The sequence below is a fragment of the Alkalibaculum bacchi genome, assembly GCF_003317055.1.
GTDB lineage: Bacteria > Bacillota > Clostridia > Eubacteriales > Alkalibacteraceae > Alkalibaculum > Alkalibaculum bacchi.
Genome location: NZ_QNRX01000019.1, coordinates 1 through 54,997 on the forward strand (window position 1 = coordinate 1; position 54,997 = coordinate 54,997).

The 54,997-nt window shown below is 29.6% G+C and carries 62 protein-coding genes and 1 pseudogene; all 63 read right to left on the reverse strand.

Going from position 1 to position 54,997, the window contains the following annotated elements:
• A partial coding sequence (locus DES36_RS12245) for a DUF8208 domain-containing protein (RefSeq protein ID WP_207657465.1) occupies positions 1-636 on the reverse strand: 636 nt, incomplete at its 3' end.
• Positions 637-660: 24 nt separating this feature from the next.
• Positions 661-3,300, reverse strand: coding sequence for a VirD4-like conjugal transfer protein, CD1115 family (locus DES36_RS12250; RefSeq protein ID WP_113921499.1), 2,640 nt, complete (start codon positions 3,298-3,300; stop codon positions 661-663).
• A gap of 45 nt (positions 3,301-3,345) precedes the next feature.
• Entirely contained in the window at positions 3,346-5,733 is a 2,388-nt protein-coding gene (locus tag DES36_RS12255) for a coiled-coil domain-containing protein (protein ID WP_113921500.1), read from the reverse strand.
• A 90-nt stretch (positions 5,734-5,823) separates the two neighbouring features.
• Complete coding sequence (locus DES36_RS12260; RefSeq protein WP_207657466.1) at positions 5,824-6,096, reverse strand: TrbC/VirB2 family protein; 273 nt, start codon at positions 6,094-6,096, stop codon at positions 5,824-5,826.
• Positions 6,097-6,139: 43 nt separating this feature from the next.
• Positions 6,140-6,382, reverse strand: coding sequence for a DUF5415 family protein (locus tag DES36_RS12265; protein WP_113921502.1), 243 nt, complete (start codon positions 6,380-6,382; stop codon positions 6,140-6,142).
• Positions 6,383-6,397: 15 nt separating this feature from the next.
• Positions 6,398-6,544 (reverse strand): hypothetical protein, encoded by a 147-nt coding sequence (locus DES36_RS14895; RefSeq protein ID WP_170128290.1) that lies wholly within the window; start codon positions 6,542-6,544, stop codon positions 6,398-6,400.
• Positions 6,545-6,560: 16 nt separating this feature from the next.
• Positions 6,561-6,923, reverse strand: a complete 363-nt coding sequence (locus tag DES36_RS12270; protein ID WP_113921503.1) for a hypothetical protein — start codon at positions 6,921-6,923, stop codon at positions 6,561-6,563.
• 16 nt (positions 6,924-6,939) lie between these two features.
• Positions 6,940-7,683 (reverse strand): hypothetical protein, encoded by a 744-nt coding sequence (locus DES36_RS12275; protein ID WP_113921504.1) that lies wholly within the window; start codon positions 7,681-7,683, stop codon positions 6,940-6,942.
• Positions 7,680-8,525: a hypothetical protein gene (locus DES36_RS12280; protein ID WP_207657467.1), complete on the reverse strand. Its 846-nt coding sequence runs from the start codon at positions 8,523-8,525 to the stop codon at positions 7,680-7,682. Before DES36_RS12280 ends, DES36_RS12275 begins: the two co-directional genes overlap by 4 nt.
• Positions 8,526-8,562: 37 nt before the next feature.
• On the reverse strand, positions 8,563-9,816 hold the full coding sequence (locus DES36_RS12285) for a CpaF/VirB11 family protein (RefSeq protein WP_113921505.1): 1,254 nt from the start codon (positions 9,814-9,816) through the stop codon (positions 8,563-8,565).
• Between the two features lie 22 nt (positions 9,817-9,838).
• On the reverse strand, positions 9,839-10,225 hold the full coding sequence (locus DES36_RS12290) for a hypothetical protein (RefSeq protein ID WP_113921506.1): 387 nt from the start codon (positions 10,223-10,225) through the stop codon (positions 9,839-9,841).
• Between the two features lie 36 nt (positions 10,226-10,261).
• Entirely contained in the window at positions 10,262-10,414 is a 153-nt protein-coding gene (locus tag DES36_RS14900; RefSeq protein ID WP_170128291.1) for a hypothetical protein, read from the reverse strand.
• A 32-nt stretch (positions 10,415-10,446) separates the two neighbouring features.
• Complete coding sequence (locus DES36_RS14905) at positions 10,447-10,614, reverse strand: hypothetical protein (protein ID WP_170128292.1); 168 nt, start codon at positions 10,612-10,614, stop codon at positions 10,447-10,449.
• 86 nt (positions 10,615-10,700) lie between these two features.
• Positions 10,701-10,853 carry a hypothetical protein gene (locus tag DES36_RS14910; protein ID WP_170128293.1) on the reverse strand — a complete coding sequence of 51 codons (153 nt, stop codon included), beginning with the start codon at positions 10,851-10,853 and terminating at the stop codon, positions 10,701-10,703.
• A gap of 27 nt (positions 10,854-10,880) precedes the next feature.
• Positions 10,881-11,225 carry a hypothetical protein gene (locus DES36_RS12295; RefSeq protein WP_113921507.1) on the reverse strand — a complete coding sequence of 115 codons (345 nt, stop codon included), beginning with the start codon at positions 11,223-11,225 and terminating at the stop codon, positions 10,881-10,883.
• A gap of 128 nt (positions 11,226-11,353) precedes the next feature.
• Positions 11,354-13,969 (reverse strand): isopeptide-forming domain-containing fimbrial protein, encoded by a 2,616-nt coding sequence (locus DES36_RS12300; RefSeq protein WP_113921508.1) that lies wholly within the window; start codon positions 13,967-13,969, stop codon positions 11,354-11,356.
• Positions 13,970-14,233: 264 nt separating this feature from the next.
• Complete coding sequence (locus DES36_RS12305; protein ID WP_113921509.1) at positions 14,234-14,479, reverse strand: hypothetical protein; 246 nt, start codon at positions 14,477-14,479, stop codon at positions 14,234-14,236.
• A 646-nt stretch (positions 14,480-15,125) separates the two neighbouring features.
• Positions 15,126-15,425, reverse strand: coding sequence for a hypothetical protein (locus DES36_RS12310; RefSeq protein ID WP_113921510.1), 300 nt, complete (start codon positions 15,423-15,425; stop codon positions 15,126-15,128).
• A gap of 369 nt (positions 15,426-15,794) precedes the next feature.
• Positions 15,795-16,301 (reverse strand): hypothetical protein, encoded by a 507-nt coding sequence (locus DES36_RS12315; protein ID WP_113921511.1) that lies wholly within the window; start codon positions 16,299-16,301, stop codon positions 15,795-15,797.
• Between the two features lie 185 nt (positions 16,302-16,486).
• Complete coding sequence (locus tag DES36_RS12320; protein ID WP_170128294.1) at positions 16,487-17,443, reverse strand: helix-turn-helix domain-containing protein; 957 nt, start codon at positions 17,441-17,443, stop codon at positions 16,487-16,489.
• Positions 17,444-17,999: 556 nt separating this feature from the next.
• A complete protein-coding gene (locus DES36_RS12325; RefSeq protein WP_113921513.1) occupies positions 18,000-18,275 on the reverse strand; it encodes a hypothetical protein in 276 nt (91 codons plus the stop codon).
• A gap of 81 nt (positions 18,276-18,356) precedes the next feature.
• Positions 18,357-19,130, reverse strand: a complete 774-nt coding sequence (locus DES36_RS12330; protein ID WP_113921514.1) for a ParA family protein — start codon at positions 19,128-19,130, stop codon at positions 18,357-18,359.
• A gap of 420 nt (positions 19,131-19,550) precedes the next feature.
• The gene (locus tag DES36_RS12335) at positions 19,551-19,793 is read right to left on the reverse strand and encodes a hypothetical protein (RefSeq protein ID WP_113921515.1); all 243 of its coding nucleotides are present in this window, start codon (positions 19,791-19,793) and stop codon (positions 19,551-19,553) included.
• 36 nt (positions 19,794-19,829) lie between these two features.
• Positions 19,830-20,378 (reverse strand): tyrosine-type recombinase/integrase, encoded by a 549-nt coding sequence (locus DES36_RS12340; RefSeq protein WP_113921516.1) that lies wholly within the window; start codon positions 20,376-20,378, stop codon positions 19,830-19,832.
• 72 nt (positions 20,379-20,450) lie between these two features.
• Entirely contained in the window at positions 20,451-20,684 is a 234-nt protein-coding gene (locus tag DES36_RS12345) for a hypothetical protein (protein ID WP_146953646.1), read from the reverse strand.
• Between the two features lie 37 nt (positions 20,685-20,721).
• A complete protein-coding gene (locus DES36_RS14915) occupies positions 20,722-20,880 on the reverse strand; it encodes a hypothetical protein (RefSeq protein WP_170128295.1) in 159 nt (52 codons plus the stop codon).
• Positions 20,881-20,923: 43 nt separating this feature from the next.
• On the reverse strand, positions 20,924-21,148 hold the full coding sequence (locus DES36_RS12350) for a hypothetical protein (protein WP_242981768.1): 225 nt from the start codon (positions 21,146-21,148) through the stop codon (positions 20,924-20,926).
• 74 nt (positions 21,149-21,222) lie between these two features.
• Positions 21,223-21,675, reverse strand: a complete 453-nt coding sequence (locus tag DES36_RS12355; RefSeq protein WP_113921518.1) for a DUF5348 domain-containing protein — start codon at positions 21,673-21,675, stop codon at positions 21,223-21,225.
• A 379-nt stretch (positions 21,676-22,054) separates the two neighbouring features.
• Positions 22,055-22,600 (reverse strand): HD-GYP domain-containing protein, encoded by a 546-nt coding sequence (locus tag DES36_RS12360; protein WP_113921519.1) that lies wholly within the window; start codon positions 22,598-22,600, stop codon positions 22,055-22,057.
• A 302-nt stretch (positions 22,601-22,902) separates the two neighbouring features.
• Positions 22,903-23,343: a plasmid fertility inhibition factor family protein gene (locus tag DES36_RS12365; RefSeq protein ID WP_113921520.1), complete on the reverse strand. Its 441-nt coding sequence runs from the start codon at positions 23,341-23,343 to the stop codon at positions 22,903-22,905.
• 33 nt (positions 23,344-23,376) lie between these two features.
• Positions 23,377-24,084, reverse strand: coding sequence for a DUF2786 domain-containing protein (locus DES36_RS12370; RefSeq protein ID WP_113921521.1), 708 nt, complete (start codon positions 24,082-24,084; stop codon positions 23,377-23,379).
• 34 nt (positions 24,085-24,118) lie between these two features.
• A complete protein-coding gene (locus tag DES36_RS12375; RefSeq protein WP_113921522.1) occupies positions 24,119-24,469 on the reverse strand; it encodes a hypothetical protein in 351 nt (116 codons plus the stop codon).
• Between the two features lie 60 nt (positions 24,470-24,529).
• A complete protein-coding gene (locus DES36_RS15195) occupies positions 24,530-24,664 on the reverse strand; it encodes a ribbon-helix-helix domain-containing protein (protein ID WP_242981769.1) in 135 nt (44 codons plus the stop codon).
• 67 nt (positions 24,665-24,731) lie between these two features.
• On the reverse strand, positions 24,732-25,085 hold the full coding sequence (locus tag DES36_RS12380) for a hypothetical protein (RefSeq protein ID WP_113921523.1): 354 nt from the start codon (positions 25,083-25,085) through the stop codon (positions 24,732-24,734).
• Between the two features lie 66 nt (positions 25,086-25,151).
• Entirely contained in the window at positions 25,152-25,346 is a 195-nt protein-coding gene (locus DES36_RS12385; protein WP_113921524.1) for a hypothetical protein, read from the reverse strand.
• Positions 25,347-25,456: 110 nt separating this feature from the next.
• Positions 25,457-25,711, reverse strand: a complete 255-nt coding sequence (locus DES36_RS12390; RefSeq protein WP_170128296.1) for a TIGR04540 family protein — start codon at positions 25,709-25,711, stop codon at positions 25,457-25,459.
• 61 nt (positions 25,712-25,772) lie between these two features.
• On the reverse strand, positions 25,773-26,057 hold the full coding sequence (locus tag DES36_RS12395; RefSeq protein ID WP_113921526.1) for a hypothetical protein: 285 nt from the start codon (positions 26,055-26,057) through the stop codon (positions 25,773-25,775).
• Between the two features lie 486 nt (positions 26,058-26,543).
• Positions 26,544-26,750: a hypothetical protein gene (locus DES36_RS14650; RefSeq protein WP_146953648.1), complete on the reverse strand. Its 207-nt coding sequence runs from the start codon at positions 26,748-26,750 to the stop codon at positions 26,544-26,546.
• Between the two features lie 434 nt (positions 26,751-27,184).
• On the reverse strand, positions 27,185-27,367 hold the full coding sequence (locus tag DES36_RS12400) for an AbrB/MazE/SpoVT family DNA-binding domain-containing protein (RefSeq protein WP_113921527.1): 183 nt from the start codon (positions 27,365-27,367) through the stop codon (positions 27,185-27,187).
• Positions 27,368-27,784: 417 nt separating this feature from the next.
• The gene (locus tag DES36_RS12405; RefSeq protein WP_113921528.1) at positions 27,785-28,423 is read right to left on the reverse strand and encodes a recombinase family protein; all 639 of its coding nucleotides are present in this window, start codon (positions 28,421-28,423) and stop codon (positions 27,785-27,787) included.
• A gap of 30 nt (positions 28,424-28,453) precedes the next feature.
• The gene (locus DES36_RS12410; protein ID WP_113921529.1) at positions 28,454-28,894 is read right to left on the reverse strand and encodes a CPBP family intramembrane glutamic endopeptidase; all 441 of its coding nucleotides are present in this window, start codon (positions 28,892-28,894) and stop codon (positions 28,454-28,456) included.
• A 33-nt stretch (positions 28,895-28,927) separates the two neighbouring features.
• On the reverse strand, positions 28,928-30,997 hold the full coding sequence (locus DES36_RS12415) for a type IA DNA topoisomerase (RefSeq protein WP_113921530.1): 2,070 nt from the start codon (positions 30,995-30,997) through the stop codon (positions 28,928-28,930).
• A gap of 60 nt (positions 30,998-31,057) precedes the next feature.
• Complete coding sequence (locus DES36_RS12420; protein ID WP_113921531.1) at positions 31,058-31,981, reverse strand: Fic family protein; 924 nt, start codon at positions 31,979-31,981, stop codon at positions 31,058-31,060.
• Between the two features lie 106 nt (positions 31,982-32,087).
• Positions 32,088-33,053, reverse strand: coding sequence for a DUF3991 domain-containing protein (locus DES36_RS12425; protein ID WP_113921532.1), 966 nt, complete (start codon positions 33,051-33,053; stop codon positions 32,088-32,090).
• A gap of 61 nt (positions 33,054-33,114) precedes the next feature.
• A pseudogene (locus tag DES36_RS15465) lies at positions 33,115-38,058 on the reverse strand (helicase-related protein); the annotation flags it as partial.
• Positions 38,059-38,591: 533 nt separating this feature from the next.
• Entirely contained in the window at positions 38,592-39,029 is a 438-nt protein-coding gene (locus DES36_RS15470) for a TnpV protein (protein WP_113921534.1), read from the reverse strand.
• A 925-nt stretch (positions 39,030-39,954) separates the two neighbouring features.
• Positions 39,955-40,311 carry a hypothetical protein gene (locus DES36_RS12440; RefSeq protein ID WP_113921535.1) on the reverse strand — a complete coding sequence of 119 codons (357 nt, stop codon included), beginning with the start codon at positions 40,309-40,311 and terminating at the stop codon, positions 39,955-39,957.
• 51 nt (positions 40,312-40,362) lie between these two features.
• Positions 40,363-40,893 (reverse strand): type III toxin-antitoxin system CptIN family toxin, encoded by a 531-nt coding sequence (cptIN, locus tag DES36_RS12445; RefSeq protein WP_113921536.1) that lies wholly within the window; start codon positions 40,891-40,893, stop codon positions 40,363-40,365.
• Between the two features lie 331 nt (positions 40,894-41,224).
• A complete protein-coding gene (locus DES36_RS12450) occupies positions 41,225-41,794 on the reverse strand; it encodes a metal-dependent hydrolase (protein ID WP_113921537.1) in 570 nt (189 codons plus the stop codon).
• Between the two features lie 44 nt (positions 41,795-41,838).
• Complete coding sequence (locus tag DES36_RS12455) at positions 41,839-42,258, reverse strand: hypothetical protein (RefSeq protein ID WP_113921538.1); 420 nt, start codon at positions 42,256-42,258, stop codon at positions 41,839-41,841.
• Positions 42,259-42,331: 73 nt separating this feature from the next.
• Positions 42,332-43,810 carry a YodL domain-containing protein gene (locus DES36_RS12460; RefSeq protein WP_170128298.1) on the reverse strand — a complete coding sequence of 493 codons (1,479 nt, stop codon included), beginning with the start codon at positions 43,808-43,810 and terminating at the stop codon, positions 42,332-42,334.
• Complete coding sequence (locus DES36_RS12465; RefSeq protein WP_113921540.1) at positions 43,800-44,030, reverse strand: DUF5511 family protein; 231 nt, start codon at positions 44,028-44,030, stop codon at positions 43,800-43,802. Before DES36_RS12465 ends, DES36_RS12460 begins: the two co-directional genes overlap by 11 nt.
• A gap of 115 nt (positions 44,031-44,145) precedes the next feature.
• A complete protein-coding gene (mobP2, locus tag DES36_RS12470) occupies positions 44,146-45,651 on the reverse strand; it encodes a MobP2 family relaxase (protein WP_113921541.1) in 1,506 nt (501 codons plus the stop codon).
• Between the two features lie 23 nt (positions 45,652-45,674).
• Positions 45,675-46,109 (reverse strand): hypothetical protein, encoded by a 435-nt coding sequence (locus tag DES36_RS12475; protein ID WP_113921542.1) that lies wholly within the window; start codon positions 46,107-46,109, stop codon positions 45,675-45,677.
• Positions 46,106-46,414: a hypothetical protein gene (locus DES36_RS12480; RefSeq protein ID WP_113921543.1), complete on the reverse strand. Its 309-nt coding sequence runs from the start codon at positions 46,412-46,414 to the stop codon at positions 46,106-46,108. The genes DES36_RS12475 and DES36_RS12480 overlap by 4 nt, the downstream gene beginning before the upstream one ends.
• Positions 46,415-46,706: 292 nt before the next feature.
• Positions 46,707-47,537 carry a coiled-coil domain-containing protein gene (locus DES36_RS12490; RefSeq protein ID WP_113921545.1) on the reverse strand — a complete coding sequence of 277 codons (831 nt, stop codon included), beginning with the start codon at positions 47,535-47,537 and terminating at the stop codon, positions 46,707-46,709.
• A 4-nt stretch (positions 47,538-47,541) separates the two neighbouring features.
• Complete coding sequence (locus DES36_RS12495; protein ID WP_113921546.1) at positions 47,542-47,808, reverse strand: DUF5513 family protein; 267 nt, start codon at positions 47,806-47,808, stop codon at positions 47,542-47,544.
• A 24-nt stretch (positions 47,809-47,832) separates the two neighbouring features.
• Positions 47,833-48,471 (reverse strand): hypothetical protein, encoded by a 639-nt coding sequence (locus tag DES36_RS12500; RefSeq protein ID WP_113921547.1) that lies wholly within the window; start codon positions 48,469-48,471, stop codon positions 47,833-47,835.
• A 28-nt stretch (positions 48,472-48,499) separates the two neighbouring features.
• Positions 48,500-49,594 (reverse strand): bifunctional lytic transglycosylase/C40 family peptidase, encoded by a 1,095-nt coding sequence (locus DES36_RS12505; RefSeq protein WP_113921548.1) that lies wholly within the window; start codon positions 49,592-49,594, stop codon positions 48,500-48,502.
• Positions 49,595-49,617: 23 nt separating this feature from the next.
• On the reverse strand, positions 49,618-51,537 hold the full coding sequence (locus tag DES36_RS12510; protein ID WP_113921549.1) for a VirB4 family type IV secretion system protein: 1,920 nt from the start codon (positions 51,535-51,537) through the stop codon (positions 49,618-49,620).
• Between the two features lie 16 nt (positions 51,538-51,553).
• The gene (locus DES36_RS12515; RefSeq protein WP_207657468.1) at positions 51,554-52,183 is read right to left on the reverse strand and encodes a hypothetical protein; all 630 of its coding nucleotides are present in this window, start codon (positions 52,181-52,183) and stop codon (positions 51,554-51,556) included.
• Positions 52,184-52,211: 28 nt separating this feature from the next.
• Positions 52,212-52,487, reverse strand: a complete 276-nt coding sequence (locus DES36_RS12520; protein WP_113921551.1) for a DUF5592 family protein — start codon at positions 52,485-52,487, stop codon at positions 52,212-52,214.
• A gap of 17 nt (positions 52,488-52,504) precedes the next feature.
• Positions 52,505-54,997 (reverse strand): pLS20_p028 family conjugation system transmembrane protein (locus DES36_RS14925; protein WP_207657469.1); only part of this gene is annotated, 2,493 nt, incomplete at its 5' end.

A 54,997-nucleotide genomic window follows, 5' to 3' on the forward strand; every position in this document is an offset into this window, starting at 1 on the left:
AGAATCATCTAAAATAGAAAATCCCCTAGATGAAACATACAATAAATCAACTGTATTATCTTGAATCAATCCCCAAGCCAGACTAGAGACTTGCTCATTATTCATTCCTGTTTGTGTTGCATCGTAAAACTCTAAAGATATGTCCTGCATAGTGTTCATTAATGTAGGCATACCTAAGATTAGAAAAGCAGAAATAAAAATATTTACACCTATAGACTTAAAGTTCGGTGGATTCTTTGCAACAACAGTTTTAAATCCTAGATAAACTAGTACTAAAATCATCAAAACAACTACCAAATCATTAATAACTGCTTTAAGAATCCCTTGCATACCTGCATCATCTAAAAAGCTCAATAAGCTTAAAGATTCAGGGATTAAACTTTCTAAAAATGAAACAACAACATAAGCTAGTTTTATAAATGCCCATGCTAGTTGATGCCCTATTATGTTAAGAAAAGAGGAATTCTGTAACCAATCTGAATGACTTTGTAAAAATGCTACAATTTCTTCAGTATCATCACCAAAAATATTATCAAAAATACTGGCTTGTACATTTAATGGACTAAACCATATTAATAAGAATCCACTAATAATAACAGTAGCTGTAAATATCAGCTTCTTTTTTCTTTTATTCATTGCAAACTCCTTTCACTAAAAAAATCAATTTTCCTGTATTTCTATTAACTCCCTAATTTTTGAGATTATAAGTGGATCATTAAGTCTTTCTTCTACTAGCTCCAGTTTTTCTTTAGTAGGTAAGTATTTATTTTCTCGATATATTTGAATAATCTTTTTTATTAAAGATACATTGTTTTCAGATTCTTGTGTATTATGTAATAAAGCAGAAAGTTGTTCTATTTTAAGTTCTATTGTTGAATGAGTTATCACCTCTTTTTTCGATTTATTTTCGACTTCTGTATCTTGTATCCTTGAAATATATTTTTTCTTAGCTTCTGCATCTGTAATAAAGTCTGAAAAGTCCACATCTAAATCTTTTAAGTTTAAATTTGAATGTTCTGATTTAATATCAATATCATTTAGATCTTTAGAAGTATCCAACCAATTCGATAAAAACTGCCAACGATAAGGCATGTTCGTTTCTTTCGTATTAAAAATAGGATATGGACGTATTTTTTTGCGTTCATTATCTTGTCTATGTAACGATCGAATAACTAATGTTTCTCCCTCGATAAGTTGAGAAAGTCTATCAAATGTAATAATTCGTTCTTGATCAGCACTTTTAGTAACTTTATTATCCATATCTAAATGGGATTCATTACTTGACTTTCCAATAATTGTTTTATGCCCTGCTTTTTTAGATAGTTCCTCGATGGTTTCATCATTTGTTGATAAAATATAAATATGATTCTGACAATTTTCTTTAATTGTTTCTGCCCCTTCTCCATATTTTCTTTTTATTTGAGAATAGGATTGAACAACTAAATTAAAAATGATATTTCTCCCTAGGCAAACTGTCATTACTTGATCCATATCGTCTATTGGTGGCATATTTCCGAATTCATCTAGGATAATTTGGACTCGTGTAAAACACTTCTTTCCCTTTGTTTCTGCACAATTTTGAGAAAGTTCTGTGTAGAGCTGCTTAATAAAAATAGATGCTAATGTATGATTAGATGAATCATAGTCTGGAATGATCATAAATAAAGCTGTTGGCTTATCTGAATAATTCATTTGTAATTCTTTCTGTACTATTGGAAAAGTATTTACACGTTGTTTTAATCTTACTTGCCTTTTATATTCTGGGATATGTTCATGTCCTTCTTTCTTTTGATAAATGATGTTTCCTTTTTTATCTATTTCCACTTCAAACTGAATTTCATAAATAATCTTATATTTTATATTTTTGTCTTCATATTTAATTAAAATCAAATCCCCTGTTTGAAGATTTTCACTAAAATTAAGATTATACCTACCGTTTTCTTTTACCTTCACTCTATAAGATCCAATAAGTGTAAATTCGCTATTATTTTTATGAAAGCTTATACGAATTCTTTTATTCATTAACGAATCATCTAGTTGGCCCATTAAGTTTTTTGAAAATCCTATTTGTTTTAAATCTATAGAATTTTTAGATGTCATTTTCGCAAACAGTGGATCAACAAAGGGCTGTAACCCTTGATTTGCTGTAGATAGAATAGATCCTCTTGTTTTTTCACCTGCAAAAGATGTTGAACCATATCGTTTTTTTGCAACATGACCCTGCGGTAAATGAGTAAAGAATTCATCTAATGCATTCTTTTCACTAAAAGGATCATCTGGATCTTCTTTATAATACAATGTACCTAATTCATTTAACATTTCAGCAACATTATACATTGTTATTTTTTCCGAACAATTATTTTTTACGCAATATTCAACTAAAGCTAAAATGATTGCTGTTACAGCATTTTGTGCTCCATCATTAAAAAAAGCATTTTCCCCTGCATTTGGATCGTTATAAAGAGTATAGGTAATAGAATTCGCTCTTTTAGCAGCATCCTGCTCATTTCCTTGCATCCAAGCATCTATAACAGATTGCAATGGATTGTAAGACATTGATTGCAGTGGATCCTGTAAGTTAAGAACATGTACATCATACCCACGTTTTTCTAAAGTATCTTTCGATGCTGCAAAAAGCTCTCCCTTTGGGTCATTTAGTACCATGCTAGATTGAATTTCTGCTCTACTTAAAATATCAATCATAGGAGTGATAATAACTTCACCTTTTCCTGAGCGTGATACCCCTAAAATACAGGAATTTACTGTATCTGTATCGATGTAATATTTATCTTTGTAATGAGATATCGGAATCCCGCCTATACCGTCAAATTTTTTTTCTTTTTCTGGAATAGCAGGATACTGTTCTTTTATTTCTTCAATCGTTGTGAAACGTGAATCTCCCTTTTGGCCATAAATAATCTCTGTTTCAGATTTATAATTTAATTTAGAATAAATAAGCATTCCAAAGAAAGAAATGATACATATTAATACTAAATAAGATTTAAGACTAAATGCAGGAGTAATAATATTTATTAAACGAAAGGACTTACTCAAATCAAGATCAAAGATATCAAATAATGAAGGAGATTCTAATTGTCCTATGCGAACTGCTACGTCTTTATAACCTACAACTAAAAAATTAATCGTTGCTAAAATAAAAACCATTGCTGAAATAGATATCAACAATGGTTTTTTATTTACCTTTCTTTCTTCTTTAGGAAGATCTTCACCTTCAACCTGATAATTGTATGAATGAGACAAATATTCTGCCTTTTTATATTTCTTTAACCTTTTGAACAAATCAATTCACACCTTTTTATTCATTTGAAACAAAGTTTCTAAATTTTAATTTTCTAATAACGTACTAGCTAAATCTTTCTCTCCTTTTTGATAAAATAATAAGGCTAAATCAGATTTTCTATCATTAGATAATTCTTTCTTTTCTTCATCTGACATTTTTTCGTAAATCTCCTTTGCCTTTTTTCCTTCTCTAGATAAAAGAGCTTCATCTAATTTGCCGAAGGTTGTTTCGCTCGTCTTATTAAAAATAATAAGCATTGCCAAATCATCGTTTTGAAAAAGAGCTTCTTCTATCTTTTCTAAGCTCTCAGAGTCTTTGTAAAGAGACATGGCTTTTTCATAATTTTTATTCTTTAAAAGAGAATCAAGATCATCTGCTTGATTCGTTTGTTCAGAGCCTTTAATCTTTAATATTTCTTCTATTGTTTTAATATTTTCTTCTAAATTTCCATATTGTGCTTGTTGTGATGTTTGAGAATTATCATTAAAACTCTTTCCTAAGAACATTCCTGTACCAAACACCATAATAACGATAACTAACGCTGGTAACATAATTTTATTTAAAATATTCTTACTTATATTGGATTCTTTACTTTGATTTTGATTATGATTTATTACATTTCCATAAGAAAGACCTTCTTTTTGTATCATCAGTAAACTATTTAATTTTTCTTCATACTCTGAAAATTTCTTTTGTATTAAATCATCTGTTTCACTTTTATCTTCTTCCTTCTTAACAAATCTTAATTCTAGTTGCCTTCTTTGCAGCTCAATACGTTCTTTTTCAAGCCTAAGTTCTTCTTGCCTTCTTTGTTCTTCCCTTGCCTTATCTTCAATTTCTTGTCGTTCTATAATATCCTGTTTCCAAAAAGGAATGTTTTTTTCTATATTATTCTTTAATAGAATTAACGCTTCCTCTGTTTTAGTCCATACTTCATCCATTATATTATCTAATTGAATTTCTAGGCTACGTATAGACACACGTTTACATTCTGTTAACTGATTAATATATTGATTTTTCAACTCAAACATTTCATCATCTAAAAGCTTTTCTTTTTTACTATCTAATTCTTTTTGCTTATCTTCATAATATAATTCAATCCTAGCAGACTTTTTACTATCTAATTCTTTTGTATAGATTCCTTTATCTAAAGCTTGTTGTTTTTTAAACTCCTCCAAGGCCTTTTCTTGCTCATGTATAAACTTTTCAAGCTTTAAATTATATTCCTGTTCCTGTTGATCTACATACTCATAATAAATACGTTCTGTTTCACTTACCAGGCTTTGATATTCCTCTTCTAATTTTTCTTTTGCTACCCCTTCATAGTCATAATTCATAGCCTGATCATATATACCTGCTAACTGAGTTTGCGTTTGATCTCTTTTATCTTCTATTTCATTAAAAAACAAATCTTTTAATAATATAAATTGCGTATCATCCAATGCATTCAATGCATAGTTTAACTTTATATTATCTAATTCTGTTATTATCTCATTTTCGGTTACAGCATTTAAACCTAAGAACTTAACTAAGTTCTCTTTTTCAAAACGCTTTTTATGTCTTTTAATTGAATTTTCAACCTGTGATAAATTTAAATAACTATCGTACACGGGAAAAGTAATCCTGTCATTCCTTTTTTGAAAAACTTCTTGCTGTTCTAATTCATGATCTCCATAATGTTCTGACAAATCATCAAAACTATCATTAATCTTAATTTCTTCAACTTCTGTAATTATATCTTCCCTGGATTCAGAATCTACAGTATAAAAACTATCTTCTTTTATTTCATTGTCTAAAATTTCGTCCAAAGGTACTTCTCTTTTAAAGAAATCATCTTCTTTATCGTTAATTTCTTTAAAATCATCTATCAAAGATTCTTGAATCTCACTATTCTCCATAGTAGAATACCCTGTATCTTGTATATTGGGTTGATAATTATCAGATAAGGAGGTTTCAACTGTTAAGTCACCAAAATCCTCTTCTATCTCAGATTGAGTTTCTTCCCAATCTTTTTGACTCTCTTTTTTCCTCTTTAAACCTTTGAATAATTTAGGTTTTTTATGATTCTTATTAGGCCCTTTATTACTAATAGCTCCATTACTTAACTCATTCTGATAATCTTTTTGAATTTCAGTAATAATTTTTCGTGCATTTTCATGACCAGAAGCTATAATCTCATTTTCAAAAATTTCTAATAAATTAGGTTCTTTTGAATCATTAATAATGATATTTTCAAAGACATAGTTTAACTCATTATCTAAGTCACTCAAAGTGATAGTTAATTTAGTTCTTCCGTCAACAGCTGCAACATGTTCAAATATCTTTTTTACTAAATCTTTTGCTTCATAAAGCGAATGTCCTTTTTTTGATTTTAATGCTTTAACTAATTTTAATATTTTTTTATCCACGTCACTAAACGTAACTTTAAACATATATGCGACCCCTTTCTATCTCACATAAATAAAAACAAGGAGATTGATTAAGATCTCCTTTTATAATCCAATATTTAGTTTTTATTCTCATTAAAACCCTGATACATCTCGAATTGTCGTTCCTAATGTAGATGCACCAAATATAAGTACAGCACCAATGATAATATACATTAACCATTTTTTAGCTGTACGAGAAGGTCCTTCTCCAAAAACGAACATCAAGCCAGTAATAACAATACAAGCAATAATAACTGTTAATGCAATTCCTTGTACACTGCTAGTAAAGGATGCTATTGCTGTTTTGACGTTTGAAAAGAAATCATTATATACTAAGTTTTGAGTTACCTCTCCAATTAATTTCATATTTCTCATATCCTTCTTTCTTTAATAATATATATTACTTTTTTCACATATTACTTTTTGAAACAATATCGCTTGTAATCCCACTATGTATAACTTCATCCATAATTAAATTCATAGACTCTTCTTCTATAGTTTTTTTTGTCCATTCTTTATCTTCCCCTGCCATAATCTCTAGTTTTCTTTGATTGATTATATCTTTTTCCCATTCTCTATAATCAACGCCCTTCTTTTTAAGAATTTTTTCTACAGTCATTTGTAATTGATTTGATTTTTTTTTAACTGCCATTTTATATAGCCCCTCCTAATATTTCTGTAATTTTAAAGCAAAAAACCGTTGAATTACTGCCTGCATCTCTCCATAATTATTAGTTAATAAATTGATCAAAATTGCTATAATAATAATGGCTCCTATAAGCATTATCATACGGTAAACATTGTTCTCTAGCATAATTTCCTCCCAATTATTAACGAACCTGGGAAACACCAGTACCTTTAAAAGACAGTTTAACGTCAGGTGCTGGAAAGATTTTAATTTCAAAAACTCCTTTTACAGTGTAATCCACTATTTCACCATATTCGACCTTTTGATTTAACTTATCACTTTCTACTGAAAATCTTCCATCATAGTAATTTTCTGAGTATGTATTAATATTTGTTATAGCATTTTCGGTAAGTCCTCCGTTTCTTTCTATTTGATAGTTTACTTGTTGTTTAAAAGGATTTACCCCTCCTACCTCTATAAAGAAGATAGCTGCTGCTAATAGCATTGCCAAAAGCAGAAGACCAATAAACCACTTTACTATTTCCATAATAGTAGCTTCTTGCACTTAGATCACATCCCTCCTAAAACTGTATAGTTGATAAATTAGCTACTAATATAGCAACTGCAAATCCTGCAACAATAACGAAAGATGACATTACAATCTTTGTTGGGAAAAAAACAAATCTTTTTAATTTAAAATTGATAATTTCATCAATTCCATTAATTAGTTCTTCGCTTGCAATTTTGCCTAATTCATTGATTACCGATATGTCAAAAGAACTTTGTTGAAAATCAAAAATTGTAGACATGAAAAGCACTGACATATCTGTTCCACTAGATTTATTTGCATAATCAATAAAGGGCTCAATATCGTTTGGTTTATTAGACATTTCAGTCATTAATGTATACAGTAAGTCCTTATCCTGTTTATTTTCCATACGCTGTAAAATCTTATTAAAGATACTATAAAGAGAAGTTTGTCCCCTTGTTTGTTTTAAGTACGGAATGAGTAATCTTGTGAATTTTGAAAACTGTAAATGCCTTTGAAACTTCCATGTCGCATATTTTGAACTGATATTTCTATATTTCATTTTATAAACAATTAATGGTAAGAATATCGAACCCAAATAAAACCATCTAGATAGTATCAATCCAAACAAAAGGAATATTATTCCTATTGAAATGGATTGAGTTATCCTTTGTCTTTGAAATTGGTCTATTCTTTTTTCAGAATCGCCCATTTCTTTTAGCATAGGATATAAATCTTTTTCAGCAATAGCACGTATAAATTTGCTTTTTTTTGTCGTGCTTTTAACTACTCTCAAACTTCCACCTCCAATATCGATTCATCAAATAAATAGGTGGAAAACTTCTTAAAGAAATGAGCCATTAAGCTTATATAAATCCCACAAGTAACCCATCCTATGGGATGGTGAGCGAAATCATTTACATATATGCTAAATCCAAAGGAGAATGAAATAGCAAGGATAAAGACCACAACTACTCCACAAAGCATTTTCATATCTTTTAAATGTCCTTGTTTTTTAAATTCATACTCATTTTTCTTCTTTTTCATATCATTATGATAAGACTTCACATCTTTAAGGGTATCTATATTCGCCCGACCTTCTAACATAGCAGTTTCAAGTTGTTCTAAATATTGAACGAAGATAATATCATCTTCGTATTTATCTGCCAAACTCTTAAAAGCTAATTGTATTTGATGATTATCAGCACCTTGTAAACGTGCTTGAAGTACTGTTAAGTCTTTTCGTAATTCTCCTTCTGCTCTAGAATTAACTGTAGATAAAGCTCTAATAACGGTTTTACTTTCATCTGTCAACACCTGTGTCATGTTATTTATAAATTTATTTCTTTCCGAAAAAGACTGCATTTCATAATGTTTCTCTATACTTTTAGGTAAAAAAAACTTAAAACCATAGATTGATCCTGCTACTATCATAATCAAAGAAAACCACCAGTAATAAAGCAAAATAAAAGAAAAACCACCGAATATAAGAGAGGGCATTCCTACATAATATAAATAATCTCTTGCTTTTAATGGTTTTCCATATGCGACTTTATAGGCATTTAATTCATCAACATTTATTATATTTTTCTTTCTTGTGTTTAAGGATTTTACACCCTTACTAGACACAACCTTCAATCTATATCCCCCCCTTTATACGTGTAGTGATCTTTAATTACTTTAAAGATTTTGTAAATTCTTTTCCACTTGGTAATGTTATACACGCTCCTGATTCAAGGAATCTATCTTTATATTCATCAGATAAATCACCTACTTTATAATAAAAGGTTCCATCTATAAATCTTTGTTCAAAAACTGTATTATCTTTTTTCTCATTAAATTCCACAACCTCGGATAGATATCTAATAACCTTACCTTCATAGTTTATTCTTTTAATTTGAACACCAAAATCAAAATTACGTCTAATATCTTCTTGTAAAGAATCTTCGGATACAGAATATCCGATTTTAGCCATATTTATAAGTCTTTTAGGTATTGCACGAGCATTTATTGAATGAACAGTAGTAATAATCTTATGGCCTGATAATACAGCTTGAATCATTTCGTACGCTTCCTCTCCACGGGTTTCAGAGATCATTATCCATCTAGGGTTATTTCTTAGTGCAGCTGCAATTAAATTTGTATAAGTAACCCCGCCACTTGTTACCCAACTTATAATATCTTTTTCTGGAAACATTTCTTTTATATGAGACTCTTGAACATCTTCTATCATCGTAATTTTCTGTTCAAAGGGAATAAATGAAATTAATAACTTTTGTAATTCTGTTTTTCCAGTACCAGTCTCTCCCCCAATTACTATATTTGATTTTGCTTGAACGACAGCCTTGAAAAAATCATACATAAAACCAGGGGCAAACGTATTAAAAGTTTTTTCATTTAAAACTAATTTTGGTCTAGATATACGAAGACTCATTGTTGTTCCGTAAGGGCTAATAGATTTATTTACAGCATTAACTCTTATATTTTCAAATACAGCGTCTAAAATCGGTTGTTTTGGAGTAAAATCCTTACCTACGGCATTAGCGAACTTTTGAATAATTCTCACAATGTAATCATCCGTAATTTCAATATCCCCTGTGTATTTCTTCTTAATATCATTACTTTCGATAATTAGATCTGTTCCATTGTAACCAATATCAGTAACTGTTTCATCTTTAATTATTTCTTCAATTACACCAGTTCCTACTGTTTCTTGGACAATATACTCTACTATTTCTTCATTTCCTTTTACTGCGTAACCGTGATCTTTTGCAACATAATACTTTAATTCTTGCCTTGCCTTTGGATCTAAAAGCCCTTTTACAATTAATTCAGCATGAGATTGTATTAATGAATCTTGGATACTTTCTAAAACCTTTGAATCAATAAGTCCTTTTTGGGGCAATATATTTTTTTTCTTTAACACCATTCAATTTGTCTCCTTTTTCTTTCTATAAATTTGATATATCTACAATAGCAGTTGCCTGGTAATCTACATCATTATTTCTTACAATGACTCTTATAGCTTTTGTAGAACCATTTTCATTATCTAGATATTCAAATTTATAATTGACATCATTACTAAGATTTACGTTGCTATTTTTTTTAATTCTATCTTTAAGATATTCTTCAAAACTTTCTTTATTTATAAAGAATTCACCTTCGTTTAATCGTGAACTATTATCAGCATTAGCAATAGCACTTACTCTAACTGTTTCTGTAAGAGTTAGATTAAGTGAATCCTGCTTATAATTTGCTTGATAATATACCCCAGTAAATACAATTAGGGTAACACCTAAAATCATTAATCCAACAAGACGTGGATAATCCTTAAGCATTTTAAACTCCTCTCTTGGTAATAGAATTAATCTTTATTATCCTAATGCGGTAGGAATCATATTTTTAAAGAATGTTATAACTAATTGAAATACTTGTGGAAAGGCCACTTTTGCTAACCCTATAATCAAAGCTCCAATAATAACAGCACCTATCATCCACCATGACCTATCAGTATTTTGATCTAACATTTTTTAATCACTCCTTTTATATTCTTTTACATCTAACTCAAATCATTTTCAAAGTTACTTTTTAAAGCAATTTTAAGGGCATTTAATGCTTTAAGATGTATCTCTTTATACCTTTTATTTTCACGCTCAATTCTCCGTTCTAAGGCATTTACCTGTGCTTTAATTTTGTTTTTATCTTTTAAAACTTCATTCTTTATCAATTTTTCACACCATCCTTTGATACTAAAAATATAAAAAAGCGAGAAATCACACCTATTCTCACTTTTTTATAAAATGTATATCTCTTTTATCCTAATGTAGTAGGAATCATATTCTTAAAGAATGTTATGACTAACTGAAACACTTCTGGAAAAGCTATTTTTGCTAATCCTATAATTAACGCTCCAATAATAACAGCACCTATCATCCACCATGACCTATCAGTATTTTGATCTAACATTTTATCCTCCTTTTTTTACTATTCGCTTTACGCTTTAATAAACAAATTAACAATTTTAGGTTTTTTTATTACAATACTACCTGTAGATTCTATTGAACCTAAAAGCATACTTGCTGTAGGAATTACAGTCTGTAAAATTTCCTGTATTTTTCCTTCAATTGCATTTATTAATAAGCTAAAACTAAATGAATCCATATTAAACTTTGGTACTTTTAAACTAAATTTAGTACCATCTAGTAAGGACTGAAAAATAGATAGAAAATTTAATTCTAAAAAATATCCCAATCCTTTAATGACAAGCGAAACTCCGACTAAATAAAGCGACATCATTAATAGTGATCTTCTCGCCCTATCATAGGATAGGATGATCATTTTCGCTACCGCCTTTCATTTAAATTAGGTAAACAACTTTTATTACTCTCCTTTCTTTTATTGTTTATTTATAAAGAAAAAAGAGTAAAAGAAAATTGTATTCCTTTTACTCTTTTTTCCTTATTATCTTATTTTTTTAACCACTCCACATCTTCATTAGTCCACCCATTAGGTAGCCCATTTGGGAATGGATTTTGTGGATCAACTGGTGTAATTAGTATTTCATCTTCTTTGATCGTTCCTGATCCAATATGTCCATACATGTATGCATAAACATTTATATTATTTTTAATGTCGAATGTTACTTCATGTACTCCTATAGATTCATTGGATTTTAGTTTATAATCATAATCTCCTAAATCGGCCCATATAGGAATATAAAATTTTCTTCCACCATCTAATATCTCATAGTTTATTCTGTTATCATTATTTGAGACTTGCTGATCAGTAAATAAATTTCCTGTATTTTTCTCTATATTTACATGTGGAAGTTTAAATTCTTTTGAAATAGATTTTCCGTCAGAGCTAGGTGTTTGTTGTGTTATATCCATAGGTATTATTGCCATACCATCAGTAGATGAGTATTGGAGATATGAATCTACTAAATTATCGTCTACTAAAAGATTAGCATTAATTTCTGATATTTTCTTTAGATCATTTGAATAGACTGTAGATAACTTTACTTCAAATCCATATCCTGTTTTTTGTTTAGATACATTTGATACACCAAGTAATAATGTTTCTTTGTATTCTACTACATCTTTATCTATTTCTTTTTCTGTCATAATAACTCCAGTATAATGTATGGATCCATCTTCTAAATTAGATAATACTTTTTCTGATGATGTATGCCCATATGTTTCAATATTTGGAGTTTCTGAAATCAATTCATAATTTTTAGTACCGTTATTATCTATGATTAGATCGATACTATATTGTGCTTTTTCATCTTTAGATAGATAATTTGTTGGTAGCTTTAGTTGAAGTTTATCACCTAAATCATTAATGTTAAATATTTTTGAATATACTTGTTTAGTTTTGTTTTTATCTGTTATTACCACCTTAACTTTTCCACCATCAAAATCTTCTAATTTAGAACCCGTTACTAATTCCTTTTTTAAATATATGTTTGTAGGCAATCCATCTAAAGGGTTTAATGTCACCTTATCTGTATATATTTGGATTTTATTAATACCAACTGTCATTTTAGGAACTGTATAATAGAAATCTAAAGTTACATTTTTTCCATTGATTGTTCCCCTTTGAGCACTTGTATTGATTGGCTTATAATTATAATTTCCTCGCTTTAAGTCTGTACTTGGAGAAATATCATAACTATCACCATCAAATACTACATGTGTTTCTGATTTAATCATTTTGTTTGTATCATTATCAATATGATTAATAGTAATTGTTCTTTTGGATATTTGTGTTACAACTTCATTAGTAGAATATGTTTTGTTATTGGCTATTAAAGTTGCTTTATTTTTAATGTTATATTCTGATTGATTGCCAATATTTTGTTCTAATTTACTTCTATCAACACTACTTTCAATTACAATATGATAACGCTCTCCATAAAAACTTTCTAAATTTAGAGTCGCTGCTGATGCTGATATCATTACTTTATTACCAGATATTGAAGTGTTAAATAAATTCGTTACATTTTCATTTACTTGATTTAATATAGATACTTTTGGATTAGTTAGCACTGGATCTAGTGTATCTTCAATCAAATAGTTGCTATAGTAAAATCTAGGATCTTCTTGTGGGACTTCATGAATAACAGTATGTTTTAACTTTTGATTTATATTGAAGTTGTTAGTATGACTAACTTCTTTAGTTGGAGCTGGGGTAACTGTTTGTCCAGGTTTATCTATAACATAGAAGAAATATTCACCCATAGCTGAATTATCATAGTTTCCCTTAAGATTGTTCCATCGACTTGGGGATATCCATCTAAATCTCAATGACGATTCATTACTGTATAAAAATGTAAAAGCCTGTTCATGTATATATTGATTATCTGAATAATCAGTTCCAGTAACAACCCCACCCGAACTCACAGTGGATTTTCCATCGTAAACTTCATAAGCCCCACTAACATTTTTATAACTTAAACGGTTGTTTCTATCGTGAATGATGAATCGATCGACCTTACTAACTGTAGAAGATGGAAAATGAACCCCTTGTGCTAAATCAATATCTGAAAAGGTATAATACCCTGATACATTGACAGGGGTATTGGTACCAGAACGGACATACTCCCATGTAAAATCGCACCATAAATAACCTTGTGTTGAAATTGCAATATTTTTTTCTTCAAAAGAAATATGTTGTGGTTTACTACTACCAACAGTACGTGGTGCCCAATCATTTACTGTGATTTTTAAATCTAATGATTGTCCATTGTAATTACCCACATTTGTATATCTGACCCCAATATTACCCTTCCATGAATTATTTGTAGAAACATCAAGTGCTCTAAACATGCGGTTATTATGCGAATTACCTCCATTTTGATTCCAACTAATTCTTCTCCAACCAGTCCCGCCAAAAGGTTGTATCTCCGTATTACTATTAACACGTGGCACAAACGTATACTCAGGCCCAATTGTTACCCCACCATCACTTACAACACTTAGCTTCGGCAAATTCAAAATATTTGCTTCAACTTTTCCACTTATAAGGAACAAAACAACCAGGCATAAACAAAATATATTCTTCTTTTTAAAACTAACCAAACCTATTTTACCTCCTATCTTTTGTGCTTTTGTTATACCTTTTTATAAAATTTTTTCACGCCTTAATAAAACAATCTTTTTTCTCATATTTATAGTCTCTCTTATTGTATAATCCTTCATTTTTTGTCTAATATTTTTTCGTGATCTAATTTCATATGACTTCTGAAATCTAAGCCTTTGAAATAATTGATCAAAATCAAACGAACACACAACTTCTCACCTCTTTTAGAAAATTAAGCAATAAAAAAAGTGATCAATTTAAATTTAATGATTGATCACTTCCACATTATCTTCTATATATTTTTCAGGCTTTGATATAGTCTCAACATTGCTCAAATTAATTAATGTGCCATTGCAAGGATCTTTTAAAAACCTTATTCCCATAGTTTTATCATTGTCAAATACGAAGCTTTTTAAAACATCATTGTAAAATTGAACAGCTTCTTCTTCAGTACGAAAAATGATAGCTCTCTCTTTATTCGATAACATTTCAATCTTACAATACCACATTTTTGTACTCCTTTGTTTTTAGATGATATATATCTTCCTGGCTTACAACATAAAACTGGATATTTGAAAACCAATTTTCTTTAAACTCCATATTATTACCTCTTTTCATATTTTTAATTTATCATCCTTAATAGATTTTCCTCTGCCCGCTGAAGCCTAAGAAAAGGATTTTTATCTACATTTTTTTCAATAATTTTTTTATTGTATATATCTTTAACATGCAAACAATTATAATTATTTTACAAGTTTATGTCTTTGTTTATGCAACGTTCAGGCCTTGAGTTGCCACCTTATTAAGAGTATGCTCCCCATTTTATATAATGGATCTTGGCAAAACTCCCTTTGCTTCATCAATAGTTTCAAACAGTGGTTTCTGTTTTATTGGTCATGGCAAAGGCTCTTAAATGAGACTGATTTCTGGCTTGTATCAGCAACCTAAAACATAATTTTAATATTATGTTTTGTACTTAGTAAAGACACCTTCTATTGTCTTTTTTACCCTATACTCCTGGTTACCATCCAGGTAACATCTGCGAAGGATACAGATGCAGTACGTCACTATATTCGATTTTCAAATAACCAAAATATGCTTTGCAAATATTTCAAAAAACTATTTGCATATTAAAAATATATACACTTTATTTTATTAAATAGGCATTCTTACTTTTTTACTGTTTTTTGTGGGATATAATGGTGAATCAATACGCTTTCGTTTCGCTATAATATATCCTTCGCTGTCTGTGCAATTACGAATATATCTAAATAACTTATTAAGTTGTACTACCTTTTTTGTTCCTATATGTATAAAATCTCCACTAAAATCTATTTTTACATAAATCTCTCCACTTAATGTTAGTACCTGCCAACATTTTTCTTTAACGTCATACTCTGACCAACCAGCATAGGTTCTGTCTTTCTTTAATGATTTTGTAAATGCTTGTTCCAATATGGTTCCTCCTTTGAAAAATAATCTTGTTCAAAATAAAAAGGTAGTAGCCTTAAAGCTACTACCTATCTCTTAAGCGACAAAATCCCCACATATATAAAAAATGAAACTTTGTTTCTTTGTAAAAAAAAATAGTTATTGTATATTCTATTTTACAAAAAAGTTTCTTTTTTATATAATGATAAGTGGTTACTTTTGTAACCAAAGAGAGAGCTAAAGTAGCATCAACAGGTCCTTGTTAATGTTACGAATGTATAAAAAATTGGCGTTTTTTATACATTCACTCTTTCCTTGTATTAATATAATTATCGCACACTTTTATCAAACATTCAATACATATTTATTGTACACTTGATAAATATTTATCTATTATTTTTCAAACTGATATTTTACATGATCTTTTATTTTTAAATTTATTTCTGTATCTTTAGTTTTTGAAAAATCTTCTCCATTCTCTAGTGCTTTTACATATTCATCATAATTGACAGGTGTAAAATATATTTTTTCTTCATCTTCTGTGATAACATAACTTTCCCCTTCCCTGGGAGCGAAAGAATCATCTATATCTCCATAAATTTCTTCTGCTGTGAGTGTAAAAAGATTATAATCTCCAATTTTTTCTCCAGTATCTGAAACTTTTGCAACTATATAGTTTGTATCATCCTTAGATTTATCTTTTATAATCCATGTTTGTTCATCCTCGACTTCAATAATTTCTTTAGTTGTAAGTCCCTTAGTAATTTCGTTAGTAGTAACCTTTGCTGGAAAATAAGTTTTTCCAGTTTCTAATACTCCTGCACTTCTCTTTGAACATCCAATAAGTAGAAATGTAAGTATTAATAATAAGAGTATAGTAAACGTTTTTTTATTTAACATAGTAAGTTCACTCCTTTATATAAATATTTATATAAAAAAACTCTATCATAATAACATTGATTATTCAATCTAACTACTTAATAATATTTTTTCTTTTATTGTTCTTACTTGACTTTCATTGATGATTTTGTTTATTTAATCAGATACAATCTTTAACATTAATAGTTATTTTATTAAACAAAGAATTAAACTAAAGATCCCACAGTATTAATAGAGTCTAAATTATTTTCAAAAATGCTATTATATATCATCGTCTGTATGTAGGCTTTATAATTAGTGATCTGAGTACTGGTAGATATTTGCTTATATTTATTTATTAATGTTTCAACATGAAAATATGTAAGCCTACTTATAGCTGCTTGAATAAGTGATTGAGGTTTTCGTTCCCCCTGTATTGTTATCGAGCTACTAAGATACATGTCCATTATATTAAAAACAATCTCTTCTAAAAATTCAGTATCGTTAGGATAAGCTTTCTTAAGATCTTCTATTTCAATTTTTCTATAAATTTTTTCTAATAGATCTTCTATATCAGTCTGTTTAGGTTTGTCTAAAGTACCTAAAGAAGACTGATGATTATATAAAACATTGTTACTTATAAAAGAAGAACTGTTACTTATAGTATGGTCATTTTGCGTATGCCTAATTTGCGTATGCTCAAAACGACCACACGGATTTTCTTCTTTTTCCTCCGTGTAGTCAAAACGACCACACGGATTTTCTTTCTTTTCCTCCGTGTAGTCAAAATGGCCACACGGTTTATTTTCTTCTCCTAGATCTGATTCTTTCTCAGGATTTTCTTCATTCGCTTTTACTTCAATTTTTTTTGGATTCTCAATTAAATTATAAATATTATAAGAAAATTTATTGTTTTCTTTTTTAACTTGCCTGACTTCTACATATCCTAATTGCTTAAGCAAACTAAAATGTTTATAATATCGCTTCACACTAATTCCTAAATCGTCACAGATTTTATCTCGACTTGGAAAAGCAGTAGTGCCAGCTCCTGCATAACTACAAAAATAACTATAGATAGCTTTAGCTTCGATGGTTAATTCACGATCTAGCATGGCCAATTTAGGGATTATTCCATATCCCCTAGCCTTTACCCCTTTAGCTTCTAAAATGTCCCTAAAATTCATAATAGCATCTCCTCGTTGGTAATCAGGATAATAAAAAAAGTCTATGTTCCCATAGACTCTCATCTTTAAAATTGATAATTACAACATTTTCCGTATTGAAATCACATATAATTGTATGATATAATACAATTATAAAAGATATAAATTAAAAGGCTATCTTATGTATTTTTTAAGAAAGTGCTGTTCTTCATCCCAGTGTGAGAGTTGGGCGAAAAGAGTTTATAATAAGGTGCTGGTAACACCCAAACTCTTTAGAAGTAATAGTGCTTTTTTTATTTACCTGCTTATAAATATTTTTTAAATCATCAACATTATACTACAATTTTTTATGTAGTGTCTAGATAATATAATTTTCTTAACCCGTGGATATTTTATAATTATAAACTTATAACGGTATATAATTATAAGATTATATGCATTTTTCTACCTGATTACAGATATTTTACGCTGAAGTTAATATAAATCTTGTTTATTAAAGAAGGTTAAGTATCTTTTTAATAATTAAAAGATCAATATATAATTATATACTTATATAAGTATATAATTATATAATTTTTTAATTATCTTCTTTGCCAATTTCTTTTTCATATAAGTTATTTATAGCAAGATCTACAATTTCGCTTTGATTAAGCTTTTCACCTTGGTTTCTATAATAAATAACTAAGTTCAATAGTTGCTCAATAGAGTGTGTCGATAACTTTAGTGTTTTTTGTTCTTTCTTTATTTCATTCTTACCCTTTACTACTGCTTGATCTTTTTTACTAGAAATATTGTTATTTTCATTTTGATTATCAAAATCATCAAATAAGCCTTGCATTATATTTTTTTTCATTACTATCACTTTGCATGATATAGTCAATAGACTAAAATCATACACTCCCTTCCTTCTTAATTATCTTAATTATTGTTTAGATTAATCTTTTTTAAGTAATTCATCAGCTAAATTTAAATAGTCTTTTGCAGCGTTAGATTTTTTGTTATATTTTAATAATGTAACCCCTTCATCTTGAGAAGTTCTCACTTGGGCATCTGTTCTTATATAAACATTGAAAGTATTATTTCCAAATGCTTCTTTAATTTGTTCAGTAAGAGTTTTTATGCTATTTATTCTCTTATCATACATGGTGATTAAAGCCCCATCAATTTTTAGATCTTTATTTATTTGTTTTCTTATTTTTTTTATGGTATTTACTAAATTTACTGTCCCATTTAATGCAAATGTATTAGGTTCTATTGGGATGATAACGCTATCAGATGCTATTAATGCGTTAATACTCATTATATTAAAAGTTGGAGGACAATCAATTATAACATAATCTATTTCTGCTAAAAAATCGCTTTCATCTATAACTGTTTTTAATCGAGTTTCTTTTCCGTATTCCCCTGCAAGAACTTCTTCTGCCGCTGTTAATTTCACATCAGATGGTACTAAATATAAATTTTTATAATCTAATTGTTTCAAATCAATAATTACATTTTCTATTGGTAGCATATATTTGTAAATATCGTATAGACTTTTTTGAAAATGTTCATTTTCAATTCCGAATCCAGTTGTAAGATTTCCTTGTGGATCGTTATCTATTACTAATACCTTTTTACCTCTTTCTGCTAAGGACGCTGATAAGTTAATTGCAGTTGTTGTTTTTCCAACGCCGCCTTTTTGATTAAAAATACTAATTACTTTCATTAATCATTCACCCCTTCGTAAGTATACAATTCAAAACGTATATAATTATATAAGTTTATAATTATATAATACACTAATTTGAAAACTATTTCAATAAAAAATTATATAATTCATATTAAAGTAAGACATTAGATCTAGCAAGAAGTGTAAACGTGGTTAAAGTGCTACATTAATTCCGCACATACAATTATAAAAGTTTATAATTATAAACTTTTATTTAGTTAAAGTACTACATTAATAATATAGATATTTTCAAAACGCTACCAAGGCCACTAAATTCAAATAGGCGAATACTATTAAAATTTAAGAAAATAAAACATGTATCTCTAAACCAGCTCATAATCCTAGATATTACTGATTTAAGTGAAATACATGTTTATTATATGTTAGTTATAAGATTGTTTTTTTATTCTGGATATTCTATATTTCTTTCAATATATTTGTCTTTATTAATTCTTCAAAAAAATCTTCCCAATCTATATCATTACTTAATGAATAGATTTTATTGCTAGCAATAATGGTATAAAGGTCTATATCGCATCCGCCAAGATTATTAACTTCTGATTTAATAACTTGATCTCTTTCCATATCTTCTAATAAGTCTACAATCATATCTTTAGAATCACTGACCTCGTAGAAATTTCCATTATATAAATAACTCATAATATATCTTCCTTCCCTTATTTTACTTAAATAGTATCACAAGCTAAAATCTTTTAAAACTCCATCAATCTGATCCTGCTCTATCCCTATATAACGAAGTGTTATACTGGCTGAAGAATGTCCAAAAATCATTTGCAGCATTGCTATGTCTTTATATTGCTTATAAAAATGATATCCAAAAGTTTTTCTTAATGTATGTGTACCTATTTCAGTAATTCCTACCTTTTCTGCTGCTTCTGTTAAAATTTCATAGGCACGAACTCTTTTTATATGCCCTCCCTTTTGAGAAGGAAACAAATAATCATTATCATTCATGCCTTGTGTATATTTTTTTATCTCAAATTTCAAATCATTATTGATTAAGAACCTCTTTGTTTTTTTTGTATTTTTTGTTTTTTTCTCTATAAGGGTTATATGATCTCGTCCCAAAACATCTTTTACCTTTAAATCAATAATGTCTGAAATTCTTAATCCTGTATTAATTCCAAAATAAAATAGAAAATAATCTCTATAATTATTTTTTATTAAAATGATTTTCATTTCCTCAATTTTTTCAGGATTTCTTATTGGTTGTACAAAATTCATATTTATCTCCTTTTTATTACAAGTATAATGTACACTAGATAATTTAGTGTACATTATACTTGTAATGCGAAACTAATATCCTCCTTTATTTTCTAATAACCATTGCTTAAACTCAACTTGTGCCTTCGCAAAAGCTAATTCCATATCAGAATTATGTATTTTAATTATTTCTTCACCATGTTTAGGATGGCTTGCTTTATATCCTATGGTAATACACCAATCTACTATAGATGAATGATATATATATAATGCAAAACCATTTTTAAAATTAATTTCATTATAAAACTTTAGAAATGCTTCCATCATATATTCTCCTCTCCTTCCGACACATAGTATTCAAATTTTAAAATAACCTCGGTCTTTTACTGCTAAGTGTATAAGATAATCCTATATTGTCTTTAATATGCTTAATGTGCATATTACCACCAGCAGTATCACCAATAAATATATTTTTGTCTTTATCTAATTGTTGAAGCTCTTCAATTAATTCTGCAACAGTCATATAATTAACCTCCTAGTTTTATAATATTTTAGTATTTATGATTTCAATCTTCTATTTGTATATCTACAACTGCCTTTTTTGATGCTCCAACACAGCGAATTTTCATTTCTAACATATTTTCTGGAATATTATTTACTTTGCCCTTATAAAGGTCTTCAAACATCCCAAACTCTTTATTCTTGACTTTATATATAATTACATCATCTACTATAACAGTTATTAATTCTTTGATTTTCATCCTGCTTTTCATTCTCCTTTTTTTCCACATAATTTACCACCCATTAACACATTTTTATTATATTTTCTTTAGCTGCAAAGTTCTTTTTCTAATACACGTTTCATTTATTTATACATACTAGGAAGTTCTCTAATCCTAACTTTGAGACCATCCATTGGTACGTTTCTATGACCCACTAAATAATAATCATCATTATGTTCTACACTGGTTATAACCCAACGATCATTTTCGTAGAATTCATCATAAATCAAAACTTCTATACCACTCCCACTTGTAAATTCCTTATTTCCTGCTTGATACCTACCCCTATTATTTTTATATAAGAATCCTGTATAAATAATAGATCTGTTTAAATAGTCTATATCTCTCTTTACATTTTCTAATTTTTCTAAAATACCCCTTAATTCGTCTAAAAGAAATAATTGCTCTTCATCTTTACGATCAATGTCTAAACCACTTAAATCATCATAATCCTTATAAGTGGATTCTTTTAGTAGATTGCCGATCGCATTGCTAATGTTGCCAGTATTATTTAGTATTTTTTCTAAATCGTTCATATTGAACCTCTTTTCTTGTATTTTTACCGTTATAAAGACAATTGGAGTTATATTTTAGAGCGTAAAGCTTATAATTCAACATTAAAAGAAAAAGGGGGTAACCTATTTGACAATTAAAATAACGCTAAATATTAATATTTCACTAGTTTATACTGCAATAAATATTATAGCTATAGCATTAATCGGATTGTAATATATGCATATCCTTACATGTATAATTATATATGTTTATAATTATACATGTATATAATTATATATGTTTATAATTATATGAGTATATAAGTATATAAGTGTACACTTGTGTTTTATTATTTGCCTGATTAGATACATTTATACACTATAGTTAAATTTATCATATTACTTTTTCCTATTTTTTTCCTCATATGACCATAGCAATATCTATAAAATCCTTAAACATACTAAATAAATCTGGATCAAATAAGTGATTTTCTTTAACCATTAGAAATAAGGCAGACTTTTTATTCATTGCTTTTCTATAAATCCTATCATTTGTTAAGGCATCAAACATATCTACAATCCTTAAAACCCGTGCTCCTAATGGAATCTCCTTTTCTTTTAACTTATCAGGGTAGCCAGTTCCATTATAATTTTCATGATGATACTTAGATATCAGACAAATTTTCTCGTTATACCCCATTTCTCTTAAAATCATATAAGAGTAAATAGAATGCATCTTAATCTGCTTAAATTCCTCATTAGTTAACGTTGTAGGCTTATTTAATATTCTTTTAGGAATCACAGCTTTTCCAATATCATGTAGAGATCCACAAATAGCGATATCTTCTATCATTTGTTCATGTAAACCAACAAACTTAGCAAATCTACTACTCATTTTTCCCACCCTATAATTATGAAGTTGAAGTTCTTCATCTTCAATACTAAATAATTTTTTTGTAACTATCAATATTTATTATCCTCCGTTATTTCATAATTGCTAAATGTTATGTATGATTTAATCATACATTTAGATATGTTATGTATGATTATATAGTAAAAAAATATTTTGAAAACAGTATATTCTATGTTAAACCACTGGTATGAAAAGAGTTGGACCATTTTTCCAAAACCGAACAAAATATCCATTGTGTATGATTTTTTATATTTATTAAATATTTTTATTTATGTTACTCACCTCTTTTTAATTTTTATAATATTTCTGATCCATCAATTCTTACTACATATAATTCCCAAGGGCAAGCATATTTTTTATTTAAAAGAATAAACCCCTTCGTCTAAAAGAAATTCTGATGTAACGTTTGCAACTTCAAATGGAATTACTTTATAACCATTAGCAATGAGCCATATTGTACGAGTAATACCGTTCTGGAATCCGATGCATGGTAATGTCGCACAGCTTAACAATGCAATTTCGGCTACTGGTACAGGGTCTTTATCTCCACGAGAAAAACCTTCTTCGGCATATTTGAATTTATAGTCTTGTCTTAATTCGTACTCACTTGCATTAGCGTATTTACTATGTTCATCATAATTGTTTCTAATCCAATATTTTTTTAAAGTATCTACCTTAACAAAAGCGAGTTGACAATTTTCCTTATAAGAATATGGATACCGCATAAAAACCACTTTATTATCTCCATTTATTAATCTTATAACAATTCTATTATCATGAAGGATTAAGTTTATCATTTCTTACCCCCCTTTCGATTTTTTAGACTTGTTTTAAATTTCATGACCTGATATTGCAAAAACTTCCATGTCATCACCTTCAGATAACTTATCTGATATACTGAATTTTTGACCATCTTCATAACCTTTTTTATAAATTTCCATATGCCCCTGAAAAGAAGTATTAGTATTTATTGTTCCTGCAAATGATTTACTTTTTTCTGAATATGCTTGAATAACTTCACTGTCTTTCATAAGAACTAACCCCCATTCTTGATTAGTTTCTTTCTGTTTCTCAAATTTATCTTCCAAACCTTCTATAAAACCCAAGGCGTAATCGTTTTCGATCCCCTTTGTACTACATCCCTTCCTTACCGCTTGATATCTTAATTTTTTAACCACGCTATTAATACAGTCAATAGCATATTCTAAAACGATATTACAAACTATAGCATCCTCTTCTCTTCCAAAAAAGGTAATTGTATGAGTACCCTGAGTGTAAAAAAAGAAATAGCAACCGAAATTATCTGCAATAAGCCTTGCTAAATGTGATTTCCACTTTGCCTTTGTAAAAGTGACTTTACTCGTTTGTTCTTTTATATCACTATTATAAGATTTGAATTCTTTAACTTCCCTGAGAGTGAGTTTATGTTTAATAAGCAGCTCTTGAGTTTTTAACATTGCCACCTGTGCTTCATATTCATTACTACTTTCACTTAATGCTAATAACTTTTTTATCTTCTCAACAACATTTATATCCATTATCCTCTATCTCCTTCTCAGCACCTACTGTATATTATTTATCTAATAATATTCCCAATATGACTTTGGTAAAAGGATAAGGATCATTACCATTTTCACCAAACAATCCACTGATTATATCTGAAATAAAAACAATTGGAAGCATAAGCAAAAGCAGAGGAAATAACAAAAGACGGGCAAGAAAGCTCTTATGTTTAATACCATTCCTTAGATCCTCCATATAGCGATTACTTGAAAGGTAACTTATAGCCTTCATAATAAGCATTGTCAATTTTAAAGATAAAACCAAAAATATGGACATCAGTATGGAAATTATAAAAATAAGAATCATTCGAATGGGTATTATCGTTTGCATTTCATTTAGTATTTCTTTTAATAAATGCATAATCATCATCCTCCCTAACGTACTACAGTGAAATCTTAGTTTTTTATAACACTAACATACTTATAGGCCTTTTCGTATCAATTCAAGAATGGCAGCAGTCCTTGTAGTTATACCATTTTCCTTTTGATAATTATTAATCTTTTCTAAAATCACTTTAGGCATACGTATCTCTACACGCTCCTTATTATCCTTCATTATTTATCACCTCTCACTTACTAAACAGATTTTATTAATTCAAACTCAAATATCTATTGTACAAAGATTACTCAATATCTATGCTTAATGTTTGATCTAACTCTTTATACTTAAGATAAAGGTTAATAGATTTTTCGTTGTTTTCTATTTTTATTTCATCAAAGTTTTCTATTTGCTTTAGTCCAAGTTCAAGTTCCTTTTTATCTAGAGTTGTTAAAGAACCCTCTTTTTCTATAATTCGAGCATATTTTAAAAGAATAATTTCTGCATCAACTAAACTTTCTTCAAATATACGCTCATTTCGAGTCTGTTCATATTTAGAAAACCATGGCATAAGTAAAAGAAGCAAAATACAACTAATAACCACGAGTAAAAAACCGATTTTCGCTTGTTTTTTTCGACTTTCAGGATCATAATACATTTAGAATCACCTTCCTATTTGTTTTTTATATTGCTTTATTTTCTTTATACGTTTTTTTCCTTCTGATCAAGTAGTTAATTTTATTTGCTCCATAATTATAGGTCCCGTAAATTTGAGTCCAGACTCATCTTCAACTTCATATAATTCTTTTCTTTGTAATGCAATATGTTTACTTGTAAATGCCCCAATAAATTGAGATCCCCTGTATAATTCCCAGGGACAAAAGTTTTTTCTGTCTTTATTATAAGTAATAGAAAACATAAAAAAACATCCTCTCCAATCTAAATAAACTAATAGAAAAGCTATCCATATCCAGGTGAATATAAATTTTCACAGGCGAATCAAGCAGCCATTCATTTGCGTTTTATTATCTATAAGATTTTAATTTGGCACCCCTGTAACCATTTTTCTATAAGTTTAACTCTTCTTTTACCAATAATTTTTTTTATAGTTGGATTAAACTCTGTTGCTTTAAATAGCTTATCCCCTTCATGGTTTTCCCAATAATGAATAAGCTCTCTTGCTTCTTTTTCTGTGATTTTCCTAGACCAATAGCCATCGCATAAATATTTTATTTGCTCGGCCATGTCTTTCACTGTTTTAGGATTCTTTAATATCTCTTGCATCTCGTACCTCATTAACACCTTTTACTCCCCTTTTACCCCTATTTTACACTTTTGAATTTTTCTAAGAAAAAATATAAATAAGACATCCTAGTGCAATGAACACAGCAAAGAAATTTATGACAAACTTAAATATGAATAGGCAAAAGCTAAATATATACTTACCGCCTTTAATAAGAAGAAATAAAAATATTGGAGTAATTATAATATAGTGTAATGATGCTAAGAATGCTTTAGCAAGTAAAAGAAAGAGTAGAATTCCTATAATCGAAATGAGAAAGAACATTTTTCCCGAAACCTTTTTCTTGATCCCCTTATTTGTAGGGTCTATTATTTTACTTGTTTCCATAGCTGATCCTCCTTTATTAGAATATCGGATAATCTATCGACTAATTAACTTACTATAATTATACTATTACAGTGACGTACCGTCAACCGTTTTTAATTAATTATTTACACTACTATTAGATAGATTAACCAAGAAATTATCTGATTAATAAAGGGAAACTTCTAATGCGTTTCCCCTCTGCTACGCATTCACCCTTTCCTATAGTACCTAATGCAAAACATAGAAAGACTCACTTCACTTCGTTACGTTCCCTATTCTACGTTTCACATCAGGTTTACTTACTAAATATATAATTTTTGTGATAAAATTACGAATACTCTATTGACTTTTATGTTTGATTTGTTATGCTCTGGTAGGTTTAGTTAGGAAATTTGGACGCAGGTATCCTGCTGAAAATTTTGAATATAAAATTCAACAAAAATACCTGTTTACAAAAAAATATGCTCCGTATAGGATGAGCTGAGGTTTCTTCGCACTCGCTTACATCTAGTTTTTTTCATTCACTAGTAGAAATCGTATCTTTATAAGAAAGATTCGTTCATTACTGCCCCAACTCTGACGATTTCTAGTATCTCTACCAGTATTACTCCCCCGAACCAAAGAGTTTTTATTGTGGGTATGGTGTCCTCCCTCCCCACTGACGATAAAGCCATACAAGCGAAATATAAGCCTTACCGAAACGATTTTTTGCATTGGCTCGTCCACACCTAATTATTGTTTTAATAATGATCTTAACAATAGCTTAAAAAGACCATAGAGCCTAAATAAGCATCAAAAATACCCTAGGTATCTGATACCTAGGGTATAATATTCCTCAAATTACCACAGCTAAACTTAAGTTTTTATCTTGTCATACCTCTTATACTTTGCTATAATATGGGTATAATAAAATAAGCAGCTTTGGTTGTGGGTTATCCCATTGCTTCTAGGTATCTCTGTTTTACCTTAAGTACTTTTAATATGCTTTCAACATAATAAAAGAACTGAAGCTCTACACCGTCTTAACGACGGTTTTTTTATTATTTAATTTTTAAAAGAATAAAACTTTAGTATTATTGTACAGTTATTTCTGCTTTGTTTCAACAAAATTCTTCCATATTTTATTTTTATTTATTATGATTAATAGATTATTTGTTTTCTTGATTATTATTTTCTATTATTATTTGTTTTCCATCAAAACTAATAATTAAGTTTCTAGCATTCTTACCTAATCCCATCGATCTTATCCAGGTAGTAGGTAAGGAAACCCTAAATGATTCGCTACCACTCCCCCCCTTTGTTGCTATTAACTTCACATATCTTTTTTCCAATATAAACTCTCCAGTGTATGTTAAATATTTTATTCTAATTCCAAGCTCATTTTACCACCACCTAGACGTACCGTCAACTAATTTTCATAAATTTATATAATAAAGTGTTCAAAAAGCAGGCATTGAGATAATTTTCATTGGAGGTGTATAGTTAAAGTAGTAAATGAAGGATGAATATGTTGCCTAAAGCTTTACTTTAAGAATGATAAAGTAAAAGTATGAATAGTACTCTAAAATAACAAGAAGTGGATAAAGAAATATGGATCTTTTAATTTTTATACATTTTATTCATAGTCTAAGTAATATCGGCCTGTATATTTACCATTTAAGAGTTCTTATTTATTATTTGGATAAATAGTATATTATAAGATAAAAAGAGCAGAAATAAGCTATTTCTGCTCTTAGGATTAAAAACGATTATTTACCATCTTTAATAGTATAAATCGTGCTTCTGGATATATTTAATAATTCAGCAATCCTCTTTATGGGAACATCTTCTTCCAGCATAGCAAGTACTGTAAAATAAGTTTCACGATCTTTTGGATCTTCAGCATAAGGTGAATATTTCTTTCTTCTTCCAGAACCCTTCATATTTTTTGCTTTTGCTATAAGTTGACCTCTGGCCTGCCTTTTTATAATATCTTTTCTTTCTTTATCCTTTACCCATTTTAAAGTAGCAATAAGTTGTTTTTTATTAATATTAATACCCTGAAAACAATGATCTAGTATTTCAATTTGAACTCCCTTTGCATCTATTACTTCAAGAACCTTTATAATATCACTTAAAGATTCGCCCAATTCGCTAAGACCTAAAACAACAATGGTATCGTTTTTTCTCAATTCATTAATAGAACTCAATAAAGTATTTTTAAAATATTGCTGTATATCCTCATTTTTATTGTTTTTTTTATCCTTATTATCTTCATCTTGATTTTGAAAAACTTCAATAATAATGTTTTCAACATTAGCTTTCTTCATCTTATTAATTTGTCCATCATCAGATGTAGAATTAAGTTCATGTTTATTTTGATTGTTTCTAATGTACCCTATCCTCATTTGTTAAAACCCCTTCTTATTAATAAGTTGTCAGTTCAAATATGTCATTACAAAAACAAAGATATTATAGTTTATGTGAGTAAAAATAGGTACCTTAATATCTTTTGCTGCTTTATAAAAATAAGAGTAAATTAATCCATTTATAAGATAAGGTAAGAAAAACGGATCTAAGTGCATAAAAGAAAATATTATATTTGAAAAAAAAATAGCTTTTATTTTTCCTAAAATATCCTCAAACATATATGGAATATACTTTCTAAATATTAATTCTTCCACTAATGGAGAAAGAAAAAGGGGAAGGACTAATCTTATAAAATTAAGTTCTATATTTGCATTAATAATATTGGTACTTTCCACACTGATAGGCATAATGGTCCTGAAATAAGCAAAACCCAAACTAATGATTATTACAAGGAAGGTCCCCTTGATAACAGCAAAAAACTTATTTTTTTCACTATATATTCTATTCAACAGAAGTTACCTTTCTATTCATTTATAATTAAACTATTTTTTATTATCATAGTCAAACTGAATTTTCCCATCTATTAAAACAAGATAAGCATCAAACTTTTTTCCTTGTTTAGATGTAAAGCCTTTAATTAAAGAAGTTTTCCCCTTATTTAAAAGTTGTTTTACATTGTTTTCTGTAATTGTTTTTGATAATATACTTTTAAATATTATAAATGAATCACTTTCGTTTTCTCTCTTAAAGCATTTATATACCTTTTTTTCTACTCTTACTAAATAATCACCTACTTCTATCTTATCATTATTTTTTATTCTTTGTATTTTATCAGCATTAATCTCTTTACTTTTTAACTCATTTAATGTTTTCACAATGAATTCATTGATATTGCCTAAAAATCCTTTTTGTGATTTTTCTCCAGTACCTATTTTTTTCAAATATTCTTCCCATCTTGCTGTCATTTCAGGGCTTCCTAAAAGGAGATCTTTTGTCATATCATATAAAAGCGATCCTTTTTCTGTAGGATATAGCTTCGTTTTCTCAACTTTAATGTACTCTCGATCAATTAGGGTTTTTACAATAGAAGAACGTGTTGCAGGAGTACCTAGGCCTAGTTTATCCATCATTCCATTTTTCCCGCCTAAAGTAGCTTCTGTTAGTCGTGTAGGCGGTGTTGTTTTTCCTTCTTCTAATTTAGTCGTGAATACGACTTTTTCTCCCTCAAAAAATTCGGGCAATGTTGTAGTTTTATCAGTTTCCGTTTCTTCTTCAATATCTATTTTTTCGATATTCGTCCACCCAGCTTTTTTAGGTATGTTCCCTTTTGCTGTAAATTGAATACCGTTAACATCTATTTCAACAATCGTTGATTCATAAACATAATTCTCAGCGAACATAAGGATAGTGTTCTTAACGACCGCCTGGTAAATATTTTTCTGAGCTTCATTCAAAGTAGACAAATCAGGAATGTTTTCAGTAGGAATAATCGCATAGTGTTCCAACACCTTAGCATCATTAACATATTCTTTTCTAGCTTCCATATTCCCATTATTAAAACTTACTCTGATAGCCTGTTTATAGCTTTCCAGATTGGTTTTTAGGTACTCAAATTCGTTAGTAGTAATTAAATCACAGTCTGTTCTAGGGTAGGAGAGATACCCTTCTTGATACAAGCTTTGAATGATTTTTAGGGATTGATCTAAACTATATTTCCATTTTTTATTAGCATAGCTTTGTATACCGCCAAGATTAAATAGTTTTGGAGACTTCTTCTCTTTCATTTCTTTTTTAACAGATTTAATAACTGTCTGTACTGGTTGATTTAAGTTATAACGACTCATCACTTCCATCAGTTCTGACTTGTTTTTATATTTTGTATCATTAATAAACTTCGCTGATTTACCACCTTTTGGTATATCCCCAAAGAGCTTATAGAACGTTTCTTCTTTAAAGTTCCGAATTGCTAAATCATTTTCTACGACAATACTATTTGTAGGTGTTTGCACTCTACCAAGGGAATATATGTCTTTTAACCCTCTTGATTGTACTAACAAGGTAAAGAATTGAGTAAAATTCATTCCTATTAAATAATCGCTGATTTGCCTTGTTTGAGCTTCTTTGTAATAATTAAATGTTTCCTTGCTATCACGTAAGTTTTGAAAACCTCTTTGAATTTCCTTATCGACCATGCTATTAATCCACAATCTTTTTTTAGGTGTATTTTTGACTTTAGAAGAGCATTTTGAAAAAATAGAATAAGCAATGTTTTCACCTTCTCTATCTGGATCCGTTCCAATAATAATTAAGTCAGCTGCATCTATTTGCTTTTTAACATTATAAAATTGATCTTTCGTAGTATTGGTAACTTCGTAAATCATTTTTTCTGGCTGGAAAGGTAGATTATCCATATTCCACTTTTTGTACTGCTCCCCGTACTTATCCATAGATGATAAGCCTACCAAATGCCCAATTCCCCATGTTACTATTACTTCTCCATTTAAGATAGAAGTATCTACTTCGTAATACCCTTTTCCTCTTTTGGCCTTTCCAAGTGCATTTGCATATTTTTTTGCTTGATCTGGTTTTTCTGCTAGTATAACTATTTTCATTTATAAGAACTCCTTTTAAACAATAAAAAATAACTGTACAAAATTCCGTACAGTTATTAATCATTGCCTTTCCATCTTATTTTTTATATAATCCATTTTAAATTTTTGATCTATCTTCATTTCTTTGTTTTTTTCATTCTCATTCATATCTTTATCTAGGTTTAAATCCTTATCTACTTCTATATCTATATTTAAGTTTAAACTTTCTAAATCATGATTTCCACCTAATACTAAGTTTTCAGTAAAACAATCTAAAAAATAAGGATTTTGCCATTTTTTCAGACAATTATCTCTAACTAATGCATCTCGAAAATATCTAGAATGTTTTTCAAACATAGTATTATCTATATCAAAACCTAAATCTCTAAAATACTCTATCGCAAAAACTGCACTTGTACGAGTATTCCCTTCCCTAAAGGGATGAATTTGCCATAAATTTGATATGAACGCCATGGCTGACTTAGCCTTTTCTTCTTGTTTTAATAACGAATAATCTTTTTTCGATTCTTCCTCAAAGTCAATTTCAAAAGCTGCATCTAACATATTCCATGATTCATAGAAAACAGAAGCACCATTTAACACTGGTTCACTCTTTGAAATATTAACCTCTCTAAACCTCCCTACAGGATACTGAAAGGTATCAATTCCCGAAAACAAGTGAGCATGGATCTGTTTTAACCTTCTTGTACTAATTTCAAAAGGCCTGGGTTGTGACAACCATTCAGCAATGCGGACAGATACTTTGTCTGCTTCTTCATTCTCTTTATTCGCTTTATCAGATGAATAATACTTATCTAGTTCTTCCTTAATTTCTGAATAGGTTTTCTTTCCCTCGATTTCTTCTTTTGACAATTCAACAAGGTATTCGGAAGGTGTTAATCCATCTATTTTTTGTAGTCCAAAACTAGCTTTCCATAAATCTTTTTTATATTCTTTTGGATTGTTATAATTCACTTCCTCATATGGTCTATCTTCTCCAAACACTAGTAATACCTACCTTTCTTTGATAGTCTAATATATTAATTATAACATATATTCTAGCAGCACTTAATCGTCACTTTCTAATAAACAATATATTACCCTATTCTATTTAATATTTATTAAAGAACTTTAACTGATCATTCCAATCCCACTTTTGGGCCAAAGTTGAATTTAAAGGTATCTCCGTAATGATATTATAATTTGCTTTTTTCTCCTTTAAAATTTCTATCGTATGAATGATAAAATTCATTGCAGCTATATCGTTATCTACACAGAGCGAAATGTTGATATTACCTTTATCTAGTAATTTTTCGGTTTTATCTATATAATTCAAGATAACACCGTATTTTAGACCCTCCATGCTAATTAAATGAACATCTTTCAACGATTTCTTATTTAAAGTTGCATAGCTTAATAAATCAATAGATGATTCAAAAAACTTTAAGTTTTTGGGTTTTCCGATCAAAATGTTAAAACCATGATCTGAAATTGAGTTCTCCTGGATACTTTTCCAATAACCACGCTTTAATTTGTCAGACTTTATAGTCCCTTGTTCACTGCAACCTACTATTTTTTTGTTATCCTTCCATAAAAATAATACATTATTATATTTATCTTGTTTAATTAATCCTTCTTGGTGCAAATCATCTACTATCTTCGGGTCTATTTTTCTTTCATTAATAAGGTAATTCCTAGCTTTGTAGAATGAAGAGACTTCTTTATCTTTCGCATATACAAATGATTTAGCAGTAAATTTTTCTTTTATATGAAGCTTATAATTGATATTATTAGATAAATCTATCCCTTCTTTTGCACCTCCTATTAACCTTTGCATAGCTTCTCTAAAACTTACCCCTTCAAACTCTTGTATGAAGTTGATAACATTTCCGCCAATGCTCCTACTATTCCAGTAGAATAAGTTGTTCTTTTTATCTATAACGCAACTATCATGATCGACTAAGCGATAATAACGCTCGCTATTCTTAATAATCCCTATATTGTTTCTAAGACAATAATCTACTATATCTATTAATTGGGCTTGATTAATTTCTTTTTGAGAATAGATTTTACCCACCTCCCCTAGAGTTTAAGAAGGATAAACCTTAAATAAAGGATTGTTTTTAATCAGTAAATTACTAACGTTCTAGTTGATAACTTAATAAAGAATCTTTTATACGATTAGAGATAGATTTTTTTTCTGATACGCTATCATTTATGTCATTATCTTTTATGATAAAATCTTCTGTAATAGTATCTACTTTTTCGTTGTCAATGTTAGCATTTTCTTCTATCTCTCTTTCTGATGTAGTTTCCTGTGTAAACCCGTTCCCCATATCCAACAAGGTGTCTAATTGTAAAAGTCTTTGCTGCTTTTCTCTTAATTCATCTTCTTTTGAAAAAGGTTTACTTAATTCAAATTTAGCATTTTCTACCTGCTTTTGTATATTTTCTAGTTTTTCAGTAGCTTTTTCTAGCTGTTTAGGTAAACTATCTAGCGTATTGTCTAAACGAGTGATATTATCTTTTCCTAAAGTAGTAGTATGAGTTACAGAATTTTTTAAACCAATTTTAAAATTTTGATTAATACTATCAAAAGACAGATATACTTTAAAACCTCTATAGCTTCCAATCTTCTTTGGCTCACTACTACGAACTGTCATGCATGAAGATAAAAGTGCTTTACCAGCATCTTCTTTATCTGTATATATGTGTCCATCAATCTCCATGAAAGTAAATTTTTTCACATCATCACTGTTTTCCGAGCTATGTTTTATGTCCTTTTTGAGTGCACCTATAAGTTCTGTAAGCTCCTTTATTTGTTTTGGGTACCAATGATAAACTTTATCTTCAAGGTTGTATTTTTGATTTAAATAACTAGACTTTAAAACTTTTAATTTAGATACCTGTATATCTAAATCCATCTTTTCCTTTATAAGTGGATTACCTGTAGCCAAGGCTTTAATTTCAGCGTAAGAGAGTGCCGATTCATCTACATCTTCAGCACTTCTTACAGGGGTTTTACCTGTCATTATTTGACTAATAAACTTTTGTTTATTCTCTACAAGTTGATATAGATACGCATCGAAAGTATTCTCTGTAACATAGCGAAATATTTCAACCTTTTCATTTTCATTCCCCTGTCTAACTATTCTACCCATCCGCTGTTCTAGATCGGAAGGTTTCCAAGGGCAATCTAAGTCGTGTAAGGCAATTAATTTATCTTGAACATTAGTACCAGCACCCATCTTTTGAGTAGACCCTATTAATACACGGACTTTTCCTGCCCGTACACTAGCAAAGAGCTTATCTTTTTGTTTTTCACTTTTAGCATCATGAATAAATGCAATTTCTTTTTCAAGGACTCCTTTTTCTATTAACTTATTTTTAAGACTATCATAAACATTAAAGCTATCATCATCTTTAGGTGTCGATAAATCACAAAAAACAAGTTGAGTTGAGCGTTTATCTTTGGTTTTATTCCAAATATCAAATACATTATTAGCACAAACACTAACCTTACTATTTTCATCATCAGGTAAATTTTCATTAATTAATCTTTGATCTAGTGCTAATTTACGCCCATCATTTGTTATCTTCAACATATTATCTACCTCAGGTGGAACACCACGATTTCTGACAACCTCTGCACGTTCTGAAAGGCTCGATACTATTTCTCTTTGATGTTCTGTAGGCTTTGTAACTACTGTTTTAAATTCTGCTTCTGGTACAGGGAGGTTTAACATGTCAGCTGTCTTTATGTCGGCTACTTCTCTAAACATATTCATAAGTTCTGGTAAATTATAGAACTTAGAAAAACGTGTTTTGATACGATATCCAGTACCTTCTGGTGCAAGTTCAATAGCTGTTACTGTTTCTCCAAAAGTACTTGCCCAAGCATCAAAATTTTCTAGATTACTTTTCTTTAAATCATCATATTGCAAGTATCGTTGCATCGTATACATTTCTGTCATAGAGTTACTAATTGGTGTACCAGTAGCAAAAACTATTCCCTTTCCACCAGTTACTTCATCCATATAACGACATTTCATAAACATATCTGTAGATTTCTTTGCTTGACTTTGCCCAATTCCAGCAACATTTCGCATTTTAGTATATAAAAATAAGTTTTTATAAGAGTGGGCTTCATCAACATAAAGACGGTCTACACCTAATTGTTCAAAAGTTACAACATCATCTTTATAGCTTTGATCATTTAGCTTATCTAATCTAGTGCTTAATGATTTTTTAGTTGTTTCTAATTGTTTAACACTAAAGTTATCTCCACTTTCTTCTTTTAACTCTTTAATTCCTTCTGTTATTTCATCAATTTGCCTTTTAATTTCTCTTTTCTGAAAATCATCAGACATTGGAATACGCTCAAATTGACTATGGCCTATAATAATTGCATCATATTCGCCAGTTGCAATACGACTACAAAACTTTTTACGATTTTTAGGTTCAAAATCTTTTTTTGTTGCTACTAAAATATTAGCAGATGGATATAGCTGTAAGAATTCTGTTCCCCATTGCTCTGTTAAATGATTAGGCACTACAAATAAGGACTTTTGGCATAAACCAAGCCTTTTACTCTCCATTGCAGAAGCTACCATTTCAAAGGTTTTTCCAGCACCTACAACGTGAGCTAGTAAAGTATTTCCACCGTATAAAGTATGAGCAACTGCATTTTTTTGATGTTCTCTTAATGTAATCAAAGGACTCATTCTAGGAAAAGTAAGATGGCCACCATCGTATTCCCGAGGACGAATAGCATTAAATTTCTCATTATATAATTTTGTTAGCCTATTTCGTCTATCTGGATCTTTCCATATCCAATCTTCAAAGGCTTGTTTAATAGTATCTTGTTTCTCCCGTGCTAACATGGTTTCATTTTGATTGAGTACATATCGCTCATTACCATCAGGATCAGTTACTTTATCCTTAATTTGAACATCTTTTAAGTTTAATGTCTCTTCTAATATCTTATAAGCATTTATACGACTTGTTCCATATGTATTAGTTGTTAGGATATTACCATAATCTAATGATTTTCCTTTAATGTACCATTTAGCAGTAGGCGAGGAGTAAGTAACCCCCATCTCCCACCTGTTATATGTTGGAGTTTCAAAAGTTTCATACATGAACTGTTCAATATCGTAAGGAGGTATCCACGAAGCACCTAGTCTAACAGTAATTTCACTAGCTGTTAGATCTTCTGGTACAACTTTTTCTAAACATTTAACATTAAAATCCAAAGTATTAATCTTTTCCTGTGTCTTTTGTCTTAATAGAATAGTTTTAGATGTCTCTTCTTCAAGTTCTATATTTCTTAAAAACTCCTTATATTCATCTTGTTTTTCTTTAGCAACCTTTAGTTTTTCTCTTACATTTCCACTAAGATATTCATCTAATGTTTCAAACTTAGATGTTTCTGGATTTTCAAAAATTACACCCTCTAGCTTATTTATCAGGTCTTCTTGATTAATTCCTGTAAGTTGCTCCATATACTTTAAATCTACTTTTGCTTTCTCACTGATAGATATTGCTAAAGCTTCTGTAGGAGTATCGGCATGAGTTGGGATAATATGCTTTCTAATTGTTCTCTTTGTAAAAATATCTGCTTTTCTTTTGAACTTATTATCAGAATCAAGGATTTCTAATGAACTTAATAAAGCATATGAAGAGTCCCCTTCAAAAGCTTTAATATTTGCTCTTTCATTCAATCTTCCATACTCTTTTACAAAGTTATCATATATACTACTTAAAGTTTCTTGAGATTTTTTAATCTCTATTTCGTCATAATCTTCTGTTTGATAGTCAATTACTTTATAAGCAGCATTTCTAAGTTCAATGAGACATTTAACCCTCTCCTTAGCTACTTCTGATAAATTTTGTTTAAACATTTTAGAATTATCTCTAAAATAAACTTCATCGTTGAAAATAGTGTAACTAAAGTTACGAACAAAAGGGTCAGCAGATATTATAGAGTCATTTTCTATTTCTTCGACATCTTCTATTTCTATTTCTACAAACTCGCCCTCAATATTATTTATTGCAGTTAATAGCTGGTTTTCTAGATTTACATCTTCAAATGGAATACAACTACTTTCTTTTCTTCCAAATTGAGTTGTTACCATTTCCATATTACCTAAAATCATTTCAGGATGATCTATGAAATATTGGTTTATTCGAATATCGTTCTCGTCTGTCCCTACACGTATCCAGTCTAAAGCTTCTACATCAAGTAATATTTCATCTCGCTTTTGCAAGAAAATAATATCTGAGGTAACTTCTGTCCCTGAATTAGCTTTAAACGCAGTATTAGGTAATCGGATAGCTCCTAACAATTCGGCACGTTGTGCAATATATTTACGAACAGTTTCATTTTCCTTATCCAAAGTACCTTTTGATGTAATAAAAGCTATAACGCCACCAGATCTAACCTTATCCAATGTTTTTGCAAAGAAATAGTCATGGATTAGAAAGTTTTCCTTGTCATATCTCCTATCGGACACCCTATATTGCCCGAACGGTACATTTCCAATAGCTACATCAAAGAAAGCATCTGAAAAATCTGTATCTTCATACCCACCTATAGTAATATCTGATTTTTGATAAAGTTGTTTTGCTATTCTTCCTGTTAAATTATCTAATTCAACACCATATATGCGACTATTTTCCATATCCTTAGGCATAAGTCCCATAAAATTACCAGTTCCACATGATGGTTCAAGGATATTCCCTTCTTTAAATCCTATATTGTTGAGGGCTTGATACATAGATTTAATAATAATAGGAGATGTATAATAAGCGTTTAATGTTGATTCCCTGGCACTACCATATTCTTCATCTGTTAAAATACTTTTTAACTCTACATATTCCTTTGACCAGGTATCATTATTTTCATCAAATGCATATGATAGGCCACCCCAACCCACATATTTAGATAATATTTCTTGTTCCCCAGGTGTAGCTAATCTATTATCAGCTTCTAGATTTTTTAAAGTCCTAATAGCTTCTACATTCCATTTATACTTAGTTTTTGCTCCAGCAACTCCTAAATCATCATTAGTGATATGGAAGTTACGCTTTTCTTGATCTGTAGAGATACTAGAAGTTTCTTCATGTTGGTTATCTAAACCATCATTTACAGCTAAATTAATATAAGCTTGATTTTGAATTTGCTCTTTTACCTCTTTATAATATTCTTCAAACTGTCTCTTTTCTTCTAAACTTAAATAGACATCCCTAGATATAAGTTCAGTAATTCGTTTTCCTACTTTTGGCCACTTTAAGGTTAATTCAGCACTAGGATTTACTAAGCTTCCTTTAGACATAGTTATTCCTTTAGAATCATATGATACATTAGAAATAAAATTTTCTTTGTCTGGAGCACCCCACCCCCCTACGCCATATTCTTTTTTTATAAAATCAGCTAGTTCTTTATTTGTTGGATTTTTCATATAGAAATCTACTATTCTAAACTTTCCATGTTCAAATCCTGAACCTCCTATTAAGACATCATCTATTTCCTTTTGAGAAATAGAAAAAGCAGTGGTTTCTTCTACCACTGCTTCAATAGATTCATTTGGAAATAAGCTAATTTGGCTTGGTTCTATGCGTAAATCATTTCCTCGTAAATTACTTCCTCGCACATCGCCTTGATGTTGTTCACTTGTCTGACCCATTCCATCTGATTGTTTTCTTTTAAATTCTCTGTTACTTCGTAAGTCTCCATCATTTGTTTTATTGTTTTCTCTAGTCTCTCGTTCGCTCGTTCGTTGATCTCCACTAGATGTTGTTGAAGTTTCCCCTGTATCGATAGGCTGTTGTACAATACCTTGTTGTTTTTCATTAGGTACATTAGTCTTAGGCTCCCGTATTTCCCTATTGGTTTGGCTTCCGTTGTCTCTAGCTCCATATTGGGCAGAAGATAATCTCCTTCCATTAGGTAAGTCCCTCCCAATTCCTCGAAGCTCGTTTCCTTCACTACTGGAGTGTAAACTCCATTCTCCTCGTAATACTCCTTCTTCCCTATTATTACTCTCTCCATTTTCCTCCTTACCCCTTTCTTTTATATCATCGTTATAGGCTCTATTTTCGATTTCTAGCCCCTTTTCTTCCTCACTCATAGCATAACTTGAGCTAATAGTTTCTTGCAAGTGTTTTTCCTTAATATTTTCATTCTCTTCAAACTCTTTTATCTTATTTGATAAGTCATTACTTAATTGAGTATAGTTTTCCATAGTCTCAGAAACTAATAAACTTAATAATGTAAACATATCAGGATCTGAGCTAGAAAACATTTTTATATAATCAAAATTTATTTCTTGATTTTGATTTTTAAAGTACGTATTAGTATCTAACCCCATTCTTTTCATTATCATATAAGATACAGATTGAATTTCTAAAGTTTTTAATATTTGTAAATCTTGTGTACTTAAATTTATATTTAATAAAGTATTTGCTTTAGTACTTAAAGAGTTTGCATCAATTATTTTTTCTGCATACCTAGAAATTCGATTTTCAAGAGGTAATTCTTTATTTTCTGACAGTATCCCTTTTTCTTCTTCCAATAACTCTAAAACAGGCTTATGAAGCCCCTTATCAAACTCCCATAAATAAACATCACGAGTAGTAAATCTGGTTGTATGTGTATCTGAAATATCAAATACATATTTAGATGTTGGTGGGTTAGTTGTATTATCAACGATTTGAATTCCCTTTGATCCTTTATTTATCCAACGGTTAAATCGTTTATTCCATAAGTCCATACTAGCAACCGCTCTTGCTTCTGGCCTTTGAGCATAAATTAAAAGCTGATTTTGAAAAGAATATTTATTTGTATAACATGCACTATCTAAAAACTGCATCCAACTTATACCACTCTGAACAATATCTTTTGATTTTCTCAGCGAAATACTTTGAATACTATTTATTTTTGTCATTTAAATCACCACATTTCCTTAAAGTAGAGTTTAATCTAAAATCATACCATTCTTATCATATGTTGAAATATCATCAAAAACTATACCCGAATCTATGACTTTATTAATATCGGCATGTAGTCTAATGAATTCCGTTTTAGATTTTCGCTTAGTATTATTATCCATATATTCACAATATAGATATAACCCCTCATAACCTCTTTCTTTTATTAAATCTGTTGTTGTTACAAAACTTTCATATTGCTGTCCCTCAAGGGGTTCTCCTATATTTTCTTTATCATCAGTTAGATACCATTGCCAGGTATAATGTATTAAATCAGGTGTTGCATGAAAAATAAAATGAGCATCTTTGTCATTGTTGTAAAGTTTTATCGCAAACTTTATCATTTTTCTTTATCCCCCTTTTATTATTAATCTTTCCTCCATAAAGCAAAAATGCTATCTATCCATATTTTGTTTTTGTGCAAATTTCAGTTTTCTGATTTGATCCTTTTTAAGCTTTTCATTTAAGCTGTTTTCAATTCCTTGTGTATCAACCTGATGTTTAGCGAATCTTTTACCTTTTTTAATAAGAGAATGAATCCTCTCGGCTTTTCCATTAATCGCTTGAATATCCTTTTTTTCAAGCAACTTAAGAGGTTCACCTTTGATTCTATAATTATCCAGAATATAGTCTTTTGTGACAGGAAACATATCTTGTATAACAAATGCTGATTTTCTGTTACCGACCGTACAAACATGTGCAATGTCCTTCGGTTTTTTCTGTTCCTCACGGTTTTTCAAGATGGCCTCAAACTTTTCTATCTTTGTAGACATTGGAATCATCCATAATATTTGATCATTTTCTTTATCTTCAAAAGCGTAGTAATGAGGACGACCGCCACCTTTATTGAATTTTAGAGAAGGATCTGGATATTCTACAAAGAATTTATCCTTAATCGTATATATATAATTTGGTTCAGGCTTCAATGTTATTTCCCCTCATTTACAAATAAAAAAAGAGACAAGAGTAATAATTACTCTTGTCTCTTAGGACTGCTTTCCTGCCCCGATTTTATTAATCGCAGTCGAGGTTTGCGATCCCTTTTTATTAGTCCGCCAATAGGAAGGGCGACTCCTTTTTTATTCGTCGCTTAAGGACTAGCGACATCACTTTTAATCTTCTTAATAAGAATTATAGTCTATATTTCTCTTAACGTCAATTATTATACAGATTTTTTACCTAAAGTATTTCAACGATCTATCCCCTTTCTATTATTGTTCCTTACACGTTACATTTTTAATTCGGGTTTCAATTTTTCTAAAATAATGCCATAAACTTTGTAATTAAGTTCCCTAGCATTTGTAGAATATTTAAATTAGGTGCTTGAAACATACTAAGATCTAATAATCGGATTTCAATCAATAAACATACTACTGTTACAAATAATATAAAATTTTCTACTATACTACCTGTTGTATAGTAGAATACTCCTTTGCCTGATTGAAATTTAGTATCAGATAAAGGCGAAAGCCACTTAATCCCAGATTTACTAAAGCTATCTTGTATTAAATGCAAAGCATAACCAAAAACAAAGAAAATAGCTGTAACAGCATTAAAATTAATTATACTAACCATTAAAACCAAGGTTAAGAATGTTAAGAGCAAACCTAATAAAGAATGAGTTATTCCACGGTGTCCAAAAAAAACATTTAGAAGATCCGATATCCCCCTGGTTCTACAACCTATCCAAGAATAAGGCTCATCTATATCTGGAAATAATGCTCCTAAGCTAAGAGCTGCAACACTGCCAATGGAAAGAGTATTGGTAGATGCCATAATTGGTAATGCAACAGCTAACGATATTGTCACATGAGTTTTATACTGCATAAAATCCCTCCTTTCTTTAATAGCTACTATTCGTCTTAACTTAACTATTCCATTCCTCTTTGATTTAAATATTTTATTTGTTGTAACTTTATTTTGGTTTTCATTTCTTGATTATTAATTAATTCCTTTATCTCAAGTTTTATATCTTTTTCAACCATTTGTTTAGACTTTGAAGAACGTTCCGCTTCAAAACCTTTTTCAATAAATCCACTGTGATTATTAATTTTATTTATATAGTTTACAGCAGGATCATATTCATAAGAGTATTTACCAACATTAAGTATTGTTGTAGTTTCACCTTTATTAAAAGAGTTTCCCTCCTCAATACTTGTTTGCTTTAAATTATTAGTATAATAATATTCTAGTAGATCTAAATAATATGTACCTGTCCCAATGGAAGTATGATTTTGACTGTTTTCTTTATAAAAAGGTGTTTCGTTCTCTGTATTTTCATCTATTTTCATATGCAATACTCCTCTTTCATAATTTGTAAACAAAATAAAAAACCATACAAATATTTATATTGCTTTGTATGGTTTACCTTTCGAACATTCGATTTTTATACATCATTTGAGCTTTTTTCTTAGCTTCAGTTTTATCAGGATTATCTATTTCTTTGCCTTTATCTTTGTCTTGCTTTAAATTTTTAACAATTTCTTGATGTTGTTTTTTGAATTCTGGGCAGTTCACAAATCCGATATCATCAACATAACTAGCAGTAACTTTTCCATTATCTTCAATAACAATAATATCACTTACAGATAAAGAGTGACCATTAAAGTCAGATGGCTTATCAATATTAAATGTTGTATATATCTCTTCTAATATTTGAGAATGATTCGATTCAGAGCAATATAGGTGATAATTACCTATGTTTTTATAATTCTCGATTTCAGGGTTTTCTCCTTGCCTTAACAGTTGATCATAACTTATCCATCTTCGATCTCTATTATTTTCTCCTGGCTTTAGCTGATAAATAGATAATTTTTTTTCAGTCATATCTATAGTTTTAGTTTTCTCCATATTTTGATCTCTTTCTTGCTCTTTTTGAATAATATTATCTATAGTAGATATAAATTCTTTGCAGGTTCGATGTACTTCTTCCATAGCTTTCTGTTTTTCTTCCAATTTTATTCCATTTTTAGTCCATTGAGATATATAAGGAATTGCTTTTTCAGAAGTATCCATTCCATAGTGTTTGCAAACGATGAAAGATGTTAATTCTGCTTGAAACTCTTTGGTAGGTTTAGAATTTGCAGCATTATCTAAAGAATTATTATGAAGTCTTGCATGAGCCAACTCATGAATAGCTGTTGCTATGTTTTGAGTTTCTGTATTTCTGGAATTTAGAACAATTTCTTTTTCACTTGAATTAATACTTTGTATAAATGCACCCTTTGCTGCTCCTAATTCACTAAATCCAAATCTAGACTCTTTCATATCCCTTATATCAATATTGAGTTCGCATGAAACAGCCTTAATACCCTTCTTCAAATACTCTATATTATTTTCTCCTTCTATTTTAAAATCATATTGTCTATTAGGAAATATCTTTGGGAGATCTTCTAATCGGGCATTTGTTTGAGAAACATCAAATACATGACCAACTTTAAAGCAAGGTATTTTGCGACTTGTTAGTATCTTATTTTTTATCAATTCTTTTTCTTCTTCTGTAGCTTCTGTTATGCTTTTCTCATTACCTTCTTTATCCTTAAATAAAGTTACAGGAGTATAGGTTAATATTTTAATGCCTTTTTCTCCTTTAGTCACAGAATAACCTTTTTCTTTCCAGTCTTTATAACTTGCAACAGCAATAGCTCCATCAAACTGATTCTGAATTAATTGTTGGTTATTAAGAGAATAATTATAAAACCTTGACATAAACTCTGCATACTCTAACAATTCTTTAGGAGAATTCTGATATTTTTCCATCTGTTCCACAGCTAACATCGACAATTCTTTAATTTCTGCTAACCTTTCTTCACTTGTTTTACGAGAATATTTTTTATTTGCCAATGATAACACCTCTCTTTTCATCATATTCTACAAAAAGAAACATATTTCTTTTAATTGTTTCATCAAATGTAATTGCATAAAATTCTATTTGTTCATCTGTAACACTAACTTTAGCCTTTTTATCGAGTATATAATTAGCTATACATAACACATTATTTTCAGCATCTATTTCCTCAATCATAAATAAATTACCACTAGAATATTGTTCTACATTTTCCATACAAATGACCTCCTGCATAATAAAACTAGTCCCTTCTTTATTTTATCGAGCATTTTACGCAACATTTTACCGAACATTTCATAAACATTTTATAAACGTTTTAAATTTGTTCTATTTAAAGTTCATTTTTTTGTTGTTCCCATGCAATTTTTTGTTGAATATACTCATAATCTCTTTCCGCCCTATATTTATCATAATCATCGCTTAATGCACACTTAATTCGATAAATATCTTTTCTTTTAATAATTGGTTTATTAAAAGTTTCATATTGTTGTAACCTTTTTTCTTCTCCTCCTGTTCCATGCCGATATATACTCCTATTTCTCTTAACATTATTATCTTTATTTTTCATCTCTTTTAATAATGAATTACCCAATCTCTTATGAATCTCGTCTACTTTATTATTAGCATAATTTTTTTCATCTCGCTTAGAATCTCCAAATAATTCTTTTCTGTACTTATCTTCCTCTTTAATATTTCTAATATATTCTTTATAATCTTCATTATCATTCATCAGAAGATCTGTAAGCCTGTCTATCTTTTCTCTAGTATTATCAGATATTTTTTTACTTCCGTATTGCCAATATTTTTTATTAGAAGGTAATTCATTATAGATTTCATTGAATAATGTTGTTTGCTGTATTGCTTTTTTATCTCTACTATAAGTTTCCTTTATATCTTGGACTAATGTATTTCTTAATTCAGAAATTCTAGAAAGCTCTGAAGTACGATCAATAAGTGCATTAGCAAATGTACTTTTCATATTATCAATTGTGCTTTGCTTTCTCTTTCCTTTTGGAGCAAGGTATTCTTCTCCATCTTCTGTCTCTATTATTCTTAGGGGTCTAGTATTATAATATTCTACTGTACCATAATGAATATGAATATGTTTTGTATTTCTATGTATAGATGCAAACCAATAACCATTTTCTATATTTTCATCCTTAAACATTTGTTTCATCATTTGTCTACTTGCATATTGTATCTTTTCTTCATCTAACTCATTTGTTTTAGAATTATATATACCCTCCTTTTCTAAAAACTCTCTATCAAAAGAAATAACATCTTGATAAAAAACAGAACCATTTTTTTCTGCATTACTGATAATTTTATTAGCATCTTTAATATCTTCTACAGTCATAATTTCTTTATTAATAGAAAATACTCCCAATTTAACATCCTGTTCTTTTACTTCTTCTTTTACTTCTTCTTTAACGATATCAGACAATTTTTTTTTAACTACTTTTAATACCTTTTGTTCTTCAACTGTTAATTTATTTTTTTTTTCTAACGCATATTGCCTAGTCATATATCGTATGTACTTTTCATAATCTGATACATCTGAAAAAGAGTCTTTTTCTTTCAAAATATTATTTGCTTCTTGTTCTTTTGTAGTTAAATCTTTTTTATTATTTAATGTTCTATATGATTTTCCTTTTTCAACTTTAAATGTTTCTAATGTATTCTCAATTCTTTTTAATTCTTGTTGCTCTTCATTAGATAAACTCTCTTCTTTTTCTAATAAAGCATCCTTTCTAGTCATATAGCTTACATACTTCGTAAAACTTTTAGCTGTTGGAACTGTGAATTGTGAAGTTAGAATAACGCTAGGACTCCCCATATATGACCCTCCATATAAAGTTACTATTCAAACAATGATCTCGACTTTTTTATTGTTTCTTCTTTTAACTGTATTTCTAATTCTGGCTTAATCATATTTGATTTTTTTAAATTTGATTTAAACGTAGTAGCTGTTTGGATTTCATTTTCAACATTTTTTCTAGCATCTTTATAAATATAAGTATCTTTCCCATTGCCGATTGCTTTAACTTCTTTTGCATCAAACCCACCTGCTGTCATTTCGATTAATATATCAATATTTTTAGATATAGAATTTATTTTTATTTGCATATCTTTTTCCTTTTTAGCTGTATCCGTTTGATCTGCCATAGATAACACCGCATACCTTACCGCTTCAGAAAATGAATTAATCCCAGGAATATTATCAATCATTTCATTAATAATATTTTCATGAACTTCGCTAAAAATAATTTCTTTTCTAATCTTATTTTTTATCATAATTCATCAACCCCTTCCCCAATATCCTCGCCACTGGCCATCAAATGAAACAGTCTAGTATTGCTATTTATAAATTCTTGTAATGTTTTTTCTTGACGGTCTAATGTTGCAGTAAGCAAATCAACTGCATGATTAAATTTATCTTCTTTTAATTGAGTTAACCTTAGTTCACAATCATTTTGAATTAACATTTTTATATATTCATTCCTCGAAAAATTTCTACCTAAATTCTTACTTAATTCTTTTGCCTTTCTTTCTATTTCTTTTATATAAGCAACGTCTACATTGGTTACTTTTATATCCACACAAACACCGCCTTAAGGTACTTTTGATTCTATTTTAATAACATTAGTTTCTAAAAGAAAAAAGAGCATAAGGAAACTCGGTGCCACTTTTTTAAAAAAGTGGCAAACAGGCTGTGCCTGTTGAGTTTCATAAATTTTGTATAGGTGTCATTTCTTTTGCTTTTTCCATGCCTTTTCCATGCTTTATCCGTATCATTTCCAGATTCGTTACATATCATTTCCAGGGCATGTTTTCCGCTATTTCCATCTAATTCATTTTGCTTTTTGTCCAGTAGGAGTATATCTTTTATCATTAAATAGAACGCATCTTTTCATCTAGTAATTTGATTTTTTCTTCTAGCTGCATGTTCTCATTTTGTAAGGTTTCTATTTCTTTTTGATACTGGTTAATATTAGATACATGAGTGTTTATTTGAGTCGTTGACTCTACTAATTCTTCTTCTGTTTGATAAACTAGATCATCTTCTATATTACTAATAGATTTCTTTAATTCACTTATTGCTAATTTTTGTGTTTGTATTTTCTCTTTATTAGCTTTAATTTGTTTCTTTATTGATTCTTGCTGAAAAAGGATATATTCTTTTTCGTAGTATTCTTTATCTTCAATTTTTATATCTGTATTTATAATCTTATCCGATTCATTAACATACATTTTAATGGATCTATCTTTTAAATCATCATTCTTTTCAATATCGGGGTGAATATACTTAGGAACTATAGTCACGGATAATATAGAAAAGTCTTCAGGAACATTTTTAATTATTGCGATAATGTAATTATCATTTACTCGTACACTTTCTATACTAAGTGGCTCTCTGCTTTCAATATAGCTGCTTGATATTTCATATGTAATATTTGAAAGTGAAGAATTTGAACTTATTTCTTTCATGGAAAAATCTAATCTCATAATTTCTTTTTCGGGATTGTATTCTTTTTTTGTAAGAGCTATTTGAATATTGTTACTTAATGTCTGATATTCGTTTAATAGTACTTCTTCATATGAATATGATTTCCCAGTAAACGCTGGAGATATAAATATAGTTAAAAAACCAAAAATAAATATTCCCATAATAAGCAAATACTTTTGTCCTAATGAGATACGAAACTTTTTCTTCTTTACCATATATCTAAAAATCCTTTCTTCCTTTTTTACGTACAACTTTAACATTTTTATCTATGTTTTTATATTTAATATTTCTGTATCTAGTCTTACCTGTTTGTTTATCTATGTATTCTCGTATAAGTAGCCATAAAACCTTTTCTCCATAATTAAGATCAAACCATTCCGCTTTAATTTCCCTTGTCACAGTAGGCTTTTCGTTATGGTAAAAAATTAAATAACAGTCATCTTCAGAGTAATCATGTTTAGGAATCAAGCAATCAATTGTTATCATAATCAAAATTATCCTTTCCCATTTCTAATTAATAGGATAATATTCAAAATCTATCACTTGAATTTTCTCATTAGCATTTGACAATAACTTTAAATTAATAAATGCTCTTGTTGCTGTTTCTCCCTCACTACCCTTTACAATATATTTAACATCTGCTAATATTTCACCGCTATTTAATCCATCACCTAATGCTGCAACATAAATTTTCATATCACTTACTTGGGATGTGAAAACAGGATCAGAACTTAATGCTTCTCCTGGATCCGTTACTTCAGGTGCTACTTTATTCCCTAAATCTTCTGTAGAAATTTCTAAAATCTTTTTTCTTCTTTCACTAAGATTATTAGTATCATAATTCAAATAAGCATTTACAAATTCATTTGCTACATTTTTATATCTTTGTTGTTTTTCTAATTCTGTCTCAGAAGATCCCTTTTCACTTTCTGAAGTACTTTTATCAGTTTTGTTTTTTAATTCTTTTATTTCCTTCTGCAAGCTTAAAATAGTATCCTCTTTTTCCTTGTTTATTGTCTCTTGTTGTCTTTTTATTGAATCTTCTTGTTTTATTAAATGCGAGAACAACACACCATTTAAAACAACTGAAACAACTAAAAAACTAGTAACTATTAAAGTAATCTTTTTATTTGACTTATAACTTTTCATTTATCAAAATCCTTTACATAAATTTAAATTATTTTACTATTCTTCTAATAGAATCAAAATGTGATGCCCAATAATTACTTGTCCAGTAATGATAACCAATTCCACCATTATTGGAATCATACATTCTTGTTTCGTCAATATATATCCCTACGTGGCTAATATGATGTGGTCCTCCATAAGTACCTTTAAAGAAAATTAAATCTCCTGGCTGTGCATCTTTTAATGACACTTCTACTGTTGCACCCCATTGTTGTTTAGCTGTCCTTGGTAAACTTATTCCAGCTGTTCTATAGACCCATTGAGTAAGTCCAGAGCAATCAAAACCTACTGATGCAGTGTCTCCACCCCAAACATATGGATTGCCTTCATACTTTAAAGCTTCTTCCATTACTGATTGAAATATCTCATTTCCCATTGGTATGTCGGTACTTCCTAAAATCACATATTGTCTTACTAAATCTGCATAAAAGAAATTTCCGCCATTACGATATAAATAAGTTTTTCCATATGATTGAGACACAGCGTTTACGTAAGAATAAATTGCTCCTGTATGATTTCCTAAACTTGGTGCAACTACTTTTTTACTATAATCTTCTGCAACTTCTATTGAATGATTTGCTCCTTTTGAACCCAAATATGAAACATAAGATGTTCCAAAATTATAGCTTTGAATTGTTCCCCAAACATCAGTACATCCTGAAGATAATGCCAATGTCATAGCACTTTTTAAATACTTTATTCCCTGTTCTATACTATCTAACGGATTATCAAAGCCATTTCGCCCTAAACCTGCACTTTCTGAAGATTGCATAATATCTGCTGTTCCAGTACCTTTCGACTCAACTTCTATAATGGCCATAATATATGGAACAAGCTCAGGGACTCCTTGCTTTTGTGCTTCTCTTATAACTTCATCCTGCCATTGTAAAGTTGTTTCTGATAAATTTATATTTGCAATTGCTCCACTAGTTTTATTCTTAGAAGCACTTGAAAGCATTCCAATAAAGAGAAGAAACATCAAAAAAGCAAACACTATAATGAGTGTTTGCAAGCCTAGAAAAATCTTTAATTTTTTAAATTTCTTATATCTTCTAATAGAATCTACTGCAATATTATTTTGCATTTATCCGCATCCTTTTCTAATTTTTATTGACCACCTTTAAACCTTTCTAACTGTTCATTTTCAGGATCAAAAGCTACGGTATAGGATTCATTAGATGATGTTTGTACTATTGCTTGACCTGTCTTTAATTCTGGTAGCATTTGATATTCTGTTTGTGTTAATGAATCTCCCAAGACCTCTCTCATTCGACCCATAACAGAATTATCTAGATTTAGAAACACTTTGTATTGTGTCAATTCAAACACTGTTTTAATAGTTGCAACACTTTTGTCGCTGGCCCCTTCAGGTAAAATTTCATTCGGAGATTGAGTTGCAAAGAAAACTCCTGCACTAAATTTTCTCATTTCTCTTTCAAAGGAAACTACATACTCAACTGCAAATAAATTATTCGCATTAATAATGTTATGACATTCATCAAGAAGAACCATGAAATATTTTAAGTCTTCATAATTAATTTTGCCCTCTTCTTTTAGTCGCTTCATTTTTCTACCGTTTTTTAAGGCATGATTCCAGATAAGAGTTAATGCTGTGAAAAGTTGACAATTAAAAACTTCCTTGTCAAGTTGTGAAATACCATCAATATCAAAGAATACTATTTGTTCATTTTCGAAGTTTTCAATGGTAGAATGTCCATCAAACAATGGTGCATATTGTCCTACCATTTCACTAACCATTATCTGAATAGTTTCAAGTGTTCTTACACGTTGTGGAGTTGGGTTTTTGTATTGAACTTTATGAAGGTATGTACTAAATTGACTTAAGGTGGGATAATTGTGAGGTTTTAATCCTGTGACTTTTACCTTCTCAGGATTGCTTATATAATCAGGAGTTAATATTCCTATTGATATATAAAAATTCCTTAATAAGCCCTTAAACTCTGTTACCTCAATATCTGTTATAGTTGGATTTAAAAATCGGATCATGTTTGAAACTTTTGATAAATGTTGCATAAAAGATCCGTACTCATCTACTCGTTCTCCATTTTCATCTGTTTTAGTAGCAAATATTTCTAAAGGATTAATAATTCCACTACCATTACCTCCACTCAAATCAATGATTTTTCCGCCCTGAGATTTCACTAAATCATAATAATCTCTTGCCTTGTCAAATCCCCTAATAAAACAATTTCTAGCAACCAAACCTTCTTCTAATTGTTTCATAAATGTAGACTTACCAAAACCCATTTTACCTAATACGAATCCATTAAATGATCGTCTAGTTCTTGTTGAGTAAAAAGGATCTAATATAAACGGTCCACCAGTAGATGTTTGTCCGAAATAAATTCCCCTAGGATCTTTTAACGCTTGATGGTGAAAAGGAATCCCTCCACCTATAGATGAAGATGGAAGGATAATTCCTGATCTAGTATTATTTTTTATTTGTTGTTCGTAACTTGTAAATAAAGACATCCATTCTTGTTTTTGCTGAAATAAATAAACAGTTGCTTTATGATTTAATCCATTTAATTCTTTTCTTGTATCTCCCATGCTTTTTTCTAATTCTTCTAGTGAGAAACTATAGAAAAAGATTCTTAAATGTACAATCTTCATAATTTCTCCATTCTGTGTAATCCTGTGAGCAAACTCTCTTAAATTCATTAATTCATAATTTGCATCGTCCCTATCTACTGTACTTCTGCCCGTTTCCGATTGATCTCGTAGTTCAGATATCGATCTATTTACATCTCTTAAGACCTCCTCTTTATTTGCTGTCCCTACATCTAATGTTGCCACTGTGTTCTCAATATTCATTAGATTTGTAAGCCATAAACTTGACACATCTTCTGCAAAGGAATAAATATGTAAGCATCCTACATATCCATCTCCTGTAGTAATGTATTTTTCATTAAACCTAATTCCACCCTTTGGTTGAATTCTTGAAACAAAATCAAGATCATAACCTTTTTCTTTAAGTTTTATTATTTCTTTCTCTTTTAATTTCATATTTTTCCATCTCCACCTACATTTTTGTGTTCATATTGTTTAACCGAAATAATATATTTTCTAGATCTTTATCTTTAAGTTGTTGTAAATCAAACTGTCTTCCTCCTAATCGAATTAAATCTCTTATATGTATTCCTATTTCTTTCTCATTTTTACCATATACCACTATAAAGAAAGTTAATTCAGATAATGAATCCTCCACCCAATTTACCCTTCTCAAGTTATCTGTGGCCAGTTTAATCATTACTTCATAACGCTCATATTCAGAATTTGTTATATTGCTAGATAATAACATCTTACGATATTCATTTATTTTATTTTTCCAAAATAGTTGCTGCTCTATCGTTTCTGTAGAGTATGTCATTGATAGAATTTTTATAGGTTCTGTGTATATTCTGCATAAATTTGTCAACTGACTAATCATCCTATTTAAATCACTCATATTCATAGAAATAAGGTCAGTTGTCTTTACTTTTATAAAAGCTTGATACGCATTTTCTTTATCAACTAAATATCCTTCCTTTGTGATTCGTTTATATGGAATAATATCAACCATTGGCAAATCATTACTTTTAAATGCAGAAAACAAAACATCAATTAAGATATTTCCTTGATTTTTTGGATTTTTAACTTCAGTTACCTTCAATATTTCATCTATTCCTTTCTATAAATAATTAATCAATTGAATGATATTTATTTCTATCCATTCTAAATATATAAAATAATATATTTAGATTTCTATCTATTGGATGGCTTGTTGTTTTCATACAAAGAAAAACACCAAAACAAGCTGAAAAAATGTAGTAAAATATTTGCATACTAGGGCTTAACGGAATAATCTTACTTATATTATTTGCTATAAGAAGCATTCCAGCTACAATTGCAATATCAAGCAAATAAAATGCCCATAACTTTATTTCTTGCCTTGTATTTTTAGGATTTTTATACATTTCCTCCTTACCCCTTTCTATGACTTAATCAGTTTTTTAAAACGATTTCCCTTCCTAGCAACTTGTTCAATTTTTAAATCATCAGGAAGCAAAGCTCCAAAGTATCCTGAAGATTTCTGTTTTACTTCTTGTTGTGTCGTACTTGTGACATTCTGACGTTCTTTTGTTTCAATTACCTGTTCTATACTTTGCTTAATATTTTGTTTTTCTTGTTCTGGAGTTGCCTTAAATGCCTTTTCAATATCTTGAATGACATTTTGTTTTAAAGAAGGACTATCTATAGAAGCTCTTTCTATTTCTTGTACTACTTTAGACCTCACTTCTTCTGGATGATAAGAACCATTAGACTCAACTTCTTGGATAATCTTTTGAACAGAACTTTGCACTTCACTTGGTATACTAGATTTTGAAAATATTTGCTCTACATTTTGCTTTAATTGCTGTGGTGTTGCTACATTAGAACTTTGAGCGTCTTGCAATACCCTTTGTTTTATATCATTAGAATTAAAAGAATCTTTTTGCACTTCTTGAATAATGCTTTGTTTTGCTTGTCCTGGATTATGTAATGTATTTATTTTTTGTTCAACAGGGTTAGGAATATTACTTTTATTATCTACTACTTGATTAACTCTCTGGTTTGTACTTCCAATAGGAGAATTTGTTTTCGTGTTTGCTAAAATGTCTATTTGCTTAGTAGTAACGTCATTAATTCCTTTACCTTCTGAAATAGATGCTGATGCAGGCTTTCCTAATTCTCCACTACTAACTATATCGGGTTTCATTTTAATATTTCCAGTGGTATCCATACTCCCAGGCTTTATAGCATCTTCAAATCTCATTTTTCTTAAAACATCTTCATTACTTTGATTTTGCAATGAATTACCGTTTTTATTAAGATTGGTGTCCGTTTGCCCCTGCGAATCATTTTCTTGGCTAATTTGCCCCATTCTTGCCCTCTGTGGCGATTTCTGACTGTTAATTGAGGTCTTGTTTTCTAGTGAAGGATTCTCTTTATAAGAAGCTGGACTTACAATTCCACTATCAAACGCTTTCATTTCCGCAATATTATCTGAAGCATTTTTGCTATTTGAATCATTTATACTTTGATTTTTAGACTTCCTATTATCCCACTTTTCTTGATTCGCCTGTCCTTTCGCTTCTCCTTGTTCTATTCCATCACTCCATTGATCTTTCATAGAATTAACGCTATTTTTAATTCCACCAGTTATTTTCTCTCCCGTTCCTTTAACTGCGTCTTCTGCCATACCACTAAACCCACGATTTCTCGCATAACCGAAAGATTTACCTGCTGAATTAACACTCTTTTTAAGTCCACTATCGCTATTTAGATTATTTAACGTATTACTTTCTTGCCCTGGTAAGTTTTCCATATTATTTTCAGAAGTAGATTTTCCGCCTAGATTCTTTAATCCCCTAGCCATGTTAGATGCTCCACGGCCAAGAGCAAAAGCTGCTGCCATTTGACCAAATCCTTCTTTTAGTCCCACATCAACACCAAAGTATCTCATGATTGTATTAGAACCTTTAATCAAAACAAATGTTGCCGATACAATCGCAACTATATAAATGATAGGGTTTACATTTGAACTTGATAAAAAAGAGAGAAACAAGGTATACATTTTTAAGCTTAGGCCTGTAAAGGCTATTAATAAAAAGGCATTTCCAATGTCCTGTACTACCATCTTTGTACGTTCTCCTGTTTCTAAATCTATAGCAAATACAAATAAACCAACTACTCTTTTGAAACCAATCTCTATAACGGTTGTAATAAGCACAAATACAGTAAATGCATATGAAACAAGTAGAGCACCTAATCCAACTATAATCGGCATAAACTTAGATGAATATCTAAAATACCCTTCGTCAAATAGATCTGAAAAAGGAGACAATAAACTATCCTCGATCTTAATGGCTGTCATATTACCTTGGCCATCATTTGATAATTGGTATTGGAGATGTTCTAATTGTGGATTATCAATTTCTTTAATTGTTTTTGGGGTAATTACTTCAGCCATATTTGCAGACTTAAATATTGCTGGTGTTAGTGCATTCTTAGGATTTGTGCTCTGTGAATTATTTTTAATTAAGTCAAAGCCTTGATTAGAAACATAAAGTAAATCGGCTGTATTATCCTGAATCAGTCCCCAAGATAAACTAGATACTTGCTGATTATTCATTCCTGTTTGCGTTGCATCATAAAACTCTAAAGATATGTCCTGCATAGTGTTCATTAACGTAGGCATACCTAAGATTAGAAAAGCAGAAATAAAAATATTTACACCTATAGACTTAAAGTTTGGTGGATTTTTTGCAATAACGGTTTTAAATCCTAGATAAACTAGTACTAAAATCATTAAAACAACTACTAAGTCATTAATAACTGCTTTAAGAATTCCTTGCATACCTGCATCATCTAAAAAGCTCAATAAGCTTAAAGATTCAGGGATTAAACTTTCTAAAAATGAAACAACAACATAAGCTAGTTTTAT

What these genes read in the sequence shown, in the direction of transcription:
- DES36_RS12325 (WP_113921513.1), bottom strand. Translation starts at nt 18,275, where the DNA reads ATGAAAAAAAATATAATGCAAGGCTTATTTGATGATTTTGATAATCAA.
- DES36_RS14650 (WP_146953648.1), bottom strand. Translation starts at nt 26,750, where the DNA reads ATGCAAAAAATCGTTTCGGTAAGGCTTATATTTCGCTTGTATGGCTTT.
- DES36_RS12370 (WP_113921521.1), bottom strand. Translation starts at nt 24,084, where the DNA reads ATGGATATAAATGTTGTTGAGAAGATAAAAAAGTTATTAGCATTAAGT.
- DES36_RS12520 (WP_113921551.1), bottom strand. Translation starts at nt 52,487, where the DNA reads ATGTATAAAAATCCTAAAAATACAAGGCAAGAAATAAAGTTATGGGCA.
- DES36_RS12450 (WP_113921537.1), bottom strand. Translation starts at nt 41,794, where the DNA reads ATGCAGTATAAAACTCATGTGACAATATCGTTAGCTGTTGCATTACCA.
- DES36_RS12415 (WP_113921530.1), bottom strand. Translation starts at nt 30,997, where the DNA reads ATGAAAATAGTTATACTAGCAGAAAAACCAGATCAAGCAAAAAAATAT.
- DES36_RS12345 (WP_146953646.1), bottom strand. Translation starts at nt 20,684, where the DNA reads ATGATGGAAGCATTTCTAAAGTTTTATAATGAAATTAATTTTAAAAAT.
- DES36_RS12260 (WP_207657466.1), bottom strand. Translation starts at nt 6,096, where the DNA reads ATGAAATTAATTGGAGAGGTAACTCAAAACTTAGTATATAATGATTTC.
- DES36_RS12315 (WP_113921511.1), bottom strand. Translation starts at nt 16,301, where the DNA reads ATGTTAAATAAAAAAACGTTTACTATACTCTTATTATTAATACTTACA.
- DES36_RS12265 (WP_113921502.1), bottom strand. Translation starts at nt 6,382, where the DNA reads ATGGCAGTTAAAAAAAAATCAAATCAATTACAAATGACTGTAGAAAAA.
- DES36_RS12385 (WP_113921524.1), bottom strand. Translation starts at nt 25,346, where the DNA reads ATGTTTTCTATTACTTATAATAAAGACAGAAAAAACTTTTGTCCCTGG.
- DES36_RS12395 (WP_113921526.1), bottom strand. Translation starts at nt 26,057, where the DNA reads ATGGAAACAAGTAAAATAATAGACCCTACAAATAAGGGGATCAAGAAA.
- DES36_RS12455 (WP_113921538.1), bottom strand. Translation starts at nt 42,258, where the DNA reads ATGAAAATAGATGAAAATACAGAGAACGAAACACCTTTTTATAAAGAA.
- DES36_RS12305 (WP_113921509.1), bottom strand. Translation starts at nt 14,479, where the DNA reads ATGTGGTATTGTAAGATTGAAATGTTATCGAATAAAGAGAGAGCTATC.
- DES36_RS12405 (WP_113921528.1), bottom strand. Translation starts at nt 28,423, where the DNA reads ATGAGGATAGGGTACATTAGAAACAATCAAAATAAACATGAACTTAAT.
- DES36_RS12335 (WP_113921515.1), bottom strand. Translation starts at nt 19,793, where the DNA reads ATGAGTTATTTATATAATGGAAATTTCTACGAGGTCAGTGATTCTAAA.
- DES36_RS12475 (WP_113921542.1), bottom strand. Translation starts at nt 46,109, where the DNA reads ATGATAAAAAATAAGATTAGAAAAGAAATTATTTTTAGCGAAGTTCAT.
- DES36_RS14900 (WP_170128291.1), bottom strand. Translation starts at nt 10,414, where the DNA reads ATGTTAGATCAAAATACTGATAGGTCATGGTGGATGATAGGTGCTGTT.
- DES36_RS12255 (WP_113921500.1), bottom strand. Translation starts at nt 5,733, where the DNA reads ATGTTTAAAGTTACGTTTAGTGACGTGGATAAAAAAATATTAAAATTA.
- DES36_RS15470 (WP_113921534.1), bottom strand. Translation starts at nt 39,029, where the DNA reads ATGGAGAGAGTAATAATAGGGAAGAAGGAGTATTACGAGGAGAATGGA.
- DES36_RS12375 (WP_113921522.1), bottom strand. Translation starts at nt 24,469, where the DNA reads ATGCATTTATTAAAAGAAATACTAAATGAAATGCAAACGATAATACCC.
- DES36_RS12465 (WP_113921540.1), bottom strand. Translation starts at nt 44,030, where the DNA reads ATGGAAAATGTAGAACAATATTCTAGTGGTAATTTATTTATGATTGAG.
- DES36_RS12440 (WP_113921535.1), bottom strand. Translation starts at nt 40,311, where the DNA reads ATGATAAAGTTTGCGATAAAACTTTACAACAATGACAAAGATGCTCAT.
- DES36_RS12320 (WP_170128294.1), bottom strand. Translation starts at nt 17,443, where the DNA reads ATGAATTTTAGGGACATTTTAGAAGCTAAAGGGGTAAAGGCTAGGGGA.
- DES36_RS12355 (WP_113921518.1), bottom strand. Translation starts at nt 21,675, where the DNA reads ATGAACGATTTAGAAAAAATACTAAATAATACTGGCAACATTAGCAAT.
- DES36_RS14915 (WP_170128295.1), bottom strand. Translation starts at nt 20,880, where the DNA reads ATGACTGTTGCAGAATTAATTGAAGAGCTTCAACAATTAGATAAAGAC.
- DES36_RS12495 (WP_113921546.1), bottom strand. Translation starts at nt 47,808, where the DNA reads ATGATAACAATTGATTGCTTGATTCCTAAACATGATTACTCTGAAGAT.
- DES36_RS12285 (WP_113921505.1), bottom strand. Translation starts at nt 9,816, where the DNA reads ATGGTGTTAAAGAAAAAAAATATATTGCCCCAAAAAGGACTTATTGAT.
- DES36_RS12340 (WP_113921516.1), bottom strand. Translation starts at nt 20,378, where the DNA reads ATGAATTTTGTACAACCAATAAGAAATCCTGAAAAAATTGAGGAAATG.
- DES36_RS12295 (WP_113921507.1), bottom strand. Translation starts at nt 11,225, where the DNA reads ATGATCATCCTATCCTATGATAGGGCGAGAAGATCACTATTAATGATG.
- DES36_RS12290 (WP_113921506.1), bottom strand. Translation starts at nt 10,225, where the DNA reads ATGCTTAAGGATTATCCACGTCTTGTTGGATTAATGATTTTAGGTGTT.
- mobP2 (WP_113921541.1), bottom strand. Translation starts at nt 45,651, where the DNA reads ATGGGGAGTCCTAGCGTTATTCTAACTTCACAATTCACAGTTCCAACA.
- DES36_RS12350 (WP_242981768.1), bottom strand. Translation starts at nt 21,148, where the DNA reads ATGTGGAAAAAAAGGAGAATGAAAAGCAGGATGAAAATCAAAGAATTA.
- DES36_RS12365 (WP_113921520.1), bottom strand. Translation starts at nt 23,343, where the DNA reads ATGATAAACTTAATCCTTCATGATAATAGAATTGTTATAAGATTAATA.
- DES36_RS12330 (WP_113921514.1), bottom strand. Translation starts at nt 19,130, where the DNA reads ATGAAAGTAATTAGTATTTTTAATCAAAAAGGCGGCGTTGGAAAAACA.
- DES36_RS12500 (WP_113921547.1), bottom strand. Translation starts at nt 48,471, where the DNA reads ATGAAAAGTTATAAGTCAAATAAAAAGATTACTTTAATAGTTACTAGT.
- DES36_RS15195 (WP_242981769.1), bottom strand. Translation starts at nt 24,664, where the DNA reads ATGAAGGATAATAAGGAGCGTGTAGAGATACGTATGCCTAAAGTGATT.
- DES36_RS12390 (WP_170128296.1), bottom strand. Translation starts at nt 25,711, where the DNA reads ATGCAAGAGATATTAAAGAATCCTAAAACAGTGAAAGACATGGCCGAG.
- DES36_RS14910 (WP_170128293.1), bottom strand. Translation starts at nt 10,853, where the DNA reads ATGTTAGATCAAAATACTGATAGGTCATGGTGGATGATAGGTGCTGTT.
- DES36_RS12505 (WP_113921548.1), bottom strand. Translation starts at nt 49,594, where the DNA reads ATGCAAAATAATATTGCAGTAGATTCTATTAGAAGATATAAGAAATTT.
- DES36_RS12490 (WP_113921545.1), bottom strand. Translation starts at nt 47,537, where the DNA reads ATGGTAAAGAAGAAAAAGTTTCGTATCTCATTAGGACAAAAGTATTTG.
- DES36_RS12380 (WP_113921523.1), bottom strand. Translation starts at nt 25,085, where the DNA reads ATGTATTATGATCCTGAAAGTCGAAAAAAACAAGCGAAAATCGGTTTT.
- DES36_RS14895 (WP_170128290.1), bottom strand. Translation starts at nt 6,544, where the DNA reads ATGCTAGAGAACAATGTTTACCGTATGATAATGCTTATAGGAGCCATT.
- DES36_RS12510 (WP_113921549.1), bottom strand. Translation starts at nt 51,537, where the DNA reads ATGAAATTAAAAGAGAAAGAAATAATAAAACTTAAAGAAAAAGGTTAT.